This is a genomic window from Fuscovulum blasticum DSM 2131, from assembly GCF_003034965.1.
In the GTDB taxonomy this organism is placed as follows: Bacteria; Pseudomonadota; Alphaproteobacteria; order Rhodobacterales; family Rhodobacteraceae; genus Pseudogemmobacter; species Pseudogemmobacter blasticus.
This window is the reverse complement of the sequence record NZ_PZKE01000008.1, coordinates 56,429-112,228: the sequence shown is the minus strand read 5'-3', so window position 1 is coordinate 112,228 and position 55,800 is coordinate 56,429. Positions and strand designations below refer to the sequence as shown.

At 67.1% G+C, this 55,800-nt stretch carries 53 protein-coding genes and 1 riboswitch (2 of these 54 only partly in view); of the genes, 22 read left to right on the top strand and 31 right to left on the bottom strand.

The window, feature by feature from the left end:
* The 5 genes in view from C5F44_RS10090 to C5F44_RS10070 are tightly spaced (at most 60 nt apart) and all read right to left on the bottom strand, a layout consistent with a single transcriptional unit that may run on beyond the window.
* Positions 1-613 carry the 5' portion of an adenosylcobinamide amidohydrolase gene (locus C5F44_RS10090; RefSeq protein WP_107673408.1) on the bottom strand. The gene continues 41 nt to the left of window position 1, outside the view, so 613 of the gene's 654 nt are visible here — the first part of the coding sequence; it begins with the start codon at positions 611-613; its stop codon lies off the left edge, out of view.
* Positions 610-1,353, bottom strand: a complete 744-nt coding sequence (locus tag C5F44_RS10085; RefSeq protein ID WP_107673407.1) for an ABC transporter ATP-binding protein — start codon at positions 1,351-1,353, stop codon at positions 610-612. Before C5F44_RS10085 ends, C5F44_RS10090 begins: the two co-directional genes overlap by 4 nt.
* Positions 1,350-2,333 (bottom strand): FecCD family ABC transporter permease, encoded by a 984-nt coding sequence (locus C5F44_RS10080; protein ID WP_107673406.1) that lies wholly within the window; start codon positions 2,331-2,333, stop codon positions 1,350-1,352. Before C5F44_RS10080 ends, C5F44_RS10085 begins: the two co-directional genes overlap by 4 nt.
* Positions 2,330-3,232, bottom strand: coding sequence for an ABC transporter substrate-binding protein (locus C5F44_RS10075; RefSeq protein ID WP_107673405.1), 903 nt, complete (start codon positions 3,230-3,232; stop codon positions 2,330-2,332). Before C5F44_RS10075 ends, C5F44_RS10080 begins: the two co-directional genes overlap by 4 nt.
* A gap of 60 nt (positions 3,233-3,292) precedes the next feature.
* Positions 3,293-5,158 carry a TonB-dependent receptor plug domain-containing protein gene (locus C5F44_RS10070; protein WP_107673404.1) on the bottom strand — a complete coding sequence of 622 codons (1,866 nt, stop codon included), beginning with the start codon at positions 5,156-5,158 and terminating at the stop codon, positions 3,293-3,295.
* A gap of 140 nt (positions 5,159-5,298) precedes the next feature.
* A riboswitch (cobalamin riboswitch) is annotated at positions 5,299-5,491 on the bottom strand.
* Positions 5,492-5,664: 173 nt separating this feature from the next.
* Here C5F44_RS10070 and C5F44_RS10065 point away from each other — a divergent pair.
* From C5F44_RS10065 to C5F44_RS10030, 9 genes are all read left to right on the top strand, one after another.
* Positions 5,665-7,101 carry an amidase gene (locus C5F44_RS10065; RefSeq protein WP_107673403.1) on the top strand — a complete coding sequence of 479 codons (1,437 nt, stop codon included), beginning with the start codon at positions 5,665-5,667 and terminating at the stop codon, positions 7,099-7,101.
* A gap of 78 nt (positions 7,102-7,179) precedes the next feature.
* The gene (locus C5F44_RS10060) at positions 7,180-8,244 is read left to right on the top strand and encodes an ABC transporter ATP-binding protein (RefSeq protein ID WP_107673402.1); all 1,065 of its coding nucleotides are present in this window, start codon (positions 7,180-7,182) and stop codon (positions 8,242-8,244) included.
* 4 nt (positions 8,245-8,248) lie between these two features.
* Positions 8,249-9,157, top strand: a complete 909-nt coding sequence (locus C5F44_RS10055) for an ABC transporter permease (protein WP_107673401.1) — start codon at positions 8,249-8,251, stop codon at positions 9,155-9,157.
* Positions 9,150-9,956: an ABC transporter permease gene (locus C5F44_RS10050; protein WP_107673400.1), complete on the top strand. Its 807-nt coding sequence runs from the start codon at positions 9,150-9,152 to the stop codon at positions 9,954-9,956. The genes C5F44_RS10055 and C5F44_RS10050 overlap by 8 nt, the downstream gene beginning before the upstream one ends.
* A gap of 43 nt (positions 9,957-9,999) precedes the next feature.
* Positions 10,000-11,025, top strand: a complete 1,026-nt coding sequence (locus tag C5F44_RS10045) for an extracellular solute-binding protein (RefSeq protein WP_107673399.1) — start codon at positions 10,000-10,002, stop codon at positions 11,023-11,025.
* A gap of 110 nt (positions 11,026-11,135) precedes the next feature.
* Positions 11,136-12,566, top strand: coding sequence for an amidase (locus tag C5F44_RS10040; RefSeq protein ID WP_107673398.1), 1,431 nt, complete (start codon positions 11,136-11,138; stop codon positions 12,564-12,566).
* A gap of 24 nt (positions 12,567-12,590) precedes the next feature.
* Positions 12,591-13,526, top strand: coding sequence for a Gfo/Idh/MocA family protein (locus tag C5F44_RS18090; RefSeq protein ID WP_219908678.1), 936 nt, complete (start codon positions 12,591-12,593; stop codon positions 13,524-13,526).
* 13 nt (positions 13,527-13,539) lie between these two features.
* Positions 13,540-14,247, top strand: a complete 708-nt coding sequence (locus C5F44_RS10035; RefSeq protein ID WP_219908677.1) for an acylneuraminate cytidylyltransferase family protein — start codon at positions 13,540-13,542, stop codon at positions 14,245-14,247.
* Positions 14,240-15,031: an SDR family NAD(P)-dependent oxidoreductase gene (locus C5F44_RS10030; RefSeq protein ID WP_107673396.1), complete on the top strand. Its 792-nt coding sequence runs from the start codon at positions 14,240-14,242 to the stop codon at positions 15,029-15,031. Before C5F44_RS10035 ends, C5F44_RS10030 begins: the two co-directional genes overlap by 8 nt.
* A 26-nt stretch (positions 15,032-15,057) precedes the next feature.
* On the opposite strand, the gene C5F44_RS10025 is transcribed toward C5F44_RS10030, so the two are convergent.
* From C5F44_RS10025 to neuC, 3 genes are read right to left on the bottom strand one after another with little or no spacing between them, the layout of a single operon-like run.
* Complete coding sequence (locus C5F44_RS10025; protein WP_235822595.1) at positions 15,058-16,335, bottom strand: 3-deoxy-D-manno-octulosonic acid transferase; 1,278 nt, start codon at positions 16,333-16,335, stop codon at positions 15,058-15,060.
* On the bottom strand, positions 16,335-17,558 hold the full coding sequence (locus tag C5F44_RS10020; protein WP_107673394.1) for a 3-deoxy-D-manno-octulosonic acid transferase: 1,224 nt from the start codon (positions 17,556-17,558) through the stop codon (positions 16,335-16,337). Before C5F44_RS10020 ends, C5F44_RS10025 begins: the two co-directional genes overlap by 1 nt.
* 5 nt (positions 17,559-17,563) lie before the next feature.
* The gene (neuC, locus tag C5F44_RS10015) at positions 17,564-18,682 is read right to left on the bottom strand and encodes a UDP-N-acetylglucosamine 2-epimerase (RefSeq protein ID WP_107673393.1); all 1,119 of its coding nucleotides are present in this window, start codon (positions 18,680-18,682) and stop codon (positions 17,564-17,566) included.
* Between the two features lie 161 nt (positions 18,683-18,843).
* Here neuC and C5F44_RS10010 point away from each other — a divergent pair, with 161 nt between their 5' ends.
* Together C5F44_RS10010 and C5F44_RS10005 are read left to right on the top strand one after the other, a co-directional pair.
* On the top strand, positions 18,844-19,602 hold the full coding sequence (locus C5F44_RS10010; protein WP_146161929.1) for a glycosyltransferase: 759 nt from the start codon (positions 18,844-18,846) through the stop codon (positions 19,600-19,602).
* An 18-nt stretch (positions 19,603-19,620) separates the two neighbouring features.
* Positions 19,621-20,454 (top strand): hypothetical protein, encoded by an 834-nt coding sequence (locus C5F44_RS10005; RefSeq protein ID WP_107673391.1) that lies wholly within the window; start codon positions 19,621-19,623, stop codon positions 20,452-20,454.
* Here C5F44_RS10005 and C5F44_RS10000 read toward each other — a convergent pair.
* From C5F44_RS10000 to C5F44_RS09980, 5 genes are read right to left on the bottom strand one after another with little or no spacing between them, the layout of a single operon-like run.
* The gene (locus C5F44_RS10000) at positions 20,451-21,215 is read right to left on the bottom strand and encodes a glycosyltransferase family 25 protein (RefSeq protein ID WP_235822594.1); all 765 of its coding nucleotides are present in this window, start codon (positions 21,213-21,215) and stop codon (positions 20,451-20,453) included. The two genes, C5F44_RS10005 and C5F44_RS10000, sit on opposite strands and share 4 nt — an antisense overlap.
* The gene (locus tag C5F44_RS09995; RefSeq protein ID WP_181318244.1) at positions 21,212-22,249 is read right to left on the bottom strand and encodes an N-acetylneuraminate synthase family protein; all 1,038 of its coding nucleotides are present in this window, start codon (positions 22,247-22,249) and stop codon (positions 21,212-21,214) included. Before C5F44_RS09995 ends, C5F44_RS10000 begins: the two co-directional genes overlap by 4 nt.
* Positions 22,250-22,307: 58 nt before the next feature.
* The gene (gene thpR / locus C5F44_RS09990) at positions 22,308-22,847 is read right to left on the bottom strand and encodes an RNA 2',3'-cyclic phosphodiesterase (RefSeq protein ID WP_235822593.1); all 540 of its coding nucleotides are present in this window, start codon (positions 22,845-22,847) and stop codon (positions 22,308-22,310) included.
* Positions 22,847-24,001 (bottom strand): arginase family protein, encoded by a 1,155-nt coding sequence (locus tag C5F44_RS09985; protein WP_107673388.1) that lies wholly within the window; start codon positions 23,999-24,001, stop codon positions 22,847-22,849. The genes thpR and C5F44_RS09985 overlap by 1 nt, the downstream gene beginning before the upstream one ends.
* Entirely contained in the window at positions 23,998-24,534 is a 537-nt protein-coding gene (locus C5F44_RS09980) for a glutathione peroxidase (RefSeq protein WP_107673387.1), read from the bottom strand. Before C5F44_RS09980 ends, C5F44_RS09985 begins: the two co-directional genes overlap by 4 nt.
* A gap of 181 nt (positions 24,535-24,715) precedes the next feature.
* Here C5F44_RS09980 and C5F44_RS09975 point away from each other — a divergent pair, with 181 nt between their 5' ends.
* Together C5F44_RS09975 and C5F44_RS09970 are read left to right on the top strand one after the other, a co-directional pair.
* On the top strand, positions 24,716-25,201 hold the full coding sequence (locus C5F44_RS09975) for an NUDIX hydrolase (RefSeq protein ID WP_107673386.1): 486 nt from the start codon (positions 24,716-24,718) through the stop codon (positions 25,199-25,201).
* 66 nt (positions 25,202-25,267) lie between these two features.
* Positions 25,268-25,711, top strand: a complete 444-nt coding sequence (locus C5F44_RS09970; RefSeq protein ID WP_107673385.1) for a DUF1178 family protein — start codon at positions 25,268-25,270, stop codon at positions 25,709-25,711.
* Between the two features lie 24 nt (positions 25,712-25,735).
* On the opposite strand, the gene C5F44_RS09965 is transcribed toward C5F44_RS09970, so the two are convergent.
* The 3 genes from C5F44_RS09965 to C5F44_RS09955 form a co-directional block, all read right to left on the bottom strand.
* Positions 25,736-26,233, bottom strand: coding sequence for a MarR family winged helix-turn-helix transcriptional regulator (locus C5F44_RS09965; RefSeq protein ID WP_107673384.1), 498 nt, complete (start codon positions 26,231-26,233; stop codon positions 25,736-25,738).
* A 116-nt stretch (positions 26,234-26,349) separates the two neighbouring features.
* Complete coding sequence (locus C5F44_RS09960) at positions 26,350-26,628, bottom strand: FAD assembly factor SdhE (RefSeq protein ID WP_107673470.1); 279 nt, start codon at positions 26,626-26,628, stop codon at positions 26,350-26,352.
* Positions 26,628-27,044 carry a helix-turn-helix domain-containing protein gene (locus C5F44_RS09955; protein WP_107673383.1) on the bottom strand — a complete coding sequence of 139 codons (417 nt, stop codon included), beginning with the start codon at positions 27,042-27,044 and terminating at the stop codon, positions 26,628-26,630. Before C5F44_RS09955 ends, C5F44_RS09960 begins: the two co-directional genes overlap by 1 nt.
* A 97-nt stretch (positions 27,045-27,141) precedes the next feature.
* On the opposite strand from C5F44_RS09955, the gene C5F44_RS09950 reads away from it, so the two are divergent.
* The 4 genes from C5F44_RS09950 (at position 27,142) to C5F44_RS09935 (ending at position 30,319) form a co-directional block, all read left to right on the top strand.
* Entirely contained in the window at positions 27,142-28,344 is a 1,203-nt protein-coding gene (locus C5F44_RS09950) for a pyridoxal phosphate-dependent aminotransferase (RefSeq protein ID WP_107673382.1), read from the top strand.
* A gap of 8 nt (positions 28,345-28,352) precedes the next feature.
* A complete protein-coding gene (locus tag C5F44_RS09945; protein ID WP_107673381.1) occupies positions 28,353-28,766 on the top strand; it encodes a hypothetical protein in 414 nt (137 codons plus the stop codon).
* A gap of 130 nt (positions 28,767-28,896) precedes the next feature.
* The gene (locus C5F44_RS09940; RefSeq protein WP_107673380.1) at positions 28,897-29,763 is read left to right on the top strand and encodes an S-methyl-5'-thioadenosine phosphorylase; all 867 of its coding nucleotides are present in this window, start codon (positions 28,897-28,899) and stop codon (positions 29,761-29,763) included.
* 16 nt (positions 29,764-29,779) lie between these two features.
* Positions 29,780-30,319: an adenine phosphoribosyltransferase gene (locus tag C5F44_RS09935; RefSeq protein ID WP_107673379.1), complete on the top strand. Its 540-nt coding sequence runs from the start codon at positions 29,780-29,782 to the stop codon at positions 30,317-30,319.
* Between the two features lie 121 nt (positions 30,320-30,440).
* Here the strand turns inward: C5F44_RS09935 and C5F44_RS09930 are convergent, their stop codons facing one another.
* From C5F44_RS09930 to coxB, 11 genes are all read right to left on the bottom strand, one after another.
* Positions 30,441-31,853, bottom strand: a complete 1,413-nt coding sequence (locus C5F44_RS09930; protein ID WP_107673378.1) for an FAD-binding oxidoreductase — start codon at positions 31,851-31,853, stop codon at positions 30,441-30,443.
* Between the two features lie 43 nt (positions 31,854-31,896).
* A complete protein-coding gene (locus C5F44_RS09925) occupies positions 31,897-32,700 on the bottom strand; it encodes an MBL fold metallo-hydrolase (protein ID WP_107673469.1) in 804 nt (267 codons plus the stop codon).
* Positions 32,701-32,778: 78 nt separating this feature from the next.
* On the bottom strand, positions 32,779-33,369 hold the full coding sequence (locus tag C5F44_RS09920) for a GNAT family N-acetyltransferase (protein ID WP_107673377.1): 591 nt from the start codon (positions 33,367-33,369) through the stop codon (positions 32,779-32,781).
* Entirely contained in the window at positions 33,369-34,628 is a 1,260-nt protein-coding gene (locus C5F44_RS09915) for a M16 family metallopeptidase (RefSeq protein WP_107673376.1), read from the bottom strand. The genes C5F44_RS09920 and C5F44_RS09915 overlap by 1 nt, the downstream gene beginning before the upstream one ends.
* Positions 34,625-36,013 carry a threonine synthase gene (gene thrC, locus C5F44_RS09910; RefSeq protein WP_107673375.1) on the bottom strand — a complete coding sequence of 463 codons (1,389 nt, stop codon included), beginning with the start codon at positions 36,011-36,013 and terminating at the stop codon, positions 34,625-34,627. Before thrC ends, C5F44_RS09915 begins: the two co-directional genes overlap by 4 nt.
* A 12-nt stretch (positions 36,014-36,025) precedes the next feature.
* Positions 36,026-36,694, bottom strand: a complete 669-nt coding sequence (locus tag C5F44_RS09905; protein ID WP_107673374.1) for an SURF1 family protein — start codon at positions 36,692-36,694, stop codon at positions 36,026-36,028.
* Positions 36,695-36,757: 63 nt separating this feature from the next.
* Entirely contained in the window at positions 36,758-37,597 is an 840-nt protein-coding gene (locus C5F44_RS09900) for a cytochrome c oxidase subunit 3 (RefSeq protein ID WP_107673373.1), read from the bottom strand.
* Between the two features lie 39 nt (positions 37,598-37,636).
* A complete protein-coding gene (locus C5F44_RS09895) occupies positions 37,637-38,236 on the bottom strand; it encodes a cytochrome c oxidase assembly protein (protein ID WP_107673372.1) in 600 nt (199 codons plus the stop codon).
* Positions 38,233-38,469: a hypothetical protein gene (locus C5F44_RS09890; RefSeq protein WP_107673371.1), complete on the bottom strand. Its 237-nt coding sequence runs from the start codon at positions 38,467-38,469 to the stop codon at positions 38,233-38,235. The genes C5F44_RS09895 and C5F44_RS09890 overlap by 4 nt, the downstream gene beginning before the upstream one ends.
* 1 nt (position 38,470) lies before the next feature.
* Complete coding sequence (gene cyoE / locus C5F44_RS09885) at positions 38,471-39,412, bottom strand: heme o synthase (protein ID WP_107673370.1); 942 nt, start codon at positions 39,410-39,412, stop codon at positions 38,471-38,473.
* 62 nt (positions 39,413-39,474) lie between these two features.
* Entirely contained in the window at positions 39,475-40,389 is a 915-nt protein-coding gene (gene coxB, locus C5F44_RS09880) for a cytochrome c oxidase subunit II (protein ID WP_107673369.1), read from the bottom strand.
* A gap of 355 nt (positions 40,390-40,744) precedes the next feature.
* Here coxB and tldD point away from each other — a divergent pair, with 355 nt between their 5' ends.
* Positions 40,745-42,169: a metalloprotease TldD gene (gene tldD / locus C5F44_RS09875; protein ID WP_107673368.1), complete on the top strand. Its 1,425-nt coding sequence runs from the start codon at positions 40,745-40,747 to the stop codon at positions 42,167-42,169.
* Between the two features lie 49 nt (positions 42,170-42,218).
* On the opposite strand, the gene C5F44_RS09870 is transcribed toward tldD, so the two are convergent.
* Together C5F44_RS09870 and C5F44_RS09865 are read right to left on the bottom strand one after the other, a co-directional pair.
* Positions 42,219-44,519: a Tex family protein gene (locus C5F44_RS09870; RefSeq protein WP_107673367.1), complete on the bottom strand. Its 2,301-nt coding sequence runs from the start codon at positions 44,517-44,519 to the stop codon at positions 42,219-42,221.
* Positions 44,520-44,650: 131 nt separating this feature from the next.
* The gene (locus C5F44_RS09865; RefSeq protein ID WP_107673366.1) at positions 44,651-44,944 is read right to left on the bottom strand and encodes a DUF2934 domain-containing protein; all 294 of its coding nucleotides are present in this window, start codon (positions 44,942-44,944) and stop codon (positions 44,651-44,653) included.
* Between the two features lie 319 nt (positions 44,945-45,263).
* On the opposite strand from C5F44_RS09865, the gene C5F44_RS09860 reads away from it, so the two are divergent.
* On the top strand, positions 45,264-46,052 hold the full coding sequence (locus C5F44_RS09860) for a hypothetical protein (protein ID WP_107673365.1): 789 nt from the start codon (positions 45,264-45,266) through the stop codon (positions 46,050-46,052).
* A 189-nt stretch (positions 46,053-46,241) separates the two neighbouring features.
* Positions 46,242-48,074: a Hint domain-containing protein gene (locus C5F44_RS09855; RefSeq protein WP_181318243.1), complete on the top strand. Its 1,833-nt coding sequence runs from the start codon at positions 46,242-46,244 to the stop codon at positions 48,072-48,074.
* A gap of 93 nt (positions 48,075-48,167) precedes the next feature.
* Here the strand turns inward: C5F44_RS09855 and C5F44_RS09850 are convergent, their stop codons facing one another.
* Together C5F44_RS09850 and C5F44_RS09845 are read right to left on the bottom strand one after the other, a co-directional pair.
* Complete coding sequence (locus tag C5F44_RS09850) at positions 48,168-49,301, bottom strand: Hint domain-containing protein (protein ID WP_235822592.1); 1,134 nt, start codon at positions 49,299-49,301, stop codon at positions 48,168-48,170.
* 69 nt (positions 49,302-49,370) lie between these two features.
* Entirely contained in the window at positions 49,371-52,619 is a 3,249-nt protein-coding gene (locus C5F44_RS09845; RefSeq protein WP_107673363.1) for a Hint domain-containing protein, read from the bottom strand.
* A 1,283-nt stretch (positions 52,620-53,902) separates the two neighbouring features.
* On the opposite strand from C5F44_RS09845, the gene C5F44_RS09840 reads away from it, so the two are divergent.
* A complete protein-coding gene (locus tag C5F44_RS09840) occupies positions 53,903-54,907 on the top strand; it encodes a LytTR family DNA-binding domain-containing protein (protein WP_181318242.1) in 1,005 nt (334 codons plus the stop codon).
* Between the two features lie 237 nt (positions 54,908-55,144).
* Positions 55,145-55,800, top strand: partial view of a porin family protein gene (locus tag C5F44_RS09835; RefSeq protein WP_181318241.1) — the 5' portion only. The gene runs 292 nt beyond the window's last position; only the first 656 of its 948 coding nucleotides appear in the window; it begins with the start codon at positions 55,145-55,147; its stop codon lies beyond the right edge, outside the window.

Sequence of the window (55,800 nt, the reverse complement as noted above, 5' to 3'; positions counted from 1 at the left end):
CGGCCCCGGCCCGCGCCACCGCCGCCCGCGCGGCTGCGCCCACGGCCTCGCCCACGGCGGTATGCAGCCCGGCATAGCGCCCCTCGCCCGGCGGGCAGGCCAGCGCGGTGCAATCGGTGCCGGTTCCGGTGGCGATGCCGGTGTCCAGCTCCAGCCCAAGCGCCATCACCGCCGCCGTGCGGGCCTGCACGGCGATGGTCAGCGCCTCAAGCTGGGCGGTTTCGGTAAGGGGCGCGTCGGTGGCGACCAGCAGGTTGATGGTGCCATAATCGGCCGAATGCCAGGGCAGCCGGCGCCCGACCGATTCCGCGTTCGACAGGCCCAGCGTCACCACCGCCTGCGCGGTGATGCTGTCCACCGTGGCCGTGGCCTGATCCCAGGTGCCGATATCGCGCGAGGTCATCATGCCCACCGCCATGGGCGCCCGCTGCATCTGCGCGGCGAACCAGTCATCCACGTCGAAATCGGGCGTCAGATCGGCGTTCTTCACCTCGCGCCACAGCACCTGATCGGTCAGGCGATAGCCCGCGCCATAGGGCGCATGGGACAGCACCCGCCAGCACGCGGGCAGCCGGGCCATCAGCCAGGGCCGGTCCAGCGTGACCGTGATCACCGCACCAGACCCATCGGCTGAAACACCGGCCCGTCGGCCGTTTCTGTGTGGAAGCCCTTGATTCCGAAGACTTCGGCAAGGGCGGCATCGGTCAGCACCTCGCGCGGGGGGCCATCGGCCACCAGCCTGCCGCGGTGGATCAGCAGCAGGCGCGAACAATGGCGGGCGGCAAGGCCAAGGTCATGGATCGCCGCCACCACGCCATGGCCTTCAGCGGCGAGGTCGGCAAAGACCTGCATGGTGCGGATCTGCGCCTCGGGGTCCAGACCGGCAACCGGCTCATCCGCCAGCAGCAGCGGGGTTTCCTGTGCCAGCGCGCGGGCAATCAGCACGCGGGCCTGTTCGCCACCCGAAAGTTCGGTCGCGCGGCGCTGGCGAAAGGCGGTCAGCCCCATGCGGGCCAGCGCACGATTCACCGCCGGATCGGTGGGGTCGGCGGCGCCATGCGGGCTGCGCCCCAGCGCCACCAGCACCTCGACGCTGACAGGCCAGGCGATTTCGCGCCCTTGCGGCAGGAAGGCGGCGGCGCGCGCGCGGGCCAGCGGCGGCAGGCTGGCCAGCGAGGACCGGCCCTCGGCCGGCAAAAGCCCCAGCGCCCCGCGCAGAAGGCTGGTCTTGCCGGCACCGTTGGGGCCCAGCAGGCCGACGAATTCCCCCCTGGAAACCGTCAGGCTGACATCATCCACCACCGGGCACTGGCCCCGCCGCACGGTCAGATTCTGCAACGAAAGCAGGGTCATGCCTCAACCCTCCGCATCCGCCAGATCAGGTGCAGGAAGAAGGGGGCGCCGACAAGGGCCGTCAGGACGCCCAGCTTGAGGTCGCGGTCCGGGGCGATCAGCCGGGTGGCGATGTCGGCGGCCAGCAGCATGGCCGCCCCGCCCAAAGCGGCGGCGGGCAACAGGCGCGAGGGGCGCGCACCGACCAGCGGGCGCAGAAGATGCGGCACCACAAGGCCGACGAAGCCCACGGCCCCGGCCACCGCCACGGCGGCCCCCACGCTGGCGGCGGTGCCAAGGATCAGCACCAGCCGCAGGCGGGGCAGGTTCACCCCCATCGACTGCGCGGCATCTTCGCCCAGCGTCAGGGCGTCAAGGCCCCGGCCAAGGGTCAGCAACGCGGCCATTCCCGCCACCATGAAGGGCACCGCCAGCCAGACATGCGACATCGACCGATCAGCCAGAGAGCCCATCATCCAATGGACAATTTCCATGGCAGCAAAAGGGTTTGGCGACAGGTTCAGCACCAGAGAGGTGACGGCGCCGGACAGGGCCGACAGCGCGATGCCGGCCAGAATCAGCGCCAGCGCGCCGCCGCGCGGGCCGGCCATGACCAGAACCAGCAGCACAGAAGCCCCTGCCCCGGCCAGCGCCGCCAGTGGCAGGGCCAGCGGAAGGGTGGCGGCAAGGCCGGTTTGCAGCGCCAGCACCGCCCCCAGCGCGGCCGAGGAGGACACGCCGATCAGCCCCGGTTCGGCCAGCGGGTTGCGCAGATAGCCCTGCATCGCGGCCCCCGACAGCCCCAGCACCGCCCCCGCCATCAGGCCAAGGATCGCGCGGGGAAGGCGGATTTCGCGCATCACCAGAACCATCGCCTCGCCTTCGCCCCGGAACAGCGCGCGGAGCGACTCGCCCAGACCCAGCCCCGCCGGGCCGATCAGCAGCGAGGCGGCGAAGAGAAGGGCCACCAGCAGCGCCAGAAGCGGCAGGATCAGCTTCATTTCAGCGCCTCTCGTGCCTGCCGCATCCCGGCGACGGCGCGCAGGATATAGGGGGTGCCGCAGACCCAATCGGCATCGGAAGCCGCTGAAATACCTGCCTTCTTGCGAATCTCGGCCAGAGCTGGGTGCGACAGGATCTCTTCCGCGCGCGATGCGCCGGGATAGGGCGTCGAGGTGACGACGACCTGCGGTTCGGCCAGAACCAGCCGCTCCAGCGGCAGGGTGCCGCCGCCGGTCAGCCCGGCGGTTGCGCCCACATTGGCAAAGCCGGTGCGGGTCAGCACGTCATCGGCCAGGGTGCCCTTGCCGGTGGTATAGCCGTTCGGGAAATAGAGGGCCGCTGTGGCGGGGGGCAGGTCAACGGCCAGCGCGGCCAGCCCTGCCTGAAATTCGGCCACCAGTTTGCGGGCGGCGTCTTCCCGGCCAAGGGCTTGACCTACCGCGATAATCTGTTCGGGCACCTGATCAAGCGCGTTCACCGGCGGCACCTGCACCACCCGCACGCCCAGCCGGCGCAGCATGTCAACCGAGCCCAGCGTGGTATAGGTGCCGGCCAGCACCAGATCTGGGTGCAGCAGGAACACCTCTTCGGCGCCGCCATGGTTGGCGGGATAGGCGGCGGCCTGATCCACCATCGAGGAGGACCGGATATCGGTGGCCAGATCGCTGACCGAAACCAGTTGCCCCGGAGCCGCCAGCAACATGGCAAGCTGGTCGGTGCAGAGGTTTATGGAGACGACGCGGGCGGGGGCCGGGTCGGCGGCGGCGGGGGTGGTGCAAAGGGCTGCGAACGCTGCGTTAATTGCGAAAAGGGCAGGTATAGCCCAGGTCTGCCGTGCGTATGGCCGACGTGCAGCGGACGTATGCCTGTCGCGACGATATGCGGCCTTGTTCACCATTACCCGTTTCCATTGAGGCGGCGGACCGGGCGGGCAGATGCCGCCCGGTCCGAAACAGTATCAGAACGAGGTGCGCATCCCGAGATAGACCGACCGGCCCGGCTGGCCGTAGTTGCGTACGGTCTGGTAATCTTCGTCGAACAGGTTCTCGACCCGGAGATAGGCTTCGGTCTGGTCGTTCACCTCATAAGACACTGTGAGGTTGGCGACGGTATAGTCCTTGAGCCTGGACGCGGGCGCCGGCCAGAGCCCGGCATCCCAGTAGTCGGCCACATGCTGCACCGTGACAAGGCCGGACAGGCGGTCGGTGATCTGGCCTTCCACCCCAAGCGTCAGGTCATGGCGCGGAACCCGCAGCGCGACCGTTTCCACACCGCCGTTGACGTTGGTCGCATCGGTATAGGTGTAGTTGCCGAACATCGACCAGCCGGGCGCGAGCGCGGCGCGGCCCGTCACCTCGACCCCCTTGGTGGTGGTGGTGCCGGGCACCTGATTGTAGGCGCCGCCCGCCCACTGGATGCGATCCTCGATCTCGGTGTGGAACAGCGTGACCTGCAGCGAGCTGTCGGCGCTGAACAGGTATTCCGCGCCCAGTTCGAAGTTCGTGCTGGTTTCGGGTTGCAGCGCGGGGTTGCCGTAATCGACGCTGTAAAGTTCATAAAGCGAGGGCGCGCGGAACCCGGTCGAGGCGACGGCGCGGATGATCCAGTCATCCGCAGGGCGCCAGGCCAGGGCCAGACGGCCGGTGTCGTAACCGCCGAAGGTTTCATGGTCGTCGTGGCGCACCGCCAGCGAGATGTCGAGCGAGGGATCGGGGGCGTAAAGCAGTTCGGCGAAGACCGATTTCGTGGTTGCCTTGCCACCGTCAAGCGCGGTGCCGAACATCGAGGTGCTGGAGCCGTCGAAGGTTTCCTTGGTACGGTCCAGACCCCAGTTCAGCGAAAGCTGTTCGCTGGCCTTCCACTTGCCCAGATAGGCAAGCTGTTCGCGGCCCCCGTCGAAGCTGGTCTCGGAATACCAGCCGGTCGGATAGCTGTAGTCGCGCTTGGAATCGGTATGGGCGTAGGACAGTTCATGCGTGACCGCCCCGGTTTGCAGTTGCGCAAAGATGCGGCCGCCGCGCAGCTTGCCGTTTTCGATATTGCCGTTGTCGGCGGTCTGGTCATCGAATTCGGTGAAGCTGTCCCGGTGAAGCAGGCTCATGCCGACGCGCAGGGTATCGGACACCTGATAGGCGCCGAAGAACGTCAGCGTGGTTGAGCGGAAGGCGTCGTCCTCGGTGCCATAGGCGTAGGAGGAGATGCCGTCGGTGATGGTGCGGCTGGCCGAGAAGGCCAGTTCGACGCGGTCGGTCTTCATCGCCACCGAGGCGGTGCCGCTGTAGGTGGCGTTCGATCCGGCCTCGACGCCGATCTGGGCCGAGGTGCCCTCTTCCGTGGCGCGGAAGGTGGTGATGTCGACCACGCCGCCGATGGCTTCCGACCCGAACAGCGCCGATTGCGAGCCGCGCAGCACCTCGATGCGGGAAATGCCGCCCGAGGTGGTGGAGCCGAAGTCATAGGCGCATTGGGTGCCCGAGGGATCGGACACGTCGATGCCGTCGATGCGGACGCCGATATAGGGGCCCGAGAGGCCACGCAGGCGCAGCGCGGTCGAGGTGCCAAGGCCGCCGTTGCGCGACATGCTGACGCCCGGCAGGCGGGCCAGCAGCGTGGCGACCGACTGGTCGCCGGATTTCTTCAGGTCATCGGCGGTGACGACATCGACCGTCGCGCCGGTGCGGCCCAGTTCGACCGGCTCGGTGCTGGCGGTGATGGTGATGGTGCCCAGCAGAAGGGAATCGTCATCGTCTGCGGCCAGTGCCGGGGCGGCGAGGCCCGAGGCGGCCAGTGCGGAAATCAGGGCGATGCGGGAAATGCCATACATGGCGGTCTTTGCCTTTCCGGTGGGGCCGCAACCGCGGCCCGCAAGATGCGTTCTGTCCTGGGAAAGGTCGCCCCTTCCGCCGACGGTGAGTTTCGTCACCTCTGGCGGAATCCGCCTGCCGTGGCGCGCCCCGCGCCGCGGTAAGGGTGATCACCCTGGCAGGTCTCCTGGCTTCGCGGGTCTGGGCTTTGACGGGCCTTCCCGGAGTGATTTCCCCAGTGGCATGTTCCATCATCGCTCGCCGCTTACAGTTGCGGGGGCAGCCGCGGAATTGCACCGCGTTCCCTTTTCATCCGGATCTTGAGGCCCGGAACCTAAGGCCCGTCCTGAATAGCCCGCGCGGCGGCGCTGTCAAGCGCGGCCCTGACGCAGCGACGCATGCGCGACGCGGGGTGTCGCTTTCGGGCTGCAGAGGGTGGCGGGAACGGCCCGGCAGATGACGGTGGCAGGCTGGACCGGGGGGCGCGGGGCGGTCAGCATGGCGGCGGAAGAACAGGAGAATCGGCATGATCGGCGATCTGGGCGCGGCGGATGCAACCGAACTGGCGGGGCTGGTGGCGACGGGCGAGGTGACGCCGGACGAGCTGCTGGATGCGGCGCTGGCGGCGGTCGAGGCGCGCAATCCGGCCCTGAACGCGGTGGTTCTGGTGCAGGAAGAGGTGGCCCGGCGGTCGATCCGGGAAGGCTTGCCGCACGGGCCGTTCCGGGGCGTGCCGTTCCTGATCAAGGATCTGGGGGTGGAGGCGAAGGATTTTCCCAGCCACAACGGCAGCCGGCTGTTGGCCAACACCCGCTATTCCGGCGACAGCGCGATCTTTGCCCGGATGAAGGCGACCGGGGTTGTCACCTTCGGGCGTACGACCAGCCCCGAAGGCGGCATTGGCGCGGCGACCGAGGCGGCGGTCTATGGCGGGCCGACGCGCAACCCGTGGAACACCGACCACACGCCGGGCGGATCGTCTGGCGGTGCGGGGGCGGCGGTGGCGGCGGGGATCGTGGCCTTTGCGCATGGGTCGGACGGCGGCGGGTCTGTGCGGATTCCTGCTTCGTCCTGCGGCCTCTTCGGCTTCAAGCCGACGCGGGCGCGGCTGCCGGATGGCCCCTATGCCGGCGAAGGCTGGGCGGGGATGGCGATCGACGGCTTCCTGACGCGCAGCGTGCGCGACACGGCGGTGATGCTGGACGCCTGCGAGGGCGCCGACCTGGGCGCGCCCTATTGGGCGCCGCCGCTGGCGCGCGGCCATGCGGCGGCGATCTCGCGCCCGCCGCGGCGGCTGCGGGTGGGGGTGTGCGACACCACCTTCACCGGCGAGCCGATCCACCCCGAGGTGGCCGAGGCGGTGCGGGCCACGGCGCGGCTGCTGGAAAGCCTGGGGCATGTGGTGGAACCCGCCCTGCCCCGCGCCGATGTGCCGGGCATGATGCGGGCCTGGACCGACATCGTGGCGGTGGGCACGGCGCTGGGGATTCGCGGCGCGCTGAAGGGGCGCCCGCTGACCGGCGATCTGGTGGAAGGCGTGGGGCGCGGGGCCTGCGCACATGCCGAAACGCTGCATCCGACGCGCTATCTTGAGGCGGTGGGCGAGATCCACGCCTTTGGCCGGCAGATGGCGGGGGTCTTCGACGCCGGGCCGGACATCCTGCTGTCGGCCACCTTGGCCGAACCGCCGGCGAAGGTGGGGCGGTTCTCGCACGCGACCGAGGATTATGTGGCCTATCGCACCGGGCCGGGCGGGATTTTCGCCTATTCGCCCTTCTGCGCGGTGTTCAACGCCAGCGGGCAACCGGCGGCCAGCCTGCCGCTGGGCATGTCGGGCGACGGTCTGCCGATCGGCGTGCATCTGGCCGCGGCCTTCGGGCAGGACGAGACGCTGATCGCGCTTTGTGCAGAAGTTGAGCGCGCCGCGCCCTGGGCGGGGCGTCGCGCGCCGGTTGCGGCATGAGCGGGCAAGAAAACGCTTGTCAGGGCGGCGGGCGGCTGCCCAATATGATCAAAATAACAGGACAGGGAGGGGGCGACCGTGACCGATGAGGTGACGATCTCGGCCCGGAATGTGGTGAAGGCCTTCGGCCAGGGCAACGCGGCCGTGCGGGCGCTGGACGATGTGTCGCTGGACATCCGGAAAGGCGAGTTCTTTACGCTGCTGGGGCCTTCGGGCTGCGGCAAGACCACGCTTCTGCGGCTGATCGCCGGGTTCGAGATGCCGACCGAGGGCACGATCCTGCTGGACGGCGCCGACATCACCACGCTGCCGCCGAACCGGCGGCCGGTGAACACGGTGTTCCAGAGCTATGCGCTGTTCCCGCATCTGACGGTGGCGCAGAACGTGGCCTTCGGGTTGCAGATGCTGGGCCGGCCGGCGCCCGAGGTGAAGGCGACCACCGAACGGATGCTGGCGCTGGTGAAGCTGGAGGCGATGGCCGGGCGCAAGACCAGCCAGCTTTCGGGCGGCCAGCAGCAGCGGGTGGCGCTGGCGCGCGCGCTGGCGCCGCAGCCCAAGGTGCTGCTCCTGGACGAGCCGCTGTCGGCGCTGGACCTGAAGCTGCGCAAGGAGATGCAGGTCGAGCTGAAGCGGTTGCAGACCGAGACGGGCATCACCTTCGTCTTCGTTACCCATGACCAGGAAGAAGCCCTGACCATGAGCGACCGGATCGGCGTGATGAGCCATGGCAAGCTGCAACAGGTGGGCGCCCCGCGCGACATCTATACCCGCCCGGTGAACCGCTTTGTCGCCAGCTTCATCGGCGAGACCAATTTCCTGTCGGGCGTGACCGAGGGCGCCGGGGTGCGGCTGCCCGTGGGGGCGGTGGTGCCGGTGGACAGCCCGCGCGCGGGCACCGTCACGCTGGCGGTGCGGCCCGAACATGTGCGGATCGTGGCCCCCGGCGAGGCCGGCGCCATCCCGGCCACCGTGACCGGATCGGTCTATTTCGGCACCGACATGAACTATCAGCTTGCGCTGGCCGATGGCACGGAAATCGAGGCCTGCGTGGTTTCGGGCGTGACCGGCGAGGGCGCGCTGTCCAAGGGCGAGCAGGTCGGCCTGCGCTTCACGCCCGGCGCCGTTCAGGTTCTGGAGGATTGACACCATGAGCCCCGCCGAAGAGGCCGTCCGCCGGGAGAACATCAAAAGCGCCTGGCAACTGTCGGCCCCGGCGCTGCTGGTGCTGACGGTGGCGGCGGTCGGGCCGCTGCTGATCGTGCTGGTCTATTCCTTCCTGACGCCGGGCACGCATGGCAATGTGGAATGGGTGTTCAGCCTGGAAGGCTGGCGCGGCGTGCTGTTCGATCACGACATCTTCGAGGACAAGCTGGTTCTGGCCGATGGCAACCTGACGATCTTCTGGCGGTCGGTGAAGCTGTCGTTCATCACGACGGTGCTGACCTTCATCGTGGGCTTTCCGACCGCCTGGTTCATTGCCACCCGGTCGCCGGCAAGCCGGGCGGGCTGGCTGTTCCTGATCACCATCCCGTTCTGGACCAACCTGCTGATCCGCACCTTCGCGATCAACCAGATCATCCGCAACGAAGGCGTGCTGAACACGCTTCTGCTGAAGGCGGGGCTGGTCTCGGCCCCGCTGCAACTGACCTATACCGATACGGCGCTGCTGATCGGCATGGTCTATGTCTATCTGCCGCTGATGGTGCTGCCGCTGTTCGCCACCATCGACCGCTTCGACATGCGGCTTCTGGAGGCGGGCTATGACCTTTACGCCAGCCGCTGGCAGGTGCTGCGGCGGGTGATCCTGCCGATCATCCGGCCCGGCATCGTGGCGGGGTCGATCCTGGTCTTCGTGCCCTGCCTTGGCGCCTATGTGACGCCCCGCATCCTGGGCGGCGGCAAGAACATGATGATCGGCAACTTCATCGAGCTGCAGTTCGGCCAGGGCAAGAACTGGCCGCTGGGGGCTGCCCTGTCGGTGACGCTGCTGGTGATCGTGACCATCGCGCTTCTGGTCTATGTGAAGGCGATCAGCGGAGAACGGAAGAATGGCTAGGGCCCGCGACTTCTCGGTCACCGAACTGCCCGGCGCGACGCTGGTGTCGATGCTGGTGTTCGTGGCGCTTTACGCGCCGATCCTGGTGCTGATCGTCTATTCCTTCAACGCTGGCGAAAGCGTGGCGGTCTGGGGGGGCTTGTCGCTGGACTGGTACCGCGCCGCCTGGGCCAATGATCAGGTGAAAGAGGCGACCTGGGTATCGCTGAAGGTGGCCACCGGGGCGGCGGTGCTGTCCACCGCGCTGGCAACCATGGCGGCCCTGGGCACCACGCGACGCCCCGCCTTTCGCGGCCAGACCTTTGTCTATGTGATGATCAACCAGCCGCTGATGGTGCCCGAGATCGTGACGGCGGTGGCGCTGCTGCTGGTGACGGCGGCGATCAAGAAGGCCACCGGCTATACGGGGCTGGGCTATCTGATCGTGGCCCATGCCGCCTTCTGCATTCCCTTTGCCTATCTGCCGATCCGGGCCCGGCTTGAGGGGATGGACCTGACGCTGGAAACCGCCGCGGCCGATCTTTACGCCAGCCGCTGGCAGACGTTCCGCCGTGTCACCCTGCCCCTGCTGATGCCGGGGATTCTGGCCGGGGCGATGCTGGCCTTCGTCACGTCGCTGGACGATGTGGTGATTACCGAATTCATCAAGTCGCCCGGGCAGGATACCCTGCCGACCTATATGCTGGGCCAGTTGCGGCGCGCGATGAAGCCGGACGTGAACGCGATCTCGACGCTGCTTCTGGCGCTGACCCTGGTGCTGTTGTCCGCGTTCTTCCTGTTGACCCGAAAACGCAAATGACCGCCGGACGCACCGGCGGCTTCATCCAACTGAAGGAGAGACCATGAAACGGATTCTGGGCGCCATGGCGCTGCTGATGTCGGGAACGGCGATGGCCCATGCCGAGGGCGAGCTGTTCCTTTACAACTGGGGCAACTACACCAGCCCCGAGATGATCAAGAAGTTCGAGGAGAAGTACGGGGTCAAGGTGACGATCACCGACTTCGATTCGAACGACACCGCGCTGGCCAAGGTCGAGGCGGGGGCTTCGGGCTTTGACCTGGTGGTGCCTTCGGCCGGCTTCGTGGGCATCTATGCCGAGAAGGGCCTGATCCAGAAGCTGGACCTGTCGAAGCTGCCCAACCACAAGAACATTGCCCCGGAATGGATGAATGTGGAGTGGGACCCGGGTCGCGAATGGTCGATCCCGTGGCAGTGGGGGTCGACCGGGATGTCGGTCAACGTGAAGGACTATTCCGGCGACATCAACACCTCTGACATCTTCATGAACCCGCCGGCAGAGCTGGTGGGCAAGATCAACGTCATCCCGGAAATGGGCGACGTGATGGCGCTGGCCACGATGTGGGCCGGCGGCGAGGTGTGTTCGGAAGACCCGGCGGTGATGAAGAAGGTGCGCGACGCCCTGCTGGCGGCCAAGCCGAAGTGGATGTCGATGGACTATTCGACCGTCGAGAAGATGATCAACCACGACTATGCCGCGACGGTGGACTGGAACGGCTCGGCGATGCGGGCGCGTCTGGGCAACCCGGATGTGGCCTATGGCTATCCGAAGGAAGGCTATGGCCTGTGGATGGACAACGTGGTGCTGCTGGCCGACGCCAAGAACGTGGACAACGCCTATCTGTTCCTGGACTTCATCATGGAGCCCGAGAACGCGGCGGCGCTGTCGGCCTTTGCCCGCTATGCCAACGGGATTGCGGGGTCGGATGCCTTCATGCCCGAGGACATGAAGGCTGCGCCCGAGATCATCACGCCGGCGGAATTCGCCGACAAGGGCCATTTCGTGACGGTCTGCACCGGCAAGGCGCTGGAGTACCAGACCGCGATCTGGACCGAACTGCAGAAGTGAGTCTGGTGAGGTGAGCGATGCCGGGGCTGTTGTGGCCCCGGCAGTCCTGTCTGGCCGGCCGCCGGGGGTTTCACACCCCCGGACCCCCGTGGGATATTTCTGGACAGAAAATGTCAGGTCTTCTTGAGCTTTCCGCGACCGAACTGTCGGCGCTGATCCATGCGCGCAAGGTGGCGCCATCCGAGGTGATGGCGGCGCATCTGGCGCAGGTGGAGGCGGCGAACGGGGCGGTGAACGCGCTGGTGTCGCGGCGCGCGCCCGAGGCGCTGATGGCCGAGGCGCGGGCGCTGGACGATGCGGCGCCTTCGGGCTGGCTGCACGGGATTCCGCTGCCGGTGAAGGATCTGGTCGCGGTGAAGGGACTGCGGACGACCTGGGGATCGCCGCTGCACGCCGCCCATGTGCCGGCAAGGGACGACCTGCTGGCGGCGCGGATGCGGGCGGCGGGGGCGGTGTTCACCGCCAAGACCAACACGCCGGAATGGGGCCAGGGCAGCCACAGTTTCAACCCGGTCTTCGGGGTGACGCGCAACCCCTATGACCTGAGCCGCAGCGCGGGCGGGTCTTCGGGCGGGGCGGCGGCGGCGCTGGCGACGCGGATGGCCTGGGTGGCCGACGGGTCGGACATGATGGGGTCTTTGCGCAACCCGGCGGCGTTCTGCAACGTCTATGGCTTTCGCCCGACCTGGGGGCTGGTGCCGGGCGATGCCGAGGGCGACACCCATCTGGCGACGCTGGCGACCGAGGGGCCGATGGCGCGCACGGTCGAGGATCTGGCGCGGTTCCTGGCCGTGCTGGCGGGGGAAAACCCCGAGGTGCCCTTCCCCCGCGCGGTGCCGGATCTGCTGACCGGGCTGGAGGCCGGGGTGAAGGGGCTGCGGATCGGCTGGCTGGCCGACTGGGGCGGCGCCTATGCGATGGAGCCGGGGATTCTGGAGATCTGCGAGACGGCGTTGCAGGGGCTGGCCGCGATGGGGGCCGAGGTGGAACCGCTGCCCCCGCCCTTTCCGGCCGAAAAGCTGTGGTCGGCCTGGGTGACGCTGCGGGCAATGCTGAACGCCGGCGGGAAGCGGGCGCTGACGGAAGACCCGGCGAAACGGGCGCTGACCAAGCCCGAGACGATCTGGGAGATCGAGCAGGGGCTGGGGCTGTCGGCGCAGGCGGTGTATGAGGCCAGCGTGATCCGCAGCCGCTGGTATGCCCATGCGGCGCGGCTGTTTGACCGTTATGACGCTGTGGTGCTGCCAAGTGCGCAGGTCTGGCCGTTTCCGGCCGAGTGGCGCTGGCCCGAGGCGATTGCCGGGCGCAAGATGGACACCTATTACCGCTGGATGGAGGTGGTGGTGCCGGCCAGCCTGATCGGGGTGCCGGCGCTGTCGGTGCCGGTGGGCTTCGGGGCGCAGGGCCTGCCGATGGGGATGCAGATCATCGGCCGGTCGGGCGATGATGCGCGGGTTCTGGCCATCGGGCAGGCGTATCACCGGGCGACAGGCTGGCCGCAGGCGCGGCCGCCTCTGGTGGCGGGGGCGGTTTCGCGCTAGGGCTGGCCCGAAAGGGAGGCGGGAATGCGCGTTCTGGTCATCGGGTCGGGGTCGATCGGACGCCGGCATACCGACAATCTGGCGGCCCTGGGGGCCGCGCCGGTGGCGCTGTCCTGGCGGGCGGCGGGGTTTGACGGGGCGCGGACGGCGATGGACGCGGCCGACGCCGTGGTGATTGCCACCGCGACCAACATCCGCCTGCCGCTGATTGCCGAGGCCGCAGCGCGCGACCTGCCGCTTTACATCGAAAAGCCGCTGGCCTTTGCCCCCGCCGAGGTGGAGGCGATTGCCGAAGTGACGGCGGGCGTCGCGCGGCGGTCGGTGCTGGGCTACATGATGCGCTATCACCCGGCCTTCCGCACGCTGGCGCAGGCCGACCTGTCGGATGTGTTCCAGTTTTCGCTGACCATCGGCCATGACGTGACGCAATGGCGGGCGAACTGGCGGTTTTCCGAAAGCTATGCCGCGCGGGCCGAGGGCGGCGGCGTACTGCTGGACCTGTGTCACGAGCTGGACATGGCGGCCTGCCTGTTTCCGGGGCTGGCGGTGAAGTCGGTCGAAAGTCTGGGCCATGCCGCCTATCCGGGGGTGGATGTGGCCAGCCGGATTTCGCTGGCCGGGGACGGCATCGCGGGCGAGGTGGCGATGGACTACCTGACGCCGAAGCTGCACCGCCGCACCCTGCTGCGCGGGACCGAGCGGATGCATGATTTCGACTTTGCCGCCGCGACCTACCGGGTGACCGATGCGGCGGGGCCGCGCGATCTGGACCGCCCGCTGGAGCGCAACGAGATGTTCCTGTCCGCCATGCGCGATTTTCTGGCGCTGGCACAGGGCGCGGACCCGTCGGGTGTGGAGCATCTGCCGCGGCTGGACCTGTGCCTGCCGTCGGCCCGGCTGGTGGCCGCGGCCTGGGCGGCGCGGGCCTTCATCGGGCGGTGCGGGAAAGAGATTCCATGAGGAGACCTGTTCGATGATCCTGGGCCATATCGGCGCGCGCAAGGGCAGCAAGGGCGTGCCGCGCAAGAATTTCCGCCCGATCTGCGGCAAGCCGCTGATCGACTGGTCGCTGGACCAGTTGTTCGCGCATCCGGCGGTGGATGCGGTGGTGGTCAGCACCGATGACGAGGAAATCTATGATCATGCGGTGGCGAAGGGCGCGCTGAAGATCGGGCTGCGGCCGGCGCATCTGGCAACCGACACGGCAGGGAAATGGGGCGTGTGGCAGCACGCGCTGGAGGCGTCCGAGGCGCTGACAGGCCCGGTCGATGCCTTCCTTGATCTGGATTGCACTTCGCCGCTGCGGCTGCCGGAGGATATTTCCGGGGCGCTGGAACTTTACAATATCGAACACCCTGACCTGGTGATGAGCTGCTGCGAGGCGCGAAAGAACCCCTATTTCAACCTTGTGGAGCCGGATGCCAGCGGGGCGCTGCATGTGTCGAAGCCGCTGCCGGGTGGCGTGGTCGCGCGCCAGCAGGCGCCGGTGGTCTATGAACATGCGGCCAGCACCTATGTGGTGTCGTCGGCCTATCTGAAACGGTCCAAGGGGCTGTGGGAGGGGCGCGTGATCCCCTTCCTGATGCCGCCGGAACGCTGTGTCGACATCGACAGCCCCTTCGACTTTCGACTTGTCGAGTTCCTTTTGACCGAAGCCCTGAAAGAGCACAGCCATGACTGACCAGTTGCAAGGCCGCACCATCTTCATCACCGGGTCGGGGGGCGTGCTGGGCAGCACCTATGTGCGCCGGATGCTGGCCGAAGGCGCGCGGGTGATCGCGTCCGACCTGCCCGGCACGCGGGCCGAGGCGCTGGTCGAGGCGCATGGCGGGAACGCGAACTTTCGCTTCTATCCACTTGATGTGGCAAACGAAGACGAGGTGACGGAAATCTTCGCCCGCATCCTGAAGGACGGGTGGGAACCGAATGTCGTGCTGAACAACGCGGCCATCACGGGCGAGCTGCTGATGGGCGCGGGCAAGGGCTTTCCCGATTTCGCCGACCTGAAGGTCAGCGACTGGGAAAAGACGATGCGCACCAACCTGACCGGCCCCTTCATGGTGGCCCGGCAGATGGACCGCGACATCGTGGGGAAATGGCCCTGCACGCTGATCAACGTGGCCAGCATGTATGCGCTGAACGGGGCGCATCACCGGATCTATGAGGGGATGCCGTTCAAGAACTTTTCGGCCTATGGGGTGACGAAGGCGGGCATCCACGGGCTGACGGTCTGGCTGGCGGGCTATTGGGCGCCGCGCGGGGCGACGGTGAACACCATCGCGCCGGGGGCGGTGTTCAACAACCATTCCGAGGAATTCCAGCGCCGCGTGGGCGAGCTGATCATGCTGAACCGCATGGCCAAGCCCGACGAGATTGCCGATGCGATGCTGTTCCTGGCCTCGGCGGCGGCGGGCTACATGACCGGGCAACTGGTGAATGTGGACGGCGGGTTCAGCGGCTGGTGAGCAGGTTCCTTCGAGGGAACCTGCGGCTAGCGGCTGTGGTAAGGCGCCAGCGCCTGCATCGTGCGGGCGGTGGCGCCGGAATGGGCGGCCAGAAAGGCGGCGATGCCAGCCTGTGAGGGGCCGGGCCAGCCTTGGGGCGTCAGCGCGCGGGCCAGATCGGCCGGGGTCTGCGCGTGGAAGCAGACGCCGGCGGCAATCGCCTCGGCTGCCGGATATTCGATGGTGTGGATTTCAGGGCCCACGATGACGGGCCGCGCCAGCGCCAGCGGCTCGATGATGTTATGCGCGCCATGCGGGGTGAAGCCGCCGCCGGTGACCACGCGGTCGGCCATGGCCAGATAGAAATACATCTCGCCCAGACTGTCGCCCAGCAGGATGTCGGCCTGCTGCGGGGCGGTCAGGGTCAGGGCGGCATCCAGCGCGGTGCTGCGGCGCATCAGGCGCAGGCCACGGGCGGCGATCAGGGCGGCCACCTCGTCAAACCGTTCGGGCTTGCGCGGGACGTAGATCACGAAGGGCGCGTCCGGGGCCGCGAGGGCGGCCTGAATGGCATCAAGGTAAAGCGCATCCTCGCCCTCGACCACCGAGGCGAAGGTCAGGGTGCGGCGGGGGCCGGCCAGCAGGGGCCGGGCGGCCTGACCGGCGGCCACCTGCGCGGGCGGGATCGGCTGGTCGAAGCGCAATTCTCCGGTGACGGTGATGTTCGGCACGCCGACGGTGGCGAAGCGGCCGGCCTGAAGCTGCGATTTCACCAGCGCCCCGGCGAAGCCGCGCATGACGGCGGGGCGCAGCGGAAAGCGGGCGTCGCGGGCGACCGATTTCGACGGGTAGCCCGCGTTGCACATGAAAAGGGGCACCCCGGCATCGCGGGCGGCAAAGACCATGCGCGGCCAGATCTCGACCTCCATCACCAGGCCCAGTTTCGGGCGGAAGGCGCGGAAGAAGCCACGGAAGCACCAGGCCAGCTCGAAGGGCACCCAGACGGCGGCAAGGCGGCCTGCGGCGATGTCGGGGCCGAAGACGCGGGTGGATTCGCGGCGGCCGGCGGGGGTGAAATGGGTGCAGACCACGGTTTCGCCCCGGTCCAGCAGGGCGCGGATCAGCGGCACCGCGCTGCGCATCTCGCCCAGGCTGACGGCATGGACCCAGACCGCGCCGGGCAGGCGCTGCGGGTAACGGCCGAAGCGTTCGGCGACGTTCTGGGAATAGGCCGCGTCCTTGCGGCCCCTGCGGCGCAGATAAAGCAGGATCAGCGGCAGGCACAGCGTCCAGAGCGCGGACCAGAGGGCGAGGAACAGCCGCATCATCTCAGCAGCCCCGCAAGATCACGCGCCAGCGGCGCTAGGCTGGTGCGGGCGGCATCCGACAGGGCGCGGGCGCGGGCGGCGAAGGGGGCCGGATCGGCAGAGAGGGCGGCGGGCAGCGTGGCGGCGGTGACGGCGCGGGCGGCCCCTGCCCCGTCAAGCTGCGCATAATCGGCGGCGAAATTGGCGGTGGCGGGGCCGTGCAGGATGGCGCAATCCAGCGCGGCGGCTTCCCAGGGGTTGTGGCCCTGCACCGGGCCGAAACTGCCGCCGACCAGCGCCAAGGGGGCCAGCCGATACCAGAGGCCCAGTTCGCCGAAGGCATCGGCGATATGCACCTGCGCAGGGCCGGGCGCCTGCCCTGCCCCGGCGCGGGTCACGCTGCGGCCGGTGGCGCGGACGGCGGCCTCGATCCCTGCCCCACGGTCGGGGTAGCGCGGGACGATGACCAGAAGCCGGTCGTCGGGCGCGGTGGCCAGCGCGGCGGCCTCATCTTCCGGGTGCGAGGAGGCGAGGAGCCAGAGGGCACGGCCCGCCAGGGCGGTTTCCAGCGATGCCAGCCGGGCCGGGTCTGCCGCCAGCGGCGGGGCGGCGGCCTTGAGCGAGCCGGTCACCCGCACCTCGCCCGCGCCCAGCGCCCGCAGGTGGCGGGCGGTGGCGTCGTCCTGCGCGGCGATCAGGCGGAAGCGGGCCAGAAGGTCGGCGTAAAGCCCCCGCCCCCGCGACCGGCGGGCGAAGCTGTCGGCGTTCATCCGGGCGTTCACCAGCGCCAAGGGCACGCCGGCGCGGTGGGCGGCAACCACGGCGCCGGGCCACAGCTCCTGTTCCGCCCAGATCGACAGGTCGGGCCGCCAATGCGCCAGAAAGCGGGCCAGATAGCCGGGCGCATCCAGCGGCAGGAACTGATGCGTGGTGCGCGGCGGCAGGTTGGCGGCCAGCACCTCGGCCGAGGCGCGGGTGCCCGAGGTGACAAGGAAGCTGAAATCCGGCGCCTGCCCCGCCAGCGCGGCGATCAGGCCGCGCAGCGCCAGCACCTCGCCCAGACCCACGGCATGCAGCCAGACCAGACGGCCCGCGGGGCGCGGGGCCGAGGGGCGGCCCAGCTTCTCGGTCCAGCGGGCGGGGTCTTCCTTGCCGCGCGCAAGGCGGCGGCGCAGCACGGCCGGGGCCAGCAGCGGGATCGCCCGGGTCGCCGCCAGATAGGCCGCCAACTGCCAGTGCATCAGGCTTACTCCCGGTCCTGGAAGGCCTTTTGCAGCGGGCTGTCCCAGAACTCGGGGCGGGCCAGCACCTGCACGAAACGGTCAGCGGCAAGGCCCTGGCCAAAGCCCGCGTCGCGGGCGTGGCGGCGGCCCCAATCCTGCGCCAGAAAGCGGGCGATGGTGGCGGTATCCGCCGCCTGACAGGCCGTGACCGAGGCCGCATCCGAGCGGTTCGCCTGCCGGGTGCCGATGTCCAGCGACGGCAGGCCCAGGAAGGGCGCCTCGCGCACACCGGCGCTGGAATTGCCCACCATGCAGGCGGCGTTCTTCATCAGTTCCGAGAAATGCGCGAAGCGCATCGAGGGCAGCACGCGGAAGCGGTCTTTCGGCAGCCGGTCCAGCACGGCGAAGATGGCGTCCGAGCCGGGGTCGTTGTTCGGCGCGATCACCACGAAGGCGCGGCCCGAGGCTTCCAGCGCACCGAAGAGCGCGGCGGCCTGCGTGCCGATGGTGGCCTGTTCGCTGGTGACGGGGTGGAAGGTGGCGATGCCATAGTCGGCGAAGGGAATTTCGTAATGCGCGCGCACCTGATCCAGCGTCACGCCCGAGGGGCGGGCGTGGAAGTCCAGTTCCGGCGAGCCGATGACATGCACGGTTTCGGCGGGTTCGCCCAGCGCCATGACCCGGCGCGCGGCGGCTTCGGAGGACACGAAATGATGCGTGCAGAGCTTGGTGTTGCAGTGGCGGAACACCTCGTCGATGGTGCCCGACACCTCGCCCCCCTCGACATGGGCGGAGCGGACATAGTTCATCGCGCCGACCAGCGCGCCGGCCAGGGCTTCCACCCGGTCGCCGTGGATCACGATCAGGTCGGGGCGGTGTTCGGCGACGTAATCGGAAAACCCGGTGACGGTCTTGGCCAGCACCATATCCTGCGGGTCGCCGGGGCGCTGGTTCAGGAATTCATGGGTGCCGACCCCCGCCATGCGGCGCACCTCGTTCCGGGTCAGGCCGTAGCGGTCCATCATGTGCATGCCGGTGACGAAGAAGGTCACGCCATAGCCGGCATCGCGCGCGGCGGCGGCCAGCGGTTCAAGCTTGCCGAAATCGGCCCGCGTGCCGGTAAGGAAGAGGATGTCTTTCATGGCTCTCGCACTGGCACTTGCAGCATTGCCCTGCATAGCGGCGACGGCCCGCGCTGGCAATCGGTGCAGGGATGGTGCGGCGGGCAAGCGGGCGGCGGGGCGGTGGACAAGGCGGGGGGCCGGCCCTAAGTGAAGGGCTGCGCCCACAACCGGAGACCTTCATGGACCGCGTCGTTCTTTGCATGAAATGGGGCACGCTTTACGGCGCGGAATACGTCAATGTGCTGTATTCGGCGGTGCGGGCCAATCTGACGGGCGATTTCCGGTTTGTCTGCCTGACCGATGACAGCAGCGGCTTGCGCTCCGAGATCGAGACCTTTCCCATTCCCGACATCGGGCTGAAGCCCGAGAACTGGCGCCACGGCGCCTGGCCGAAGATCGCGCTGTTCGGGCATGATCTTTACGGGCTGACGGGCCGGGCGCTGTTCATCGACCTGGACACCGTGATCTGCGGCCAACTGGGTGAGTTCTTTACGCTTGGCAGCGGCCTGATGGCTCTGGATTCCACTCCATGGCGCGGCAAAGACGGCCCGCCAAGCACTGGCACGGGCATCTTCGCGTTCGACTTGGGCTCACTTGGCTATCTGGTGGACCGGCTGCGCGCTGAAAGAGACGCAATTACAGAAAAGTATGACATTGAGCAGGCCTATGTGCATGGCGAGGTCAGCCCCATCGGCTATTGGCCGCAGGCGTGGATTGTCAGCTACAAGTATCACCTGCGCCCGCCCCTGCTGATTGACCGGCTGCGGGGGCCGAATCCGCCCGGGCCGGAGGTGCGGGTGCTGTGCTTCCACGGTCGCCCGCGCCCGATTGACCTGATCCGCCCTCCGGCGGGCAACTGGGACGTGTTCCCGCATTACGGCCGGGGTCCGGTGCCCTGGATGGTGGACTACTGGACCCGCCACGGCGGCAGGGTCTGAGAACGGGAGCCGCGCGCGATGACCCGACTGATCCTGTCGCTGACCACGGTGCCGCCGCGGTTTGCCTATGTGCACGAAAACCTGGCCGCGCTGAAGCAGCAGACCGCCCGGATCGAGGCGATCAACCTTTACATCCCGCGGCGCTATCGCCGGTTCGACTATGACCCGGCGCAGTTGCCGAAGCTGCCCGAGGGCGTGACCCTGCGCCTGATCGACGAGGATCTGGGTCCGGCGACCAAGGTGCTGCCGGCCTGCCGCGACTATCGGGGGCAGGATGTGCGGATTTTGTTCTGCGATGACGACAAGGTATATGATCCGGGCTGGGCGCAACGCTTTGTCGAGGCGGGGGCCGACCAGCCCGGTTGCGTGATCTGCGAGGAAGGCGGTCTGCTGGACACGCCCTTCTATGCCCATGACGGCTGGCAGTCGCCGCGCCAGCCCAAGGCCGGCTATCGCCGCAAGGATCTGGGCTACCGGCTGCGGCGGGCGCTGTCGCTGGGGCGGTGGAAACCGTCCAAGGCCATGACCTCGGGCTATGTCGACATTCTGGAAGGCTGGGGCGGCGTGATGGTGCGGCCCGACGATTTCGACGATGCGGCCTATGACATTCCCGATGTGCTGTGGACGGTGGATGATGTCTGGCTGTCGGGCTGTCTTGAGCGGCGCGGGATTCCGATCTGGCTGAATGTCCGCGACAAGGTGCGGTCGAAGGGCAGTTCGAACGAGGTGAAGGAGGCCGCGCTGCGCAATTTCGTCTATCAGGGGCATGACCGGATTTCGGCCAACCGCGCCTGCATCCGGTATTTCCGCGAGACCTATGGCATCTGGGGCGGCGCGGGGACGCGGGCCTAGCTGCGGGGCGGCGGCAACATGCGGTGGCGGATCAGCCAGGTGATGCGGCGCAGGTAGTTGGCGGCCTTGTGCGCGTAATGCGGCAGACGGCGGAGGGCGGGGAACTTGGTCGCCTCGGCCATGGCGGTGCCGGTGATGTAGCTTTCGCCGCGGTCTTCCGGCCGGGCGGTGAAGGGTTCCAGCCCCATCAGCCGGAAGTCATGGGCGAAGAAGCGGTTCAGTTCGTGGTCATGGGCGCGGCGGATCGGCCAGAAGTCGCGCGCCAGCCGGGCGGCCAGATCGCGCTTGATCAGATAGCAGGCATTGCCGGTGAAGCGCCCCCAATAGGCATTGAGCCGCCACTTGCCCTGCCGGCGCTGCGTCAACGCGCCCTTGGCGCGCAGCCGCGCGAAGCGGCAGATGTCCCAGCCATCGGCCATGTCCAGCGCGGCCTGCAGGGCCTGCGGGAAATCGGGGTCGAAGGTCACGTCATCCTCGCAGATCAGCACCACCGGATCGGGCCCGGCGCCGATCTGCGCCCAGAGCGCCACATGCGAGGCGTAGCAGCCCATATGCCCGGCCGAAATCGGCCCGCCCATGAAGCGGTGCCAGCCGGGCAGATCGGTCTGCGCCAGAAGCCGCGCCTCCTCGGCCCGGCCGTCGATGCCGTCGAAGAGCGTGTAGTCCAGCCCCGCCTGGGCAAATTCGGCCGCAATCCGCGCCCGCCGTTCGGTGGCGCGGGTCAGCGAGATGACGAAGATGGGGACCGGGGGACGGCTCACCCCAGATCGCTCCATTTCAGTTGCGTGTTGCGGGTGACGGCGCGGGTCAGGCGTTTGCCCAGCACCTTGTCGAAGTCATAGGCGGCGATTTCGCCGCTGCCGGGGCGGCGGGCCCAGATGTCCTGTTCGCGGATCACATGGCCGGCGGGCAGGTCGGCATCGGCCACGACCGAGCCGCGGGCGAAGCGGTAGACGTCTTCTTCCGGCGCGCTGCGCTGTTTGGGGTTGTTGGCGGCGATCCAGATCTCGCGCGAGCGGTCGATCAGGAAGCGCAGTTCGGCCGGGTCCATCGAATTGATGATGTCCGGCCCCTTGCGATAGCGGGTGTCGGTGTAATGGCGTTCCAGGATGCTGGCGCCCAGCGCCACCGAGGCCAGCGCCATTTCCGGGCCGATGGAATGGTCGGAAAAGCCCACAACGGCGTTGGGGAAGGCCTCGCGCAGTTCGGTCACGCCTTTCAGCGAGACGATCTCGGGCGGGCTGGGATAGAGGTTGGTACATTCCAGCAGGGCATAGGGCACACCGGCGGCATCCAGGATGTCAACGCTGGCGCGGATCGTCTCGATCGTCTGCATCCCGGTGGACAGGATCACCGGCTTGCCCTTGCGGGCGATGTGGCGGATCAGCGGCAGATTGTCGGCCTCGCCCGAACCGATCTTGTAGGCGGGCACGTCGAGGGTTTCGAGGTAATCGGCCGCCGCGCGGGAAAACGGCGTCGAGATCCAGATCATCCCGAGGCTTTCGGTGTAACGCTTCAGCTCGGCCTCATCGTCCAGCGAGAGGGCGCAGCGTTCCATCACATGCCAGATCGAGACATCGGCATTCGGCGGGAAGATCGCCTTGGCCTCATCCGTCATCTCGTCTTCCAGAATATGGGTCTGGTGCTTGACCAGCTCGCAGCCCGCAGCCGCGGCAAGGCGCACCATTTCCTTGGCGACGGCAAGATCGCCGCCGTGGTTGATGCCGATCTCGGCAATCACAAGCGGCGGATGAGCGGGGCCGATCTTGCGACCGGAAATCGTGATTTCGCGCATGCTTGCGTCCTTGGCGACTGGGTTACGCAGCCCGTGCTGGCCCATGGCCCGCCGGTTGTCAAGAAAACGGATAACGGGAAAGTTCGGTATAAACCGGGCCATCGTGACCCGACCGGCTTTGCCAAAGAACCATGTCCTGCACAATCCAGGGACCGGCCGCGAAGGCGAAACCGTCGGCAATGGCGCGTTCCAGCCGCGCCGTGGCGGCGAAATCGGGAACGGGAAAGCGGCCCAGGGTGACATGGGGCACGAAGCGGCGGGCGGCGACCTCGACCCCGGCGATGCGGGCGGCCTGTTCGGCGGCGGCCTGCAACCGGGTCAGCGGGTCTGACGGCAGCACACCGGCCCAGGCCGCGCGCGGGCGGGAACCGCCGAAAAGGCCCAGCCCCCGCAGCGCCAGCGGAAAGGCCGGGCTGCGCAGGGCGGCAAAGACTTCGTGCGCAGCGTCAAGCCGGGGATCGGGCACGTCCCCCAGAAAGACCAGCGTCAGATGAAACGCCTCGGGCGGCACGCGGCGGGGCAGCGGCAGCAGGAATTGCTGCACCGCCAGCGCCGAGCGGACGGTTTCGGGCAGGTCAAGGCCAAGGAAGACGCGCATCAGGCCCCCTCGGGCCGGCGGGCCAGGACGGCCAGCGCAGCGGTGATCTCGGGGCGGACGGGGCCTTCGCGCGGCGGATCAAGCAGGGTGTCCAGCAGGTGCGGGCCGGGCGGCGGGCGGGCGCCCCCCGACCACGACAGCCCCGCCAGAACCGCCCGCGCCGGTTCGGGCAGGCGGTCGGGCAGTTCCTGCCCCGAAAGCCAGCCCCAGATCGCCGTCCAGAGCCGGCCCACCGACCACGGGTTGTAGCCACCGCCGCCCAGCACGATCAGCCGGGGCGACAGCGGGCGCAGTTCGGCCAGCGCCTCAAGATAGGCGCGGTTCGACAGGCACAGGCGCGAGAGCGGGTCTTCGGTCAGGCTGTCGGCGCCGCATTGCACCACCAGCGCCTGCGGCGCGAAGGCGGCGACGCGGGGCAGGATCAGCCCGTGCAGCACGGCCCGCGCCTCGGTATCATTATAGCCGCGCGGCACCGGCAGGAAAAAGCCCGAGCCGCCGGCCGTATCGGTCAGGCCGCCGGAAAACGGCCAGCGCCCCTGTTCGTGCACGCTGATCATGCGGACGCGGGGATCGCCGGTGAAGGCGGCTTCAACCCCGTCGCAGTGATGGGCGTCAAGATCGACATAGGCGACGCGGGTCAACCCGGCGCCCAACAGCGCCTTGATGCCCAGCACCACGTCGTTCAGGTAGCAAAAGCCGTTCGCCCGGTCGGGCAGGCCGTGGTGGGTGCCGCCGCCCGGCACATGCACCACCCCCGCCGGGGCATGGGCCAGCGTTTCGGCGGCCCAGAGCGTGCCGCCTGCGCCGGTGGCGGGGCGGCGGAACATTTCGGCGAAGACCGGGTTCGACAGGGTGCCAAGCCTGTGGCGGGCGCGGACCTGATCGCTGACCGTACCCTCGGCCTCGGCCCGCTGGAGGGCGGTGAGGTAGGGTTCGGTATGGAAGGCGCGCAGGGCGGCGGGCTTGGCGCGCGGGCTGTTCTGGAACCGCGCCGCCGGCAGCCAGCCCAGCGCGCGGGCAAGGTCGATCACGGTTGACACGCGGGGCACCCGCAAGGGATGCGTCGCGCCATAGGACGAGCCGCGGTAGATGGCCGAGCCGACAAAGACCGGCGCGACGGCGCCGCGCGGACCGGCCGAAGGCGCCGCGGTCATGGCAGCAGCGACAGTATCCGCCGGCGGATGGCCCCCTGCGGGTTCGCGGTCGAGCCCCAGGTTTCGATCACCGCGCCGTCGGGGCCCAGCAGCACCTTGTTGAAGTTCCAGCCCGGCACGAAGCCGCGCGTCTTGGCCAGCCAGGCATAGAACGGATGCGCCTGTGCGCCCTTCACATGGGTGATCTGGGTCATCGGCAGGGTCAGGTCGAAGTTCAGCGCGCAGTATTCCTTGACCGCCGCCTCGCTACCCAGTTCCTGCGAAAAGTCGTTCGAGGGCACGGCCAGCACCAGCAGGCCCTTCGGACCCAGTTCGTCATGCAGGGCCTGAAGATCGTCGAACTGGCCGGCAAAGCCGCAGAGCGAGGCGGTGTTGACGACCAGAACCGGCTTGCCGGACCAATCATCCAGGTCGATGGTCCCGCCGTCGATCGAGGCGAAGGTGAAGCCCGCCCAGGCGGCGACCGGGGCCAGGACAGAGGCCAGCAGGGCCATCAGCGCGGCCAGCGGGGCAGGCAGGGCAGATCGGCGCATCGGGGTTCCCTTTCGACTGTCTGAACAGGAGATACGCCGCGTCCGGCGGGCGTCAACCTTCGGGGCGAAATCTTCCCCGGTCGGGGCGGCGGACTTGTGCCACGGGGGGGAGCATGTCACATTCAGGGATACAGGCAATCATCCCCGCGGCCGCGCGGGGCAAAGAAACCCGGGCATCGTGATGAGTGAAGTGCAGACCCTGCGCGCCGAAGAGGCCAACCCCGTGCTTGCACCGCAATATGCCGCGCTGTGCTGGCGGCTGCGGGGTGGCAAGGCGCGGGTGCTGCTGGTGACCAGCCGCGACACCGGGCGCTGGATCATTCCCAAGGGCTGGCCGATGGAGGGCCGCGCGCCTGCGGCGGCGGCGGCGCGGGAAGCCTGGGAAGAGGCCGGGGTGGAAGGCAAGGTCCAGTCGGAAAGCCTGGGCGTCTATACCTATCTGAAGACCCGTCCCGATGCCGAGGATGTGCCCTGCGCGGTGGAGGTGTTTCCGCTGCGGGTGGAACGGCTGCAACGGCGCTATCCCGAACGCGCCCAGCGCCGCCGCAAGTGGTTTGCCCCGGAAAAGGCCGCCCGCAAGGTGAGCGAGCCGGACCTGCGGGCGCTGATCCTGGCCTTTGCCGAGGCGACCACGGAAGCGGCGGCGAACGCCCCGGCGGGGGATTGAATCCCGCCACCGAAGGCATAGGTTCGACAGGTCGCGCATGGGGCGCGACCGCCACGGGATGTTGCGATGATCCGCTATGCGCTGACCTGCGGGGCCGGCCACGGTTTTGAAAGCTGGTTCGCCTCGGCCGCCGCCTATGACACGCTGTCCGGGGCCGGACAGGTGTCTTGCCCGATCTGCGGCGAGACGCGGGTGGAAAAGGCGATCATGGCCCCGGCGGTGACGCCCGCGCGCAAGGCCGAAGCGGCGGCGGCGGCAGAGGCGCGGCCCAAGCTGGGCACCCCGCAATCCGAGCTGGAGGCGGCGCTGGCGGCCTTGCGCCGGCAGGTCGAGGAAAATTCGGAATATGTCGGCATGAACTTCGCGACCGAGGCCCGCGCCATTCACGAAGGCGCATCGCCCGAACGCGCGATCTATGGCGAGGCGAAGCCCGAAGAGGCCAAGCGGCTGATCGAGGACGGAATCCCCGTCGCCCCCCTGCCCTTCCGCCCGGCCCGCAAGAGCAACTGACGGCAGGCGCGAAGGCGGGGCCGGTCAGTAGATGTAGCGGATCTGTTCGGTCCAGAACCGTTCCATCCGGCGCAGCGAGCGGTTGATTTCATCCATGCCGCTGGCATCGACCAGCCCGCGCTTTTCGATGCCTTCGGCGTGGCGTTCAAACAGGTCTGCCACCATGCCGCGCACCCGGCGGCCCTTTTCCGTCAGCCGGACCCGGACCGAGCGGCGGTCCACCTCGGACCGCTGGTGGTGCATGTAGCCCAGTTCGACCAGCTTCTTCAGATTGTAGCTGACGTTCGAGCCCTGATAGTAACCGCGGCTTTTCAATTCGCCCGCGGTCACCTCATTCTCGCCGATGTTGAACAGCAAGAGCGCCTGCACCGAGTTGATTTCCAGAATCCGCAGCCGTTCGAATTCGTCCTTGATCACGTCAAGAAGCAGCCGGTGCAGGCGTTCCACCAGCGCCAGATTGTCCAGATAGCAGGACAGGAACGCCCGCTGCGCACCGTCGAGAAGAGGTTCATGAAGCGACATTCCCGGCCCCGCCCTGTGTCTGATCAGGGAGAGAATCGGCAGAAAGCGCAAACATTCGGTAAACTCGAACCGATTTTGTCCCGATCCGGCGCGCGCGGGGCGGCCTGGCCCTTGGGTCAGGCCGGGCCGGCCAGCCGGTTGCGGGCGAAATCGGTGACCCGGTCCAGCAGCGGCGCGATCCAGGCCGGGGGCAGGTCGGTGCCCATGATCCAGGCCATCAGATCCTGATCATTTTCCTGCAAGAGCCGGTCATAAAGGTCCAGTTCCTCGGGCGGCATCGCGGCAAGATGGGCCTCGGCATAGGGGCCAAGGACCAGATCCATCTCTTTGGTGCCGCGCCGCCAACTGCGCATCACCATGCGTTTCAGCCGAGCTTCTGCGGTTTCCGCGACCATCATGCCACCTCGCGCAGAAGGCTGCGCATCCGTTGTTCCACCCGGCCCAGATCCTCGGCCAGTCCGCTGGCGCGGGCGCGCAGCTTGCGCAGTTCGGCCAGCGTCTGTTCGGCCGCGGGCGATAGCGGCGCCGGCGCGGCGTCGGGGGCGGCCAGACCCGGCCCCTCGGCGGTGATCAGCCAGGTCAGCGAGACATTCAGCATCCCGGCCAGCATCTGCAAACGGTTGCCGCGCGGTTCGGCCAGGTCTTCTTCCCAGGCCTGCAAGGTGGTCAGACGCACGCCCAGCCGCTGGGCCAGGTCTTCCTGGGTCAGCCCGGCCGCTTCGCGCGCGCCGGCCAGCCGGTCGCCGAAGGTGGCCACATCGGGGGCATACCAGGTTTCTTCGACGGGTGTTTCGGTGCTGCTTTCCGCCATCTCGCCTCTCCTTCTTATGATAACGCTTGTGTCGGGTGGGGGTGCACCCTAAGACCTGCGCCCGGAAATCGCAAATCCGCCCCGCAAGGAGACGCCGATGCCCTTCCTGTCCGACACGCTGGCGCGCGTGAAACCCTCGCCCACGATTGCCGTCACCACCAAGGCGCAGCAGCTCAAGGCCGAGGGGCGTGATGTCATCGGCCTTGGCGCGGGCGAGCCGGATTTCGATACCCCCGAACATATCCGCGATGCGGCCAAGCGCGCGATCGACGCGGGCAAGACCCGCTATACGGCGGTGGACGGCATCCCGGAACTGAAGGCGGCGATCTGTTCCAAGTTCCTGCGCGAGAACGGGCTGACCTATACGCCGGCGCAGGTCAGCGTCGGAACAGGCGGCAAGCAGATCCTCTACAATGCGCTGATGGCCACCTGCAATCCGGGCGACGAGGTGATCATCCCCGCGCCCTATTGGGTGTCTTATCCCGATATGGTGCATCTGGCGGGCGGCACGCCGGTGCCGGTGGTGGGGCTGCTGGAAAACGGCTTCAAGATCACGCCCGAACAGCTTGAGGCGGCGATCACGCCGCGCACCAAATGGTTCATCTTCAACAGCCCGTCGAACCCGACCGGCGCCGGCTATACCCGGGCCGAGCTGAAGGGGCTGACCGATGTGCTGATGCGTCACCCGCAGGTCTGGGTGATGTCGGATGACATGTATGAACACCTTGTCTTCGACGACTTCCGCTTCTGCACCCCGGCGGAAATCGAACCGGGCCTTTACGACCGCACGCTGACCTGCAACGGCGTCAGCAAGGCCTATGCCATGACCGGCTGGCGCATCGGCTATGCCGCCGGTCCGGTGGCGCTGATCAAGGCGATGGGAACGATCCAGTCGCAATCGACCTCGAACCCAAGTTCGATCAGCCAGTGGGCCGCGCTTGAGGCGCTGACCGGACCGCAGGAATTCCTGGCCGGATGGCGCGCGGCCTTCCAGGCGCGGCGCGATCTGGTGGTGTCGATGCTGAACGAGGCGCCGGGGATCACCTGCCCGAAACCCGAAGGCGCCTTCTATGTCTATCCCGATATTGCCGGCTGCATCGGCAAGGCCACGCCCGGCGGAACCGTCATCACCAATGACGAGGTGTTCGCCACGGCGCTGCTGGAGGAGACCGGGGTGGCGGTCGTTTTTGGCGCAGCCTTCGGCCTTTCGCCCAACTTCCGGGTAAGCTACGCTACGTCAGATGACGTTCTGCGCGAGGCTTGCACCCGCATCCAGCGGTTCTGCGCCTCGCTAGTGTGAGGGCCTGAATGGCGGACGATCTGCCGGACTACTACTTTCGCCTGCGTGACAATGGAGCCGCCGTCTACAAGGTTGATACCGAGAACCGACAGCGACGGATCGAACTGATCGAGATCGCGATGGTCAATGTCAGGAACGGTAACGTCAAGCCGCATGGCGAGACGAAGCTGAACGGCACCGACATCCGCGCCATTCAGGACTGGCTGGGAAAGCGGCGCATCCTTATCGAGGCGCGCGAGGTCGATGACGTGCTGCGCACCGGCGACCGGCTGAACGAGGCGGCGCAATGGGCACAGTCGAAGGCTACGCCCGAGCAGCTTGACGAGGTGACCGAGACGCTGCTTCTGGCCATGCACGACCTACGGTCGGTGCTGGTGCGCAAGAAGGCCGAGCGGCTGACGAAAGCCCCGGCCGGCAGATAGTGGCAACCGGATCACGCAAGCCGTTGATTTTGCTTGCAGGACAAGATGTCCCACCACGGGACAGCCCCCTTTCGCGGCGCGGGCGGGCAGACTATCCTCGCGCCCGGCCCGCAAACGAGAGGAGTCCCCCATGCAGACCATGATCGGCATCATCGGCGGCAGCGGGGTCTATCAGATCGAGGGGCTTGAGGGCGCAAGCTGGACCCGGGTGAAAACGCCCTGGGGCAAGCCTTCGGACGAGGTGCTGATCGGCCGGCTGGACGGCGTTCCGATGGCCTTCCTGCCGCGCCATGGCCGGGGCCATGTGCACAGCCCGACCACGGTGCCCTATCGCGCCAATATCGACGCGCTGAAACGGCTGGGCTGCACCGATGTGGTCGCCGTCTCGGCGGTGGGATCGCTGCGCGAGGATTTCGCGCCGGGCGATTTCGTGCTGGTGGACCAGTTCATCGACCGCACCTTCGCCCGCGAGAAAAGTTTTTTCGGCACCGGCTGCGTGGCCCATGTCGGCTTTGCCCATCCGACCTGCCCGCGTCTGGGCAAGGCCGCCGCCGAAGCGGCCCGCGCGGCGGGGGCGCGGGTGCATGAAGGCGCAACCTATCTGGCGATGGAGGGGCCGCAGTTTTCGACCCTGGCCGAAAGCCGGCTTTACCGGCAATGGGGCGCCGATGTGATCGGCATGACCGGGATGCCCGAGGCCAAGCTCGCGCGTGAGGCCGAGCTGTGCTATGCCTCGATCGCCATGGTGACCGATTATGACTGCTGGCACCCCGACCATGATGCGGTGGATGTGGCGGCGGTGATCGCCACGCTGACGGCCAATGCCGCGCTGGCCCGCGCCACCGTGGCCCGCCTGCCCGGCCTGCTGGGCCGCGACCGGGCCGACTGCCCGCATGGCTGCGACCGCGCCCTGACCCATGCCCTGATGACCGCGCCCGACAAGCGCGACCCCGAACTGCTGGCCCGGCTGGATGCCGTCGCCGGCCGCGTCCTGTAATCCCCGGAAAGCCCCCATGAATTCGACCAAGACCGTCAAGGACTATATCCGCACCATCGTGGACTTCCCGCATGAGGGGATCCTGTTCCGCGACGTGACCACGCTGTTCGCCGATCCGCGCGGGTTCCGCATGTGCGTGGACCAGTTGCTGGCCCCCTATGCCGGGATGCGGATCGACAAGGTGGTGGGGCTGGAAGCGCGCGGCTTCATCCTGGGTGGCGCGGTGGCGCATCAGTTGTCCACCGGCTTTGTGCCGGTGCGCAAGAAGGGCAAGCTGCCGGGGCAGACGATTTCGCAGGCCTATACGCTGGAATACGGCGAGGCGGTGGTCGAGGTGCATGACGATGCCATGCAGCCGGGCGAAAAGGTGCTGCTGGTCGATGACCTGCTGGCCACCGGCGGCACCGCCGAGGCCGGGATCAAGCTGATCGAACGGCTGGGCGCCCAGGTCATTGGCTGCGCCTTCGTGGTGGACCTGCCCGATCTGGGCGGCCGCAGGAAACTTGAGGCGATGGGCATGGATGTCCATGCGCTGTGCGCCTTCGAGGGGCTTTGATCGCAGGCTGACCGCGCAAGGGCGGGGGCCAGCCCCCGCATCCCCGGGGTATTTGGGCCGAGATGAAGCGGCAGGGCCTTCCTCTTGGTCCAAATACCCCCGCCGGAGGCCCGTTGGACGGTCAGCCGCGCAGCACGGCGCCGGGGTTCAGGATTCCGGCCGGATCAAGCGCCGCCTTCAGCGCGCGCATCGCGGCCAGACGCGCCGGGTCGGCGTAGCGTTCCAGATCGGCGGCCTTGAAGCGGCCGATGCCGTGTTCGGCCGAAATGCTGCCGCCCGCCGCCTGCACCAGATCATGCACCAGACGCTTGACCGGGCCGGCAAGGGCCTCATCGTCTTCGCGGCGGCGGCCCTTGGCGGGGAACACGTTGTAATGCAGGTTGCCGTCGCCCAGATGACCAAAGCAGTTGAGGCGCAGCGGCCCGAGGGCGGCGATCCTGGCGCCCGCCTCGGCCAGGAAGCCGGGGATGGCGCCCAGGGGCAACGAGATGTCATGCGACGAGATCGAACCGATGCGGCGGTTCGCTTCGGGGATCGCCTCGCGCAGCGCCCAGAGGGCGGCGGCCTGCGCCTGCGAGGTGGCGATGACGCCATCCAGCACCAGCCCTGTTTCGCTGGCCTCGTCATAAAGCGCGGCCATGCTGACCTGGGGGTCCAGCGCTGCGGGCAGGCCCAGTTCCAGCAGGACGCACCAGTCGGGCGCGGGATCGAAGGGCGCGCGCAGGCCCGAGCCGGTTTCGGCCAGGAAATCGAACCCGGTCCTGGCGATCAGTTCAAAGGCGGTGACAAGGCCTGACAGGCGCGCCTCGCACAGCGCCAGCAGGCGTTGCGCCACGGCGGGCGACGGCACCGCCAGCAGCGCCACCACCGTGGCGGCGGGCTGCGGGAACAGCCGAAGCGTGGCGGCGGTGAGGATGCCGAGGCTGCCTTCGGACCCGATCAGCAGGTGGCGCAGGTCATAGCCGGTGTTGTCCTTGCGCAGCCGTTTCAGGCCGTGGACGACCGAGCCGTCGGCCAGAACCGCCTCGACCCCAAGGCACAGGTCGCGCGTGGTGCCATAGCGCAGCACGGCGGTGCCGCCGGCGTTGGTGGCCAGATTGCCGCCGATGGTGGCGGTGCCTTCGCTGGCCAGCGACAGCGGGAACAGCCGCCCGGCATCGGCGGCGGCCTGCTGCACGGCGGCCAGGGTCAGGCCGGCCTCGACCGCGATCACGTTTTCTTCGGGCCAGAGGCCGCGCAGGCCGGTCATCCGGTCCAGCGACAGCACCAGCGGCAGGGGGCCTTCGGGCATGACCTGACCGCCGACCAGCCCGGTGCCGCCGCCGCGCGGCACGATGCCCACCCGCGCCGCCGCGCAGGCGCGGACGATCTGCGCCACCTGATCGGTGCCGGCCGGCCGGGCCACCACGCCCGCGCGCCCCGGCCAGCGGCCGCGCGGTTCGGTCAGATCGCGCGGTTCGGGCGGGCGCAGCGTGCCTTCGGGCAGGCGCGCGGCCAGATCGGCGATAAAGGCCGCATCGCAGGGGTTCAGCATCGGATCACCTCTTTGCCCCCCGGTGCTAGCGCCTGCGGGCCGCTCAGTCCAGCCAGCGCGGGGTGAGGACCAGCACGGCGGGCCGCGCCGGCAGGTCGGCGCGGGCGAAGGTCATTTCGCTGAGGCCAGTGTCGACCACATCGAAATCGCCCTCCATCGCGCGCAGGAATTCGGTCAGAGAGGCGCCGGAAAACCAGTGCATCGGGATCACCACCCGCGCCTTGAGCCCGCGGGTGACGGAAACCATATCCTCAAGCCGCAGGGTATAGCCGCCGTCAACCGGCACCATCACGATGTCCATCCGGCCAAGGCTGGCATATTGCTCTTCGGACGGGATCTGGTGCAGGTGGCCAAGGTGGCCGATGCAAAGCCCCGCCGCTTCGAACACGAAGATCGAGTTGCCGTCGGCGCGGGCGCCTTCGCCAAAGGGACCACGGGTATCGGTGGTGACGTTGCGCACCAGCATTGCGCCCAGATCCAGCCGGTGGTCGGCCGGGCGGCCGGCGTCCGGCCAGCCGCGCAGCACATGCGGGATGCGCGGGTCGGGGCTGGCGGTCCAATGGGTGGAATGGGCGTTGTTCATCGTCACCACATCGGGCACGGCGTCGATGGTGCCGATATAGCCGGTGTAATCGGTCACGGCGGCGGTGCCATCCTCGGCCAGGATCAGGAAACTGGCGTGGTCCAGATAGCGGATCAGGACGTGATCGCGTTCGACAGGGGCGAAATCGGCGTGCTGCACGGTTTCCGCGCCTTGCGCCAGCGCGATGCAATGCGAGGGCAGACGGTCCTGCGCCCAGACCGGGGCGGCCAGGAACAGGAAAAACGGCAGAAGCGGGCGGATCATGGCGGCCTCCGGTTCAACCCGAAGAGGATGCCCTGCCTTTCGCAGGATCGCCATCACGCCTGCGCGATCTTGGCCGTTTCAGGCCGGGCCTACGTCGGTGCGGCCGCGACGGTCGGCGCGCAGGCAGGCGTAAAGCACATGGTTGCGCCAGCGTCCGGCGATCTGAAGATAGCTTTGCGCCACGCCCTCATACTTGAAGCCGGTCTTTTCCAGCACCCCGCGCGAGGCGGCGTTTTCCGGCAGGCAGGCGGCCTCGATCCGGCTGAGGTCCAGCCGGGTGAAGGCGTGGTGGACGACGGCCAGGATCGCCTCGCGCATGTAGCCGTGGCGGGCGTAGGGCTGGCCGATCCAGTAGCCCAGCGTGCCCGCCTGGGCCGGGCCGCGGCGGATGTTGTCCAGCGTGATGGCGCCAAGAAGCGCCTGATCGTCGCGCCGGATCAGCATCAGCGGCAGGGCCGTACCCTGGGTTTCGGCCCGCTGCGCCCAATAGACCCGGTTGGTGAAGGAGCGGCGCGACAGGTGGTCGGGGCTCCAGACCGGCTCCCACGGCATCAGGAAGGCGGCGCTGGCGTCGCGCAGCCCGCTCCAGCCGGGCCAGTCGGCATGTGTGGGCAGGCGGAGCGTCATGCGCTCGGTCTCGATCCTGACCCGCCGCCGAAGGCCCAGCATCACGCCGACAGCGCCTCCTTGATGGCATCAACGCCGGGGGCCTGATCGACGGGGCCATAGACCGCCAGCGCGGCCCCGGCGCGCAGCACCTGGGTGCCCCAGTCGCGCACGCCGGGCAGGCTGACCGCGTCGATGCGGGCCACGGCTTCGTCAAGATCGGGGACGCGGCCCCAGATCGACAGGAGGCGCGCGTTGCGTTCGGCGCGGCTGGACGGGCTTTCCAGCCCCATCAGCATCCCCGCACGGATCTGCGCCTTGGCGCGGTTCACCTCGGCCTCGGTCATGTCATCGGCGGCGCGTTTCAGTTCGGCGACGGTCAGGTCGGCCAGATCGCCGATCTCGTCGCCGCTGGTGCCGGCATAGATGGTGACATGGCCGGTGTCGTCATAGGCCGCGCTTTGGGCATAGATCGTGTAGCACAGGCCCTTTTCTTCGCGGATCTTCTGGAATAGCCGGCTGGACATGCCGCCACCCATCGCCATGGACCAGACCTGCGCGGTATAGACCAGCGGATCGCGATAGCCCGGGGCTTCCAGGTTCAGGGCGAAATGGGCCTGTTCCAGATCCTTGATCTCGCGCCGTTCGCCGCTGTGGAAGCGGGCCCCGTCCACCGCGCTGCGGCCCACCGGCCTGAGATGGCCGAAGATCGCCTCGGCCTGGGCCACGATGGCGGCATGGTCGATGCCGCCCGCCGCCGACAGGATCATCCGGTCGGGGCCGTAGTGGCGGCCGACGAAGCTGCGGAAATCGGTGGCCTGAAAGGCGGAGACCCGGTCTTCCGGGCCAAGGATGGTGCGGCCGAAGGTCTGGCCGGGATAGCTGGTTTCGTGCAGCCAGTCGAAGATGATGTCATCGGGCGTATCGGCGGCCTGACCGATTTCCTGCAGGATCACATGGCGCTCGGTCTCGATGTCGGCGGGGTTGAACAGCGGGTTCAGCACGATGTCGCTGATCACGTCCAGCGCGCGGGCCACATCGGCCGAGAGGCAGCGCGCGTAATAGGCGGTCATCTCGCGCGAGGTATAGGCGTTGATGTAGCCGCCCACATCCTCGATCTCTTCGGCGATCTGCAGCGCGCTGCGCCGCTCGGTGCCCTTGAACGCCATGTGTTCCAGAAAATGCGCGATGCCGTTTTCGCCGGGGCCTTCATGGCGCCCCCCTGCCCCGACCCAAAGGCCGATGGAGGCCGACTTGAGGCGCGGCATGTCCTCGGTGACGATGCGAAGCCCGTTGGAAAGCGTGTGCAACTGGACGGTCACAGCCCGGCCCTTTCAAGGATCAGGGTTTCAAGCGCGGTCAGGTCATTCGGCACGACGGTCTGCCGTTCGGGCCGGTCGAACAGGTTGGCCATATGCGGCGGCAGGCCGGGGCGCAGGCCGGTGGCGGCCTGCACGGCATCGGGGAACTTGGCCGGGTGCGCGGTGGCCAGCGTGATCATCGGGCTGGCGCCGAGGTGTTCCTGCGCCACCTTCACGCCCACGGCGGAATGTGGGCAGAGAAGTTCGCCTGTAGCGGCCAGCGTGGCCGCGATGGTGGCGCGGGTTTCGTCTTCCGAACAGCGCCCCGAGGCAAAGACCGATTGCAGCGCCGCAAGTGCGGGCGCGGGAATGGTGAAGCCGCCCGACTGTTTCAGCCCGTCCATCAGCCGGGTCACCGCCGCGCCGTCGCCCCCCAGCGCCAGGAACAGCGCGCGTTCGAAGTTGGACGACACCTGGATGTCCATCGAGGGGCTGATCGAGGGGCGGACGCCATCGGTGCGGTAGTCGCCGGTCGTCAGGGCGCGGTGCAGGATGTCATTCTGGTTGGTGGCGATCACCAGCCGGTCGATGGGCAGGCCCATCTGTTTCGCGATATGGCCGGCGAAGATGTCACCGAAATTGCCGGTGGGCACGGTGAAGCTGACCTTGCGGTGCGGGGCCCCCAGCGCCGTGGCCGAGGAGAAGTAATAGACCACCTGCGCCAGAACGCGCGCCCAGTTGATGCTGTTCACCCCCGCCAGACGCACCCGGTCGCGGAAGGCGAAGTCGTTGAACATGTCCTTCAGCCGGGCTTGCGCATCGTCGAAATCGCCTTCGATGGCCAGCGCATGGACGTTCTGTTCCGACGGGGTGGTCATCTGGCGGCGCTGCACGTCGCTGACGCGGCCATGCGGGAAGAGGATGAACACATCCACGTTCTTCAGGCCACGGAACGCCTCGATCGCGGCCGATCCGGTATCGCCGCTGGTGGCGCCGACGATGGTGATCCGCTCGCCCGTGCGCGCCAGCGCCGCCTGCATCATCTGCCCGATGAGCTGCATGGCGAAATCCTTGAACGCCAGGGTCGGGCCGTGGAACAGTTCCAGCAGGAAATGGTTTTCGCCAAGCTGCACCATGGGCGCCCGCGCAGCGTGGTGGAACCCCTTGTAGGCAGCCGCGATCAGGCCCCTGAATTCGTCATCTCCGAAGAAGCCGCCCAGAAACGGGCGCATCACGCGGAAGGCGATTTCCTCATAGCGCAGCCCGGCCAGAGCGGCGATCTGATCCGCCGTCAGTTGCGGCACGGTTTCGGGCAGGTACAGACCGCCGTCCCGCGCAAGCCCCGTCATCATCGCTTCGCCGAAGCCCAAGGCAGGTGCCTGCCCACGGGTCGAGATGTATCGCATTCTGTCCGCCCCTTACGCCGTCCGCGTTCTGATACGCCACAGAAACGCAACTGTCATCACTGCCCAGACAACCGCAAGGCCGAACCATGTCAGCGCGTATTGCAGATGATCGTTGCGGAAGGCGGCCGAGGCGGGGACGGGCATCACGCCATCGCCGGTATCGCTGCGGGCGATGATCAGCACCGGATCGGTCCGCAGGGCGGCGGCGATGCCGGGCAGATCGCGGCCGAACCAGATGTCGCGGGCGGCGTCATGCGGCGGAGTCGAGGCGGTCATGTCGTCGGGCCAGTTCAGATTGCCCGTGATGCTGGCCGCATGGGGCGGGCGGGGCTGGCCGCGGTCGGCTTCGGGAATGAAGCCGCGGTCGATCAGGATGCGGCGGCCATCGCCGGTTTCAAAGGCAGCGATGACGTGGAAGCCCGGCCCCTGATCGCGGGTCGAGGCAAGGACGAAGGTCTCTTCCCCGGTGAAGCGGCCGCTGGTCTGCACCGGGCGGTAGCGGTCGGTGGCCGGGTCGGGGGTGGCGGGCAGCGGCACCGGATCGGCGGCAATCATGGTGGCGGCTTCGGCAATGATCGCCTCTTTCCATTCCAGCCGGCGCAATTGCCAGACCCCCAGCGACAACAGGACCGCGACCCCGGCGACGCCGACGATCAGGAAGAACAGGATTTGCCGCACGATGCCCCCCGAAATGAAACGCGCGGGCCAGTGGCCCGCGCGCGCCTTCGGTCAGAAGGTGATGGCTCAGGCCCGGCCCCAGACGTAGACGGCGGCGAACAGGAACAGCCAGACCACGTCAACGAAGTGCCAGTACCACGCCGCGGCTTCAAAGCCCACATGGCGTTCGGGGGTGAAGTGGCCCTTCATCGCCCGGAACAGGCAGACGGCCAGGAAGATGGTGCCGATGATGACATGGGCGCCATGGAAGCCGGTCGCCATGAAGAAGGCGGCGCCATAGATGTTGTCACGGAAGCCGAAGGCGGCGTGGCTGTATTCATAGGCCTGCAGGAAGGTGAAGCAGACGCCCAGCACCACGGCGATCGCCAGGCCGGTGATCATGTCCTTGCGGTTGTTCTCATGCACCAGGGCATGGTGCGCCCAGGTTACGGCACAGCCCGACAGCAGCAGAACCAGCGTGTTGATCAGCGGCAGGTGCCAGGGATCGAAGGTTTCGACCGGCACACCGTTGACCAGCGGCGGCCAGACGCCATCGACCCAGGGGCTTTCCGGCCCCATCGGATACATGCGGTGCTTGAAGAAGGTCCAGAACCAGGCCGCGAAGAACATGACTTCGGACATGATGAACATGATGAAGCCATAGCGCAGGCCGATGCGGACCACCGGCGTGTGGTCGATGCCCTGCCCTTCCTTCACCACGTCTGTCCACCAGGCGAACATGACGTACAGCACCATGACAAGGCCGATCAGGAACAGCCAGGGCTGGCTGAGCGCGCTGTCGGCCGAGACGCGCGGCGAGATCATCAGCACCGCGCCGAAGAGCATGATGAAGGCCCCGAGCGCGCCAAGGAACGGCCAGATCGAGGGTGGCAGGACGTGGTAATCGTGGTTCTTAGCGTGGGCCATGGCGGAAGCGGTTCCCTCGTTTCTTATATCTTATGGTCGTCAGTTGGCGGCGGCGGCCGGGGTGGCCGGATCGTCGGCATCCAGCGTCGCCTGCGATTGCGGCAGGGGCGCGGTGTGGAAGGTGTAGCTCAGGGTGATCGCCTCGACCCGGGCGGTGTTCGGATCGTCGGCCATCGCCGGGTCGATGAAGAAGCTGACCGGCATCTCGACACGCTCGCCGGGTTGCAGCACCTGCAATTCGAAGCAGAAGCAGGCGATCTTGGTGAAATAGCCGCCCAGCATGTCGGGCGAGACATTGTAGCTGGCCTGCCCCGCGACCGGCTTGTCGGTCGGGTTGTAGGCTTCATAGAAGGCCAGCCCGGTTTCGCCGACGCGGATGTCCATTTCCGGCGCCACGGGGCGGAACTGCCAGGGCATTCCGGCTTCGAGCGAGGCATCGAAGCGGACGGTGATCACCCGGTCCAGCACATGATCGGGCGCCGTCGCGGCGACCGAGGTGGTGCCACCATAGCCGGTGACCTTGCAGAACCAGTCATAGAACGGGGGAATCACCACCACGGTCACGAAGGCCATGGTGAACACGCCCCCGGCCAGCGCCGCGGCCTGACGACCGGGGGTGGAGAAGAGCCCGCGTTTCATCCGCCCGTTGCCCCATCCGTGGGGCCACCCGTCACCGGATCGGCGGCGCGGCCGGTGCCGGGCACCATTTCGGGACGGACCGTGTGGTCATAGCCTTGCATCGGATCGCCGCGCTTCACCTTGACCACGGTCAGGGCAAAGACCAGCGCCACGAAGAAGGCCAGACACAGCGCCACGCCAAGGTTGCGGCTGAAGCGGCGGCCGTGCAGTTCATGCGTGGGGTTCAGCGCCATCTTACCAGCCTCCAAGGCCGTAGGGTTTCAGGGCGGCTTCGGCCAGGAAGGCGCCGAAGTGCAGGAACAGATAGAGCAGCGAGAAGCGGAAGAACGCCTTTTCGACGGCGTATTTGTCGGCCTCGGCCTGCGTTTCGCCGCGCCGCCAGATCCGCGCCGCGCCGATCAGGAACCAGCCGTTCAGCCCCAGCGCCACCGCCAGCGTCAGCGGCCCGCCGATCGAGGTGAGCGCGGCCCAGACCGACACCGGCGCCAGCAGCACGGTATAGGCCAGGATATGGCGGCGGGTGGATTTGCGGCCATGCGTCACCGTCAGCATCGGCACGCCGGCATTGTGGTAATCTTCCTTCATGAACAGCGCCAGCGCCCAGAAATGCGGCGGCGTCCACATGAAGATCAGCGCGAACATCAGGCATGCTTCGACCGACAGGCTGCCGGTGGCGGCAACCCAGCCGATCATGGGCGGGAAGGCCCCGGCAGCGCCGCCGATGACGATGTTCTGCGGGGTCGAGCGTTTCAGCCAGACCGAATAGACCACGGCATAGAAGAAGATGGTGAAGGCCAGCAGGCCCGCCGCGACAAGGTTGGTCGCCAGCCCCAGCATGACGATGCTGATGCCCGAGAGCGCCAGCCCCACGGCCAGCGCCTCGCCGCCCTGAACCCGGCCCGCGGGCACGGGGCGGTTGCGGGTGCGGCGCATCACGGCGTCAATATCGGCATCCCACCACATGTTCAGTGCGCCCGAAGCGCCCGCGCCCAGCGCGATGAACAGGATGGCGGCGAAAGCCTCGACCGGGTGCAGCGACACGGGGGCCACCAGCAGGCCCACCAGCGCGGTGAACACCACCAGCGACATGACCCGCGGCTTCAGCAGTTGCACATAATCACCGAACCCCGCCTCCTGCGGCGCGGTCTCGGCCTGAAATGCCCCGATGTCGGTCATCCGTCCCTCTCCTCGCGCGCCGGAACCGGCCCTCCTCCGGGCCGGGGCGCGTGTGTTCCCGATCAGTCGTTGGTGGCGACCTGAACCGGCGCCACCGGGGCCGGCGTGGCGGCCAGCACCACGTTGCCGGCCTTGGCCTGTTCGACCCAGGCGGCATAGGCGGCCTCGGACACGACCTTGACGGTGATCGGCATGTAGGCGTGGTCCTTGCCGCACAGTTCGCTGCACTGGCCGAAGAAGATGCCTTCACGGTCAGGCTTGAACCACAGCTGGGCAATCCGGCCCGGCACCGCATCCTGCATCACGCCGAAGGCCGGGATCTTCCAGGAGTGGATCACGTCGCTGGCGGTAATGTGCATCACCACGGTCTTGCCGACGGGCACCACCACCGCGGTATCGGTCGCCAGCAGGAACTGGTCGCGGGTATAGCCGGCCTTCTGCAGCTCGGCCTCGACCGCGGGGGTCAGCCGGGCGTCGCCGCCCAGATTCAGACCGCCAATCATGTAGCTGTCGTAGGATTCGATGCCTTCGTTCGGGTATTCATAGCTCCAGTACCACTGGTTGCCGGTGACCTTGATCACCACGTCACCCTTGGGGAATTCCTGCTGGTTGAACAGCGCGGGCAGCGAGAAGAAGCCGATGAATACCAGGATGATGATCGGGATCACGGTCCAGGCCACTTCCAGCGGGCTGTTGTGGGTGAACCGGCGCGGCGTGGGGTTGGCCCGGCTGTTGTAGCGCAGGATCACGATCAGCAGCAGCGCGGTGACGAAGATGGTGATGGCGGTGATGATCCACAGGACCATGCCATCCAGCCACTGCTGTTCGACCGCAATCGAGGACGAGGCGGGCTGGAATCCCACCTTTCCATCGACCGGCTGGCCCACGATTTCAAGCGCCTGGGCCGAAAGGGCCGCCGGCGACAGGGCAGCGAGGCAAATCAGGGCCGATCGCTGCAAGAACGACTTCACGCGCATGTCTTCTTCCCGTTCTGACGCGCGGCTTGCTGCCGCTTGTTCCGAAACCCCGGCCAAGGCCGTGAAATCCGGTGCTTATGGCCTTTTCAAATCACATCGGCGGCGGCGGGACAAGAAAAACCATCGCCGCAGACGCATCATTTGACATGGATCAAGGACAAAAGGACTGCCCCACGGCAGCGCCGCCGCGTTTTGCGGGCCGGCCTGGATGGGGGCCAGGGATCGGGGCGCGTCCTGTCCGGGCAGTCTAGCGCAATTTGATGTATATCCAAAGCATGATTTCACCCCGGCTTGCGGCAGGGGCTGCGCGGCCCTACCTTCGGCGGATGCCGCAGATGCGAAAGGCCCCTGCCCCATGACCGACGCCCCCTTCCGCCCGTTCGAGACCCGTCTCGACGAATCCGCGGCCCTTGCCACCCTGCGCGCCGCAACGGCCGGGGCCGAGGATGGCGAACTGTTCCTGGAACGCCGCCGGGGCGAGAATCTGGTGCTGGACGACGGGCGCATCCGCACCGCCAGCTATGACGCCGCCGAAGGCTTCGGCCTGCGCGCGGTGAAGGGCGAGGTGGCCGGATACGCCCATTCCACCGAGATCAGCGAAAGCGCGCTGCGGCGCGCGGCGGAAACCGCGCGGCTGGCGGTGGGCGATGGCGGCGGCACCCTGGCCCCGCCGCCCCCCGGCACGAACCGCCGGCTTTACGGCGAGGCCGACCCGATGGCCGACGCGCCCTTTGCCGGCAAGCTGGACATCCTGAAAGAGATTGACGCCTATGCCCGCGCCGCCGACCGGCGGGTGGTGCAGGTCAGCGCCTCGCTGGCCACCAGTTTGCAGGAGGTCGAGATCCTGCGCCCTGAAGGCACGCGGCTGGCCGATACAAGGCCGATGGCACGAATCAATGTCTCGGTGATTCTGGAAGAGTCGGGGCGGCGCGAATCCGGCAGTTGCGGCAGCGGCGGGCGGCATGGTCTGGCGGCCCTGCTGGACCCCGCGCGCTGGAAACCCATGGTGGACGAGGCGCTGCGGATCGCCCGCGTCAACCTGTCGGCCGAACCGGCGCCTGCGGGCGTGCTGGATGTGGTGCTTGGCCCCGGCTGGCCCGGCATCCTGCTGCATGAAGCCATTGGCCACGGGCTTGAGGGTGACTTCAACCGCAAGGGCACCTCGGCCTTTGCGGGGCTGATGGGGCAGCGCATCGCCGCGCCCGGTGTCACCGTGCTGGACGACGGCACGATCCCCGACCGCCGGGGCAGCATCACCATTGACGACGAGGGCACGCCTTCGGGCCGCAACGTGCTGATCGAGGACGGCATCCTGACGGGCTACATGCAGGACCGGCAGAACGCCCGGCTGATGGGCGTTGCCCCCACCGGCAACGGGCGGCGCGAAAGCTATGCCCATATCCCGATGCCGCGCATGACCAATACCTACATGCTGGGCGCCACGGACGACCCCGCCGGCATCGTGGCAGAACTGAAAGACGGCATCTGGGCCGTGGGCTTCGGCGGCGGCCAGGTGGACATCACCAGCGGCAAGTTCGTGTTCAGTTGCACCGAGGCCTATCGCGTGCGCAACGGCAAGGTGGGCGAGGCGCTGAAGGGCGCCACGCTGATCGGCGACGGCGCCACCGCGCTGCAACGCATCCGCGCCATCGGCAACGACATGAAGCTGGACCCCGGCATCGGCAATTGCGGCAAGGCCGGGCAATGGGTGCCGGTGGGCGTGGGCCAGCCGACGCTGCTGATCGGCGGGCTGACCGTGGGCGGCCAGAAGGCGGCCTGAACCGGGCTTCCGGCCCCCGGGGGGCAGCGCCCCCGGGGCCGCCGCTGCGTCAGCGGCTGAACTTGCCCTTCAACGCCTCGGCAAAGGCATTGCCGCCGCCTTGCGATTTCGGGGCGGCCTCCATCCGGGCCTTGGGCGGCGGCGCCTTGGCGCGATCCTCGCGCGACGGCGCGGGCGTGCCGCCGCCATCCTTGCGCATGGTCAGGCCGATGCGTTTGCGGGGGGCGTCCACCTCGACCACGCGCACCTGCACCACATCGCCGGCCTTCACCACCTCATGCGGGTCTTTCACGAAACGGTCGGCCAACTGGCTGACATGGACCAGACCGTCCTGATGCACCCCGATGTCGACGAAGGCGCCGAAGGCCGCGACGTTGGTGACGGTGCCTTCCAGCAGCATACCGGGGCGCAGGTCGGAAATCTCGTTCACGCCATCGGTGAAGGTGGCGGTCTTGAAGCTGGGGCGCGGATCGCGACCGGGCTTTTCCAGTTCCGACAGGATGTCCCTGACCGTGGGCAGACCGAAGCGGTCATCGACAAAGGCGCGCGGGTCCAGCTTCTTGAGTGCCGCGCCGTCACCCATCAGGGCGCGGATGTCGCGGCCGCAGGCGGCCACGATCTTGCGCGCCACGTCATAGGCTTCGGGGTGGACCGAGCTGGCATCCAGCGGTTCCTTGCCGCCGGTGATCCGCAGGAAGCCCGCCGCCTGTTCAAAGGCCTTGGGCCCAAGCCGCGCCACCTTGAGCAGCTCGCGGCGGCTGGCGAAGGGGCCGTTCGCATCGCGATGCGCGACGATGGCCTCGGCCAGCCCCGGCCCCACGCCCGAGACGCGGGCCAGAAGCGGGGCGGAGGCGGTGTTCAGGTCAACGCCCACGGCGTTCACCGCATCTTCCACCACCGCATCCAGCGATTTCGCCAGACGGTGCTGGTCCACGTCATGCTGATACTGGCCCACGCCGATGGACTTCGGCTCGATCTTCACCAGTTCGGCCAGCGGGTCTTGCAGGCGGCGGGCGATGGAGACCGCGCCGCGCAGCGAAACGTCCAGATCGGGGAATTCCCGCGCCGCCAGTTCCGAGGCGGAATAGACCGATGCCCCGGCTTCGCTGACCACCACCTTGACAGGCTTTTCCGCGCCGGCGGGCAGCACGGCCAGCAGGTCGGCCACCATCTTTTCCGTCTCGCGGCTGGCGGTGCCGTTGCCGATGGCGATCAGCTTCACGCCATGCTGACCGATCAGCCGCGCGATGGCCACCTGCGCGCCGCGCAGATCGTTCTTCGGCTGGAACGGATAGACGGTGTCAGTCGCCACCACCTTGCCGGTGGCATCCACCACCGCCACCTTGACGCCGGTGCGGATGCCGGGGTCCAGCCCCATGGTGGCCTTGCCGCCCGCCGGGGCGGCCAGCAGCAGGTCTTTCAGGTTGCGGGCAAAGACGCGGATCGCCTCGGCCTCGGCGGCCTCGCGCAGATCGGACATCAGGTCCAGCGTCAGGCTGGTGCGCAGCTTGACGCGCCAGGCCCAGGCGGCGGCCTCGCGCAGCCAGCGGTCGCCCGCGCCGGGGCCGCCTGCGCCAAGCGCCGCGCCGCAGGCCCGTTCCGCCGGGCTTTCGCCGCGCGGGGCTTCGGCATCCACCTCAAGATCCAGCGACAGGATTTCCTCGTTCCGGCCGCGCAGCATGGCCAGAACCCGGTGGCTGGGCGCCGTGGCGAAGGGTTCGGAATGGGCGAAGTAATCGCTGAACTTGGCGCCGGCGGCTTCCTTGCCCTCGACCACCCTGGCCGACAGCCGGCCCACCTTGCGCATGTGATCGCGCAGCCGGCCCAGAAGGGCGGCATCCTCGGCCAGCCCTTCGGCCACGATGTCGCGCGCGCCTTCCAGCGCGGCCTTGGCATCGGCAAAGCCTTCGGACAGGAACCCCGCCGCCAGCGCCGCCGGATCGGCCGAACGGTCGGCCAGAATGGCCTCGACCAGCGCCTGCAACCCGGCCTCGCGCGCGATCATCGCCTTGGTGCGCCGCTTGGGCTTGTAGGGAAGATAGATGTCTTCCAGTTCGGCCTTGGTTTCGGCGCGGGCGATGGACAGCGCCAGCGCGTCGGTCATCTTGCCCTGGCCGCTGATCGAGTCGGCAATCGCCGCGCGGCGCGTCTCAAGCTCGCGCAGGTAGCCCAGCCGTTCTTCCAGCTTGCGCAACTGGGTATCGTCCAGCCCGCCCGTGGCTTCCTTGCGGTAGCGGGCGACGAAGGGCACCGTGGCCCCGCCATCCAGAAGGTCAACCGCCGCGCCCACCTGGGCGGGCGTCGCGCCGATTTCGGCGGCGATGATCTGCGGGATGCGGGCAAGCGACATGCGAATCCTCCGTAACGCGGGGGGCAGACCATAGCCACCCAGCCCGCCCCGGCAAGGGCGTAAGGACGCGCATCGGTCGCCGACCGCCGACGGGGGGCCGCCCCCCTGCCCGGCCGCCCCGGCGGGCGCGGTCAGCTTTCGGGCGTCGGCGCCTTGCGGGTGCGGGGCGCCCTGGGTCTTGCGGGCGCTTTCGGAGGCGCTTCTCGGGGCGCTTCGGCCTTTTCCACGGCGGGCTTGCGCGCCCGGGCCTTTGGCTTTGCCGGCGGTTCCGGCGCGGGATCGGCCACCGGATCGACGCCGGTTTCAGCCATCAGTTCGTGCACGGCCTGATACCAGTGCCGGTCGGCTGCATCTTCGGGGCAGCCCTCGCGCAGCCAGATTGCATAGGCGCGGGCGCGGATCACCGTTTCGTTCACCTCTGACACCCTGACCCTCCTTCGCTAAGTTGCGGGTGGCCGGGGGCGGCCAGAACCGGCCCCGGCCCCGCCAGCATACGCCGAATCCGCGCAAGGCCCCCGTTCATTCGGGCGGCTGTGGCGATCTGTCCCGCGCCTGCCCGTTTTCCGGGCAGAAAAAGCCGCCGCTGCGCCGGCCCGCATCTGGCACCGCCCCGGGCCAAACCCCTTGATCCGCGTCCGGCTTCTGCCCATAGCTTGCCCATCGGCAGCCTGGCAGGAGGAATGTCCCGAATATGGTCCGGTCCCTGCGCCATGACGCCCGGCGGCCAGCGCCGCGCAAGCCGCGATGACGGAAATCCCCCGCCACGACCCGGACCGGCTGGCGCCCCGGGTCTGCCTTGCCCTGCCGACGATGGGGCAGGTGCAGACGCCGACGCTGCAGTCGATCATCGGGCTGACCCAGGCCTTCACGCGCGCGGCCATTCCCTTCGCGGTTCTGGATTTTTCCTTCTCGGACATCGTGATGTCGCGCAACATTCTGGCCTCGCGCTTTGTTGCGGACCGGACCTTCACCCATATGGTGATGCTGGATTCCGACATGGTGTTCGCGCCGCAGGCCATTCTGCGGCTGCTGCGGTTCGACGCGCCCTTCACCGGCTGCGCCTATCCGATGCGGCGGTACGACGGCGACCGGCTGCGCGCCGCCTTTGCGGCCAGCCCGGCGGAGGCCGATTTCCAGACCGTCCAGAGCCGCGCCGCGGTTCATGTCGACTATTTCAGACGCCGGGACGGCAAGCCGCTTGACCCCGAGCTGCGCGACGGCTTCGTCAGGGTGGCGGCCATGCCGGCCGGGATGCTGTGCCTGCACCGGCTGGTTCTGGAAGGGCTGATCGCCGCCGGCGAGGCGCCGCGCCTGCCGGGAATGGAGCGGAACGGGCTGGCCCCCGCCGGGGTGCCGGTGCATGACTTCTTCTCGCATATCCGGGACGATCAGACGCTGTATTCGGAAGACATCTCGCTGGCGATGCGCTGGCAGGAACGGCTGGGCGGCGAGATCTGGATGGACACCACCCAGATGGTCGGCCATCGCGGCCCGATGACGGTCTGGGGACGCTTCAGCGACACCCTGCCCTGAACCGGACGGACAGGCCGCGTGCGCGGAAACCTGCCCAAGAGCGGCCGTTTCATCGGCAGCGCCGGCCCTGACGCGCGGATCGGCGCGTGCGTCCCGACAAACACATTCTTCTGCAAACATTCTTTTGGTATGTGTGCTGCCTTGTGAGCAGAAAGTTTGCCATGTTGGCAGGTACGAAAGGTAATGAGTGTGACAGTCTTTATTGGCGGCCCGAGCAACGATGTTCTGATCGGCGGCTCTGGCGATGACCAGTTCTCGGGTGGCGGGGGCAATGATCTGTTCAACGGCGCGGCTGGCAACGACTCGCTGGCCGGCGATGGTGGGGCGGACTCTCTTTTCGGCGGGATCGGGAACGACATCGTTGACGGCGGTGACGAAGATGATCTGATCCGCGGCGATGACAGCACCGCAAGTGCGCCAGCCGGAAACGACACGCTTTATGGCGGCGCCGGAAACGACGTGATCCACGGCGACAACCTGACCGGGCCCACGCCGAACTTCAGCGCCGGAACCGGCAACGATCTGATCTACGGCGGCACGGGCGACGATATCGTCTATGCGGGGGCCGGCGGGCAAGACACGCTCTATGGCGACGAAGGCAATGACATCCTTGATTTTTTTGCCTTGGACAATCGTGCCAACGATCTGGCTTACGGCGGCTCTGGCGATGACACGATCTATAGTGTCCTTGGGGCCATCAACCAGCCGTTCACTGGAGGGGTCGCCTCGATCTACGGCGGCGAGGGGAACGATTACATCGGCGGCAGGTCAGCCGACGCCCCCGCTCAGGTCAGCCAGCTTGTTTTCGGCGGTATTGGCAATGACACCATCGCCATGTCCGAAACCTTCCTGGGCATCGGCGCGCTTTCCTACAACGACACCCTTTACGGCGAGGACGGCGACGATGTGATCAGGGCCGGCGCCGGCGCGGACAGGGTCTACGGCGGCGAGGGAAAAGACCTGCTCTATGGCGGCGCTGACGGGGATCTGATCGAGGGCGGCCTGGGGGAGGACACGCTCAACGGCGATGCCGGCAATGATTCGCTTGATGGTGGAGGGGGCGCCGACACCCTGACCGGGGGCACGGGGGATGACAGGTTCATCATCTCGGGCACGGCGGGCGACGTGATCACCATCACCGACCTGGGTGCGGGGGAAACCGCCGGGGCCAACGGCACCAGCCTCGACAACGACTTTGTCGATTTGAGCGCCTGGTACAACGCCGGGAACCTGGCCGCCTACAACGCGCAATACGGCACGAGCTTTACCAGCGCGCTGGCCGCCATGCAGCATGACTGGGCCAACAACGGCACGCTGGACTGGATCGCCCAGCAGGGTGGCCCCACGGTGCATGTGACGGTCACCGGCACGGGCGTGATGGACACCGAACATACCGGCGTCACCTGCTTTGCGCGCGGCACCCTGATCATCACCGACCAGGGCGAGGTGGCGGTCGAGGATCTGCGGCAGGGCGCGCTGGTGCTGACCCGCGACAACGGCTTCCAGCCGCTGCGCTGGATCGGATGCACCCGCATTGCCGCGGCCGAATTCGCCCGCAAGCCGCATCTTCGGCCGATCCGCATCCGGGCTGGCGCCCTGGGCAGCGGGATGCCGACGGCAGACCTTTTCGTGTCGCCGCAACACCGGGTTCTGGTGTCGTCGGCGGTCACGGAACGCATGTTCGGCGAGAGAGAGGTTCTGGTGGCTGCAAAGCAGCTTACGGGACTGGCGGGCATCGAGGTTGTCAATGACGGCAACGGCGTCGAATACTGGCATTTCCTGCTGGACGAGCATCAGGTTGTCCTGTCGAACGGCGCGCCGACCGAAAGCCTGTACACGGGGCCAGAGGCGCTGGCATCGCTGTCGGACGAGATGCGACGTGAAATCCTGGAGATCTTCCCGGAGCTCGCCGATCTGGATCATGGCGCGCTGGCTGTGCCGGCCCGGCAATTGGTGCCCGGGCGCCGGGCGCGGCACTTTGCGGAGCGCATCGCCAGAAACGGGCTGGAGCCGATCTCGTAATTCGGGGGCGCGGGCCAGCCTGAACCTTGCGCCGTCACGGCGGCGCTTGGCCCCCGCCGCGATGACGGGGGCCTGGTGCCTGTCCCGGCAGGGTCAGCGCAGCAGCGTCAGGTGTTTTTCCACATGGCGCGCCACGAATTTGCGCGCCTGGCGCCCGGCCACAATCAGGCGGGCAGGATCGGGCAACTGGTCCGGCAGCCCCATGGCCAGTTCCGGGAAAAGCTTGAAGATTTCCTCACGCGCGGCTTCGGACACCGATTTGATCGCCTCGGGCCCGGTGTAGAGCGATTCCATCGGCGCGCCTTCGGCGTAAACGATCTGGTGCCGGTCAAACAGGAAATGGAAATACTCCACCTCCGACACATCCGTCGCGATGTCGACGCCGGGGATCAGCAGAAGCTGCTTGGCGGCGACCAGCGTCTCGTCCACGTCGAACATCTTGCGCGCCAGTTTCGACGACACGACCACCCGATGCTGGGGCGACACCAGCACATCGGCCAGCGGCAACCCGCGGCCCAGCGCGCCGGCCCGGATACGGATGGGGCGCATCTTGGGGTTCAGGGCGAAATCGGCTTCGTTCAGCCGGCTTGACCCGATCCAGCGGATTTCCTGAAACCCGTCATCCACCGTTTCCACCAGATCGCCGCGCCGAAGGTCTTCGATCGCAACCGGGCCACGGTCGGTTTCGATCAGCGTGCCCCTGACAAAGCAGGGGGCCGCGGGAAGGTTGACAACGGAAATGCCAATCTCGGACGATGTGGTGTTGATGTCGGTCGCCGCGGTGAAGTTGAACACCAGCACATCGCTGCCTGTCAGCGATTGCGCGGTGACAAAGGTCGGCGGCAGGGAGATGGCGACGGTGCCATCGTTCAGGATCATGGCATAGACTTGCACACTGATCGGCGCGCCCCCGTTGATCGAAACGGTAACGCCGTTCAGCACGACATACTGCTGAATCGTCTTTTGCGTGACGCCGTCATCAAAGGAGACCCAGTCATCGGCACCGGACCCGAAGAAGGCGCTGCTGTGCGCTTTCTCCAGCAGGAAATCCGTGCCGGATGTTCCCAGCGGACCCGTGTAGTATTTCATCACGTCGAAGGTTGAGGTGACAGTCCCCATGCCCTTCAGAGCGGTAACGCCGCTTGCGTCGTTCGTCAGGGATGTCACCGTGCCACCATAGGGCGTGTTCAGCACCCAGGCCTTGGTATAAGCTGGCGTCAACGCCATGATTTTCCTCTTTCAGCAATGCACTCTTTACAGTTGTGGCCGCCGCCACGCGGGCGGCGGCCGCAGATTTCACACCGGGGACAGCACGTCCGAAGCTCCGCGTTTCGTCGCCCGCCGCGTAAAGCTGCGGGCCAGCCTGCCCGGAACAATTGTCCGGGCCGGGATCAGACGGTCGCCGTTCAGCACGGCATCGGTTTCCGAAAGTTCGGGGAACAGCGTCAGGATTTCCTGCTGCTGGTCCGGGGTCAGCGCCTTCAGCGCCTCGGGGCCGGTGAACAGGCTTTCGGTGGGGGCCCCGTTCGAATAGACGATCTCGTGCTGTTCGAAGAGGAAGTGCCAGTAGGACACGCCGTCCATCTCTTCGGCGACGGTGATGCCGGGCAGGCCCACCAGATGCTTGGCCGCGATCAGAACCTCACGGTCCGAGAACATCCGCTCCGACAGCCGTGACCGCACCAGAACGCGATGCTGCGGCGACACCACCAGATCGGCCGTCGGCAGGCCATGGCCCAGCGCGCCGGCCGCAATGCGGATTGGCCGCAGGTTGGGCTTGCGCTGCAGATCGGCGCCGGAAAGCTGCCGCCCGCCGATCCAGGCAACGGGCTGATAGCCCCGGTCCATGGTCAGAACCATGCTGCCGGGCCGAAGATCCTCAACCTTCACCGGGCCGGCGTCGGTGCTGATCTCGGTGCCCTGCGCAAAGCAGAAGGCCACCGATTCCCAGTAGTTGATCACCTGCCCTTGCCAGGTAAGCTGGATATGCGCCCCGGCGCCGTTCGTGGTCTTGAAGGTGCCATCGGGGTTCAGCGTCCAGCCGGCCGCCAGCGCCGCGGTGGTGAAACTGGCCTGATCGGCCGCGTTCAGACGGAAGGTGAGGACGTCATTGTCGTTCGCGCTTTCGCCGCCGTAGATGTAGTTCGTGGAACTGCGGTCGGCGGTCGTGCCCAGGATCAGCGTGTCGTTCCCGGTGCCGGCGTCATAGACACCGCTTCCGGTCATCGTCCAGTTCTTGCCGATGGTGACGTGTTCGTCATTGTCCGTCGTGCCACCGTAGAAGTTCGCGAAGGTGAAATCGTCGCCGGTCGTCATGTTGAACGAGCCGGTGCCGGTGGTGTCGCCGTAGATGGTGCCGATCGTCACGTTGGTGCCGATCGTCAGCGACACATCCTGATTGGGCGCGGCAAAGTCTGCGAGGCCGTTGATCGTGGTGTTGTCGCCCAGAACGATGGTCGAGGTGCCGCCGTCATTGGTGAAATAGGCCGGCCCGTTGACCGTAAGGTTCGGGCCGCCGTTGAAGATGATCTGGTCGCCGTTCACATCCAGAAGGCCGCCGAACACCGTGGGGCCGGTCAGGTTGACCGTGGTCGAAAGCGAGACCGCATCGCCGAAGGTGACAGCGCCGCCGGTTGTCAGGCCGGTGCCGGCGGTGAAGTTCACCGTATCCCCGCCGACGTTCAGCACCGTGCCGATCGACGACCCAGAGCCAAGGGTGACAGTGGTGGTGCCGTCCGTTCCGCCGATATAGGCATCAAGCGACACGATGAAGTTGTCGCCCGTCGTCAGCGTGACATCGGAGTTGAAACCGTTGGCATAGAAGCCGCCACCGATGTCGGAACCCGGGCCGATGTCGATGGTGTAGGTCGCGTTCGCGTCGTTCAGATAGGCATAGCCGGACACGTCGAAATCCGGTCCGGCGGTGAAATCGACGGTCGAGCCATTGGCGTAGAGCGCCCCGCCAATGTTGGCGCCCTGGCCGATCGTCACATCGGTTGCCCCGTTCAGATCGCCGAACGAGGCGAAATACTGAACGGAGAGGCCGTCACCGATCAGGGTCGTGACATCGCTGCCGCTGATGTCCAGCGCCCCGGTGTTGATGACGGCGTTGTTGCCGATGGTGACATCGGTGGTGCTGTTGGTTGACCCGAAGTACACATAGCCATTCGCCGTGAAATCGTCGGGGATCGAGACGTTGTAATCCGAGTTGTAGCCGTAGCCGTAGATGGCATTCGTGGTGACGCCGGTGCCGAAGGTCACGTCGAAGGTTGAATTCGATGCGGTCAGGTAGATCAGGCCCGCGGTCGAATTGTCGGCCATTGTCAGCACCTGCCCCGAGGTGGGGTCGGTCTGGCTGACGGTGCCATCGGTGCCGAAGTAAAGGTTGCCAACCGTCGAGGCGAGCCCGACCGAAACGGTGTTGTCGCTGTAAAGCCCGTTGACGAAGATGCTTCCGGTGGTCGTGCCGTCGCCGACAGTCACGCTGTTGTCGATGTTGCCCAGCGCCAGCGTGCCGCCCGAATTTGCGTAGATGTCGCCCGTGACGGTGCTGAGATCCCCGATGGTCACCGTAGCGGCCGAGTTGGTGCCGTTGGCGTAGATGAAGCCGTAGACCTCGGAACTGTCGCCGATGGTCAGCGTGTTGGTCCCGCCGGAGCCATTGATCGTGATGGCGCCGTTGACCTGCGCATCCAGACCGATGGTCAACATGTTCGCGCTGCCGGTGCCGCCGCCGACGACGCTGATGGCGCCGCCCGTATGCAGGGTGGCGTTGCCGGTCTTGAGATTGGCCCCGATGTCCAGCGTGGCCGCGCCGGTGCTGGACGACACGCTGATCGTGCCGTTGGTCGACAGGTTGTCATCGAAATCGACCGAAACCGGGGCGTTGGTCGAGGCGATGCTGACGCTGGCCCCGGTTCCCGTGAAGGTCGTGGTGTTGCTGAAGTCGAACGTCTTGGCGCCTGCCCCGCTGGCCGCGAAGGACTGGGCCGAGAATCCGGTGCCGAAGGTGCCGCTGGCGGCCCCGGCGCCAAGGTTGATCGCTTCGGTCACGGTCACATTCGTGCCGACCGTCAGGGTATCAGCCCCCGCCCCGCCCGTGATCTGCCCCGCGACAGTGGCCCCGTCGCCCAGCGTCACCGAGCTTGTCACCGTGGTCAGGCTGCCGTTGCCGCCATCGCCCAGTTGCAGATCGCCGGTCGTGGCCCCTGCCCCGATGGTGTAATTCGCACCATCCACCGTGCCGCCGCCGAAATCATAGCGCCCGGCATTCACGCCGGGGGCAATCGTGATATTCGCCGTTGTCTGGTCGCCAAGCGTAATAAGCCGCTGCGCGGTGCCCGCAGAAGCATTGGCCGCATTGATCTGGATATTGTAGCTGACCGTTGTCCCCAGGGGCGTGCCGGCCGGCGGGTTGAACGTAATGCCGACGGAAACAGTCGGATCAATGATATAGGTATCACCCGCGGTGACGTTGATCACACCTTGCAACTTCTGCGTTGCCGGATTTGTTACGACGGGAACAACGGTGAACGTGGCCATCATGAAACTCCAGTAGATCGTGAAACTTGAACTGTCAGGGCCGGCAAACAGCCAAATCGACAGGGTGCACCAGGGTTGATTGCGAAGGTGAAAGTGACGACCGGTTTCGCGGCCGCATCGCAGACTGGTCAACAACGGGCGTGCCGAAGTCAATTTGACAGCAGCAGCGCACCAATGTGCTCACTCGGAATGTCATTGATGTGTTTCTCATGGGTAAGCAGGTAGCATCGTGCCTATTGTCATTCGGTTCCGCCAAGACGCCATTCATAAGCCAGGCACTCGGAACGCCTGAAGCTTGCCCATGCTGCCATCTGATGGATGCGGAGATTACAGGTGTATGGATGGATGAACCCATACATGGCCGCCCTTACGGGACAGCGCCTTCGCATGTCAGACAGAATTCAAGCTTCAACAAAAGTGTTTAAAGGATACCACAAAAAAATGGCAAAGCAGCCGTTTTTGTCACAGCCTGCACCGCGCAAACATTTCATGAAAAACAATCGACATTTCATGCCTCACCAAATGTTCGATCACCCCTCCAGATGCCGCGCAACACGGCCAGGACGCCTTGTTCGAATCGGTCGCTGTCCGTGGGAGGGCGCCGTTGCAGGAGGTTGAGGCAACCCTTCCTGCCCGAGGCCTGATTGCCTGATGCCGCGCGGAGCCGATCAAGCCTGACGCGCAGCGCAGGAAACCGAACGAAACTCCCCCATTTTTGTCGGTTTTCAGCGCCAGTGCGGCCGAATGCAGGTGCCGGCGCGCCGAATCACCCTGCCAGTCGGGATTGCCGCCGGTCCGCACCGCGCAGTGATTCGTGTCAGGGCGGATGGCGGGCGCCGCGCCTGCCGTTCACCTGCCATGAAAGGGGACCAGGATATTGCGCCTTGCGCGGCCCTGCCCCGACAGGGCCGGGGCCCATTTAATAAAGGCGTGCAGCGCATTGGGTTTCCGGCGCTTCGGGCGGGGCACTGTCAGGCGGTTTGACAGGCCGATCCCTTCGGACCCGGCCCAGCCTACGACCGCGGGCTGACATTATTGCTTGCCTGCAAACAAATCACCCGGAGGATTCCTGTCCTGCGGAGTTGGATCATCGGGCAACCGGAGACGGCTAGCACAGGCGTCCTTCGGACTGGGCGAAGCTTGCCGGCGCAAGCACGCGGCTTGCGGAAAAGGTGTCGTGTAGACACACCTTACTTCAATCGGTATACATGCACTAATCTGTATACGGGATGACCGTCACAAGTATAACATCGCGGTCAAGACCGTTGCAGAACAAGGCCAACCGCATGAAGCCACAACTGATCATCTTTTCTTTCGGGCCAAGTTATTTTCTGGATGGCAGCGTACTGAAGGAAATGTTTCGGTCCCGCGTCTTTCTTGCTTTCGCAATTCCGGCAAGCCTTCTTGTGTCACTGGTTTTTGTGCCGCCCTATGGCCGGGTTGAATCATTTTACATCGGCTTTGCAATATCTGTCATTTGTGGAATTGTCTTCTTCCTGGTGGTCTATCTTGTGGCCTGGCTGCACCTTCTTTTATCGCAGGTATGGGAGGCGCCGGGGTATGCTCCGATCAGCTATTTTATTGCGGCACTGACATCAAGCTTCACGCGTCACCTTGCAAATGCGACCATCGACCCTTCTTTCAAAGGCACGGCATGGGATGTGTTTTACATCGCCTTGCATCTGCTTCCGCCAATCATCGCGCTGGAGCAGCTTTTCATCCGGCTGTTCTATCAGGACAGGCTTGAAAAATATAACGTCATGACGGCGGCACAGCTTCTGAAGCACAGCAGAAGCGGTGACGCGCCCCGCAGCGCTGACGTGCTTGATCCGAAGAGTAGCCCGCAAGGTGCTTTGGCGCCGGACCCGGCACAAGCCGAAGTGCCATCCGTTGTGCCGATGGCGGCGCGTTCGGCCGCTTTTCTGCCATCGCCCGCAGCCGGCGGGGCGCCGGTCGAGATTGGCGGGCGTTTTTTCGACGCAAGCCAGATCCGTTTGCTGGAAGCGCAGGAGCATTATCTGCGGGTCTTCACGACGGACGACAGCTTTCTGGTGCGGGACCGGATCTCTGTCATCTGCTCGGCCCTGCCCGACACCATGGGGATGAGGATTCATCGGTCATACTGGATTTCCTTTGCGGCAGCCGGCTCCGTGCTGCGCACCGGGCCGGGCCGCTATGCCGTTGAAAACGCGGCGGGCGCTCAGGTGCCGCTGTCCCGGCACCTGAAGGCCGAATACGAGACACGTCATGCGGCCTGGCTGCGGGATCAGGCACAGGGCCAGTCGGCCTGACCGGCGCTGCCAGGGCCACCGCAGGGGCCTTCGCTCATGGGCCAGCGGCCCCGTCGACAACGCGCCCCGAAGACACGCAAGGGTTGATTAACAGTAAATACACTCACCCAAAGATGGGCCTCTGTTGCCCGCCCGGCACACAGGCGCGCGCATTCCCCGCGATGGCATTCCCGACTTTCCGACTCACCCCCTGCGGGAGTAACTTCTGGTTTTGTTGTATATGGAGGGATTTTCCCGATGACTCGCAATTTCATGGTAGTGTTGCTTGGTTCCGTGTTTCTTGCTCCTGCGGCCATGGCCCAGGATTTCTCTGGCGGCCTGACCTTCGGCCTGGCCCGCTCCAATATCTCGGACGTTGACGTGGACCTGACGGGTCTGTCGCTGGATGGTCGCCTTGCCTACAACATTGGCAGCGGCGTCACGGTCGGCGCCCGGTTCAACACGTTCAGCCTTGATGTCAGCGATGCCGATCTGGACCTGAACGGCAACCTGATCGGCCTGAACGTCAGCTATGCGATCTCTGATGCCTTCTCGGCCGGCGTTTTCTACGAACATGGCGAAGTCGGGGCTGACGTTTCCGGCACCTCGCTGTCGGCGATCGCCAGCTCGAACACCTACGGGATCGAGGGCAGCTACACCACCGGCGCGCTGAAGCTGGGCGCCTTCGTCTCGGTCAGCGACACCGGCGGCCTGATCGGCGCCGCGCTGGCCTCGGCCGATCTGGATGTGCGCAGCTTCGGCCTGTCGGCCAGCTACAGCCCGAACAGCCAGTTGACCGTCGGCGGTTCGGCGATCCGCACGACCTTTGACATCGGCGCCATCAACCAGGACTTCGATGTCGATTACATCGGCCTGGCGGGCGTCTATGACATCAACGACACCTTTACCGTCTT

Coding starts and splice junctions, on each gene's coding strand:
- C5F44_RS10085 (WP_107673407.1), bottom strand. CDS start 1,353: ATGACCCTGCTTTCGTTGCAGAATCTGACCGTGCGGCGGGGCCAGTGC.
- C5F44_RS10080 (WP_107673406.1), bottom strand. CDS start 2,333: ATGAAGCTGATCCTGCCGCTTCTGGCGCTGCTGGTGGCCCTTCTCTTC.
- C5F44_RS10075 (WP_107673405.1), bottom strand. CDS start 3,232: ATGGTGAACAAGGCCGCATATCGTCGCGACAGGCATACGTCCGCTGCA.
- C5F44_RS10070 (WP_107673404.1), bottom strand. CDS start 5,158: ATGTATGGCATTTCCCGCATCGCCCTGATTTCCGCACTGGCCGCCTCG.
- C5F44_RS10065 (WP_107673403.1), top strand. CDS start 5,665: ATGATCGGCGATCTGGGCGCGGCGGATGCAACCGAACTGGCGGGGCTG.
- C5F44_RS10055 (WP_107673401.1), top strand. CDS start 8,249: ATGAGCCCCGCCGAAGAGGCCGTCCGCCGGGAGAACATCAAAAGCGCC.
- C5F44_RS10050 (WP_107673400.1), top strand. CDS start 9,150: ATGGCTAGGGCCCGCGACTTCTCGGTCACCGAACTGCCCGGCGCGACG.
- C5F44_RS10045 (WP_107673399.1), top strand. CDS start 10,000: ATGAAACGGATTCTGGGCGCCATGGCGCTGCTGATGTCGGGAACGGCG.
- C5F44_RS10040 (WP_107673398.1), top strand. CDS start 11,136: ATGTCAGGTCTTCTTGAGCTTTCCGCGACCGAACTGTCGGCGCTGATC.
- C5F44_RS18090 (WP_219908678.1), top strand. CDS start 12,591: ATGCGCGTTCTGGTCATCGGGTCGGGGTCGATCGGACGCCGGCATACC.
- C5F44_RS10035 (WP_219908677.1), top strand. CDS start 13,540: ATGATCCTGGGCCATATCGGCGCGCGCAAGGGCAGCAAGGGCGTGCCG.
- C5F44_RS10030 (WP_107673396.1), top strand. CDS start 14,240: ATGACTGACCAGTTGCAAGGCCGCACCATCTTCATCACCGGGTCGGGG.
- C5F44_RS10025 (WP_235822595.1), bottom strand. CDS start 16,335: ATGCGGCTGTTCCTCGCCCTCTGGTCCGCGCTCTGGACGCTGTGCCTG.
- C5F44_RS10020 (WP_107673394.1), bottom strand. CDS start 17,558: ATGCACTGGCAGTTGGCGGCCTATCTGGCGGCGACCCGGGCGATCCCG.
- neuC (WP_107673393.1), bottom strand. CDS start 18,682: ATGAAAGACATCCTCTTCCTTACCGGCACGCGGGCCGATTTCGGCAAG.
- C5F44_RS10010 (WP_146161929.1), top strand. CDS start 18,844: ATGGACCGCGTCGTTCTTTGCATGAAATGGGGCACGCTTTACGGCGCG.
- C5F44_RS10005 (WP_107673391.1), top strand. CDS start 19,621: ATGACCCGACTGATCCTGTCGCTGACCACGGTGCCGCCGCGGTTTGCC.
- C5F44_RS09995 (WP_181318244.1), bottom strand. CDS start 22,249: ATGCGCGAAATCACGATTTCCGGTCGCAAGATCGGCCCCGCTCATCCG.
- thpR (WP_235822593.1), bottom strand. CDS start 22,847: ATGCGCGTCTTCCTTGGCCTTGACCTGCCCGAAACCGTCCGCTCGGCG.
- C5F44_RS09985 (WP_107673388.1), bottom strand. CDS start 24,001: ATGACCGCGGCGCCTTCGGCCGGTCCGCGCGGCGCCGTCGCGCCGGTC.
- C5F44_RS09980 (WP_107673387.1), bottom strand. CDS start 24,534: ATGCGCCGATCTGCCCTGCCTGCCCCGCTGGCCGCGCTGATGGCCCTG.
- C5F44_RS09975 (WP_107673386.1), top strand. CDS start 24,716: ATGAGTGAAGTGCAGACCCTGCGCGCCGAAGAGGCCAACCCCGTGCTT.
- C5F44_RS09970 (WP_107673385.1), top strand. CDS start 25,268: ATGATCCGCTATGCGCTGACCTGCGGGGCCGGCCACGGTTTTGAAAGC.
- C5F44_RS09965 (WP_107673384.1), bottom strand. CDS start 26,233: ATGTCGCTTCATGAACCTCTTCTCGACGGTGCGCAGCGGGCGTTCCTG.
- C5F44_RS09960 (WP_107673470.1), bottom strand. CDS start 26,628: ATGGTCGCGGAAACCGCAGAAGCTCGGCTGAAACGCATGGTGATGCGC.
- C5F44_RS09955 (WP_107673383.1), bottom strand. CDS start 27,044: ATGGCGGAAAGCAGCACCGAAACACCCGTCGAAGAAACCTGGTATGCC.
- C5F44_RS09950 (WP_107673382.1), top strand. CDS start 27,142: ATGCCCTTCCTGTCCGACACGCTGGCGCGCGTGAAACCCTCGCCCACG.
- C5F44_RS09945 (WP_107673381.1), top strand. CDS start 28,353: ATGGCGGACGATCTGCCGGACTACTACTTTCGCCTGCGTGACAATGGA.
- C5F44_RS09940 (WP_107673380.1), top strand. CDS start 28,897: ATGCAGACCATGATCGGCATCATCGGCGGCAGCGGGGTCTATCAGATC.
- C5F44_RS09935 (WP_107673379.1), top strand. CDS start 29,780: ATGAATTCGACCAAGACCGTCAAGGACTATATCCGCACCATCGTGGAC.
- C5F44_RS09930 (WP_107673378.1), bottom strand. CDS start 31,853: ATGCTGAACCCCTGCGATGCGGCCTTTATCGCCGATCTGGCCGCGCGC.
- C5F44_RS09925 (WP_107673469.1), bottom strand. CDS start 32,700: ATGATCCGCCCGCTTCTGCCGTTTTTCCTGTTCCTGGCCGCCCCGGTC.
- C5F44_RS09920 (WP_107673377.1), bottom strand. CDS start 33,369: ATGCTGGGCCTTCGGCGGCGGGTCAGGATCGAGACCGAGCGCATGACG.
- thrC (WP_107673375.1), bottom strand. CDS start 36,013: ATGCGATACATCTCGACCCGTGGGCAGGCACCTGCCTTGGGCTTCGGC.
- C5F44_RS09900 (WP_107673373.1), bottom strand. CDS start 37,597: ATGGCCCACGCTAAGAACCACGATTACCACGTCCTGCCACCCTCGATC.
- C5F44_RS09895 (WP_107673372.1), bottom strand. CDS start 38,236: ATGAAACGCGGGCTCTTCTCCACCCCCGGTCGTCAGGCCGCGGCGCTG.
- C5F44_RS09890 (WP_107673371.1), bottom strand. CDS start 38,469: ATGGCGCTGAACCCCACGCATGAACTGCACGGCCGCCGCTTCAGCCGC.
- cyoE (WP_107673370.1), bottom strand. CDS start 39,412: ATGACCGACATCGGGGCATTTCAGGCCGAGACCGCGCCGCAGGAGGCG.
- coxB (WP_107673369.1), bottom strand. CDS start 40,389: ATGCGCGTGAAGTCGTTCTTGCAGCGATCGGCCCTGATTTGCCTCGCT.
- tldD (WP_107673368.1), top strand. CDS start 40,745: ATGACCGACGCCCCCTTCCGCCCGTTCGAGACCCGTCTCGACGAATCC.
- C5F44_RS09870 (WP_107673367.1), bottom strand. CDS start 44,519: ATGTCGCTTGCCCGCATCCCGCAGATCATCGCCGCCGAAATCGGCGCG.
- C5F44_RS09860 (WP_107673365.1), top strand. CDS start 45,264: ATGACGGAAATCCCCCGCCACGACCCGGACCGGCTGGCGCCCCGGGTC.
- C5F44_RS09850 (WP_235822592.1), bottom strand. CDS start 49,301: ATGGCGTTGACGCCAGCTTATACCAAGGCCTGGGTGCTGAACACGCCC.
- C5F44_RS09845 (WP_107673363.1), bottom strand. CDS start 52,619: ATGATGGCCACGTTCACCGTTGTTCCCGTCGTAACAAATCCGGCAACG.
- C5F44_RS09840 (WP_181318242.1), top strand. CDS start 53,903: ATGAAGCCACAACTGATCATCTTTTCTTTCGGGCCAAGTTATTTTCTG.